Origin of the sequence: uncultured Bacteroides sp., from assembly GCF_947632445.1 — a bacterium.
GTDB lineage: Bacteria > Bacteroidota > Bacteroidia > Bacteroidales > Bacteroidaceae > Bacteroides.
In genome coordinates this window covers 1-57,671 of the sequence record NZ_CANRPM010000013.1, presented here as the reverse complement: position 1 = coordinate 57,671, position 57,671 = coordinate 1, and the positions used below count along the sequence as shown (strand labels likewise).

Genomic DNA, 57,671 nt, shown 5'->3' with positions numbered 1-57,671 from the left:
AAGGAACCTTGGCAATCAGTTTTTCGTAACCGGCTTCACTGCTCATACCCATAATCATAGCACGACGTCCCTGCAAATCACTCATCACGTCACCCATCTTATCGGAAGGAACAAATACCTCTACATCATAAATAGGTTCCAAGATTTTCGGCCCTGCATTCTTAAAAGCCTCGCTAAAGGCATTTCGTCCGGCGAGCATGAAAGAGATTTCATTAGAATCTACGGGGTGCATCTTACCGTCATAAACGATAACACGTACATCACGGGCATATGAACCGGTAAGAGGTCCTTGCTCCATACGGGACATTACACCTTTCAAGATAGCCGGCATGAAGCGGGCATCAATGGCTCCACCAACCACACAGTTGACAAACACCAGCTTACCTCCCCACTCCAAAGGAATCTCTTCCGTACCCTTCACATTCATCTTGAACTCCTGCCCGTTGAATTTATAGGTATCAGGAGCTGGTATTCCTTCGTAATAGGGTTCCACAATCAGATGAACCTCACCAAACTGTCCTGCGCCACCCGACTGTTTCTTATGACGGTAATCTGCACGGGCTGCCTTGGTAATCGTTTCACGATAAGGAATACGAGGCTCTTCAAACTTGATCTGAAGTTTTTCATTGTTTTCCAAACGCCATTTCAATGTACGCAAATGGAATTCACCCTGTCCATGTACAATGGTTTGACGCAACTCTTTCGATTGGTCGATAATCCATGTAGGATCTTCTTCGTGCATACGATTCAAGATAGCCATCATCTTTTCCGTATCGGCTTCGTTTACCGGTTTGATGGCACGTGAATATTTTGAATTCGGATATTCTATAAAATTGAAACGGTTTTCAGCTCCCTTTCCATTCAACGTATTACCAGTATGAACATCTTTCAGCTTTACCGTACAGCCAATGTCACCAGCCACCATTTCTTCTACTTTAATACGATTAGATCCCGCACAAGCATAAATCTGGACTATGCGTTCCTTGGAACCACGATCGGCATTTGTAAAGTCATCACCTTCATGTACCTTACCACTCATCACCTTGAAATACTGTACGTCGCCAATATGCGGTTCAACAGCTGTCTTGAAAAAATAAAGAGAAGCAGGGGCGTCTGTATCAGGCTTAATCACTTCACCACGCGTATTATGTACCGGTGACATTTCATCAACAAAAGGTACTACATTACCTAAAAACTCCATCAGACGGCGGACTCCCATATCCTTACCCGCGCACACACAGAACACTGGAAACATACCACGACAAGCCAGTCCTTTACGGATCCCTTCACGCATTTCGTCTTCAGTCAGCGACTCTTGTTCAAAGAACTTCTCCATCAATTCTTCATCGTGCTCGGCAGCAGCCTCAACCAAAGCCTTATGCCATTCGGTCGCTTTTTCCATTTCCTCGGCAGGAATTTCTTCAATGGTAGGCGCACCTCCCTCAGGGCCCCATGAATATTTCTTCATCAGCAGTACGTCGATCAATGAATTGAAGTTGGGGCCAGTAGCCAACGGATATTGTACCGGAACAACTTTTGAGCCATAAATCGCTTTCAACTGCTCAAGTGCCATATCGTAATCGCACTTTTCATTATCAAGCTGGTTCACCAAGAAGATAACCGGTTTACCCAATTTCTCAGTATAGCGGAAATGATTTTGAGTACCTACTTCAGGGCCATATTGGCCATTCAACAACAAGACAGCAGTATCTGTCACATTGAGTGCCGTTATAGCTGCACCCACGAAGTCGTCACTTCCCGGACAGTCGATAATATTCAACTTCTTGCCATTCCACTCTACATGGAAAACGGTGGAAAACACAGAATAACCATATTCTTGTTCCACCGGAAAGTAATCGCTGACCGTATTCTTGGCGGTAATTCTTCCGCGACGTTTTATAATACCACTCTCATAGAGCAGCGCTTCCGTGAGAGTGGTTTTACCCGATCCGTCATTGCCAAGAAGAGCAATGTTTTTGATTTCATTTGTCTGATATACTTTCATGATATATAAGATTTAATGTGAATACTTAGCATGCATGTGCATGCCCTTATTTTTGTGAGGCGCAAATTAGAAATTAATTACAGAAAAAGCAACAAACTTTGGAATGTTACTAAACTATGTTGTGCAGCATATATGAAAAAGCCGGATATTAAGTATAAACATATCCGGCTTTTCAGTTCCATCAGTAAGCTAATAAACCATCACTTCATAGAGACACTGTGGCATATTGGAGTCAGAATGAATGAGAATTCATAATTGCCATAAGGTATCTGATACTGCGGCAAAGGCCACGCTCCCCAACTGTTTACACAACCAAGTCCCATCTGTACCTTGTCAATGCACAAGTTGGTCAAATCCGCCTTTTCCACTTCTGGTGAATGACGCTGGTCTTTATCCCAACCATCATCCAGCGATTCAATAGTGTAGTGCAAAGCAGAAGCAGAGAAAGGAGCCTCAGCTACAATCTTCAAACCACGATTGGCAGCATTCAACTGTTTCCACCAACGAATGTCGGTCTTTGTACCAGTTTCCTGCGGACGAATATAAGAATAGAACTGATCATCTACGCTCTGGCGATACAGTCCCAAATCAGTAGAATGGTTACGGTCTATGTAATTTTCTATTGGGCCACGGCCGTAATATTCAATCGTTTCAAATGACTTAGGCATCTGCAACTGCATACCGAAACGGAACATCGGAGCCACTTTGGCCTGTGCGTCGGCTGTCATTTTCTGAGTAACTTTCACAGCTCCCTTATTATTGATAACATAGGTCAAATTCAGCTTAGCGGAAACATTCTTCATTTCATACTCTGCATTTACAACAACTTGCCCATCGTTCATATTCCATTCAAAGGATGTCAGGTTCAGACCCGGATCCTTCCAAACGCCAAACTTCCGCTGCAAACCTGCACCCATATCATTGTCTGTCGGTGCACGCCAGAAATTGGGTGTCAACTGTGTCCCTTCTTTCATCATTTTTGTACCTGCAACCTCATAACGGGAAAGATAACCTGTGTGCTTATTGAATTCCAGACTGAAATCCTCGCCTTCTACAATCAAGTAACTCCAATCGTTGTCTTTCACTTGGGGAACAATTACAGCAACATTAGCTTCTTCTACATTCTTCAATTCCATATCGGGGGCTTTATATGGATTCAGCACCAACTGGTCTTTAGCTACCACATAACCGGCCGGTAACAGTCCTTCACGGTTCTTCAAACGATATGAAACGTTGAGCACCCATTCCTTGCATTCACACACGTGTCCCAGATCCAATTTAATCTTGACGGTCTGCTGTGGAGCCACATTCAAATTTTCAACTCTTCCACTACGAATAGCTTCGCCATTGGCAAGCACTGTCCATTCCATATAATAAGCAGACAAATCGCGGAAGAAATTTTCATTGTACACATTCAGTTCACCTTGAGCTAAATCAGCAGGAGTTGTCCAAATGTTCTGATAGAAATAACCAACTTCGTACATATGAGGATTGGGAACACGATCCGGACTGATCAAACCATTATCGCAGAAATTATTATCGGAAGCATCATAACGATTGAAATCACCACCATAGGCATAGATACTGACACCGTCCTTGCCAGTCCAACGTACAGACTGGTCTACAAAATCCCATATAAAACCTCCCTGCAAAACGGGATATTTACGAATCAAATCCCAATATTCTTTAAAACCACCTTGAGAGTTCCCCATCGCATGGGCATATTCACACTGAATCAGCGGTTTCTTGATATCTTTAGTACGAGCGTATTTCTCCATGCGGTTATAATCAGCATACATAGGGCAATATACATCTGTAAACTCATTTCCATGAGCTTGCTCATATTGGACAGGACGACTGGAGTCTTCTGCTTTCACCCAGTTGTAGGCAGCCTCAAAGTTAGGTCCGAAACCGGCCTCATTACCCAATGACCAGAAAATGATACTGGGGTGATTGAATCCACGCTGTACATTGCGCTGATTACGTTCCAAATGTGCTTTCTTATAGTCGGCACGTTTGGCCAAAGTCTCATCACCATAACCCATACCATGAGATTCCACATTGGCTTCTGCAATAACATAAATACCATACTTATCACACAAATCATACCACAGATTGTCATCCGGGTAGTGACAAGTACGCACAGCATTAATATTAAACTTCTTCATAACCTGTATATCCTGCAACATGCGTTCAGGAGATACGACGTAACCACCGTCCGGGTCCAGTTCATGACGGTCAGCCCCCTTGAAGAGTACGGCCTGGCCGTTCACCAATATCTGCCCATTTTTTTGTTCTATTTTACGGAAACCGACCTTAACAGGAATCACTTCTGCACTACCCTGCATAGAAGCACGTAATGTATATAGATAAGGAGATTCTGCACTCCATTTGAACGGATTTTCCACATTCATCACTATGGAACCATTACCTTTGGCTGTAGCTGTAGCCACTTGTTTACCAGCAGCATCCAACAATTCCAAATTAACAGTACCACCGCCTTTCAAAGTCAAAGCAATGTTCAATGAACCGTTCTTATAATCTGTATCCAAATCAGGCGTCACGCGGATGTCCTCAATGCGTTTCTTGTCGCGTGCATAAAAATAGCAATCACGACCAACGCCACTGAAACGGAAAAAGTCCTGATCTTCCAGATAAGATCCGTCACACCAGCGGAATACTTGAAAAGCAATCAGATTCTTCTGTCCAGGTTTTAGATAAGAAGTCAAATCGAATTCCGCTTCCAACTTACTATCCTCACTGTAACCTACATATTTCCCATTTACCCACAAATACATGTTCGATGTCACCGAACCAAAATGAGCAATGATATCTTTCCCTTTCCACACAGCAGGAATAACAAACTCCCGACGATAAGAACCAACATGATTGTTCTCCGTAGGTACCTGCGGAGGATTGTTTTTGAACTGGTTACGCCACGCATAACCTGTATTTACATAGATAGGATCGCCATAGCCATTCAATTCCCATACAGCCGGTACTTGTATATCGTCCCAACCCAAGTCGTTATAACCTACCTTCCAAAAATCAGTAGGACGGGAATCAGCATCCTTCACCCAGAAAAATTTCCAAGAACCATTCATGGACATGTAATAGGAGGACTGTTCTTTTTTACCTACAGTAGCAGCATCGTCCGACTCATAGACAAAATAGTTAGCGTGCATGGGAGCACGATTTACGGCATTTACTTCTGGATCTTGCCATTCTTTGAAAGACTGTGCGCTCCCACCTACAGCCAAAGCAGCAAACAGCCCTGTGATAAGTTGTTTCTTCATGATACAAATAATTTTATAAATAATAGCAGTATGAAAGGTAACTTTTCCAACATGCCGCTACAAAGATAGGAGAAATAAAATATAATCAAATAAAATATATTTCAAATATGATACAAAATTAATTCAATTGCAAGCGATACACCCCAAATGAACGTGCAGGAAGTTGTATATTCATTGATTGGCCTTTCACTTGAACAGGACGAACACGAGGAACTAAAATTTCCTGTTCCAGCGAATTGACAGTCTTCCAATCATCATTCTGCAAATAAGTGCAACTACCCGATACAAGTTGACGTTTCTTCAATCCATTAAAATCAATTTTCACATCAGAAGGTTTTGCACCAACATTCACCAATTTCAGAATAATTTCTCCTGTTGGTGCGTCAAGAGCCGCTGTCGCATACAAGCTGTCCTGTCCGGTTACCGCTTCTCCATCCATCTGCAAACGAAGTACATCTGTTCCGGCATTCATACCATACATCTGCTGAACATAATAATTAGGAGTACGCATCATACGCAAATTATCATACCAAATCAAATCCGGATTCCATTGCCAAGCATCTACGTGAGCAAACAAGGGAGCATAAGTTGCCAAATGTACAACATCCGCATTACGCTCTAATCCGGTCATGAAAGCGGCCTCAGACAAAGCGGCAAACAGATTGTTAGCTTTTTGGGTCGGGTAATCATGTGCCGCATACTCACCGGCAAATACTTTCGGGCCTTTACGATCGTAGCCGTCATAGCGTTTGGCATTCTCCAAGAACCATTTGGGTTCCATGTAATAGTGTTCATCTACTAAATCGACTCCTACTCTCTTCATTTCAGGCCATAAATAGTCAAACTTATCCCCCGAAGCGTTAGGGCCGGATGAACCAATCACCTTGATATTCGGATATTTCTCACGAATAGCCTTGGTAAACACTTCCAGACGTTCCACATACACTTTGTCCCACTGTTCGTTACCCACAGCAATCATTTTTAGATTAAACGGTTCGGGATGTCCCATTTCCGCACGTACCTTACCCCAAGTCGTCTCTACATCACCATTGGCAAACTCTATCAGATCGAGCGCGTCCTGCACGTAAGGATCAAGTTCATCCAAAGGAACAACCTCATTGCTTTCATACTGACATGAAAGTCCACAGCTAATAACCGGCAAAGGTTCTGCACCAATATCCTCACTTAACAAGAAATATTCATAAAAGCCTAAGCCCAAACTCTGGAAGTAGTCGGGAAAAGCCTTATGCTTAAAGGTATAGTTCCAACGATTTTCATTCAAAGGACGATTTTCTACCGGGCCTACTGAATTTTTCCACTGATAACGTGTGTCCAGGCTGTTCCCTTCGATAATACAGCCTCCCGGAAAACGAAAGACACCGGGATTTAAATCATACAAGGCTTGTGCAAGATCTGCACGCAATCCGTTTTCGCGTCCTTTCCATGTTTTAACAGGGAACAAAGAAATATGATCCATATCCACCGTTCCTGTTGTCAATAATACAATGCGTAATCGTGCATGAGTATCCGTAAACGGAGACTTTAAAATCACTGTCTCCTTTTTCCATTCATTACCTTTTATCTCGATTTCCTTCTTCAATGGATTAGAACCGTCTGCACGAACCAATTCAATAGAAAGCTTCATCGAACCTGCATCAGGTGTACGGGCATACACAGAAAAACGGTATTCTTCTCCTTGTTTCAAGCCGATGCCTGTAAATCCCTCATTATCGAGCCCGGCACGGAGCAAACGTCCGTCATTCACAACACGCACATAATGCGGATTACGGTCGAAGCAGGGCTTCTCACTCTGAACCGTCACATTACCAAAAGGAACCCATCCTATAAAAGGCTGTGGGAACTCAAACGAACGGTTTTTCACTAATTCTGCATACAAGCCACCATCTGCACCAAAATTAATATCTTCAAAGAAAATGCCATACATCGTAGGCTGTATCTTGGCTGTCGGCTTTGCAACATCGACAGTCATCACATGTTGTTGTGCTTGCAGGCCTATCGCAAGAGACAAGGCCAAAATCATCGTTATTTTCTTCATATATAAATATATTTAATGATTAAAAAATCCATTATCTTCCTGTTCTGCTGCTTTCTGTGGCTGCGCTGACGAAGCGCTAATCTCAATAGGGAGCCAAACTTCCATGTCTCCTTCTCCCCGATGTGCCCATGCATAATAAGGTATCAAAGTCAAATTGACATCTTTTACTGCCAACTTACCTGCTGCATCATAACTAAGCGCCTGTGCGTCGGTAGTAATTTCACGAATACCATACAACAGATCCGGCTTGTCTACCACTTGGAAAGAAGGATGCAGGTTTAGCAGGATATTATGCACATTAAAATCATTGTCCGGCCATTCGGCACAATATACAATAGGGCCACGTTCTATCGCTACTCGTCCGCGGTCTGCTGTTACCTTTTCATTGGCTCTGACAACACGTGGTTGCATATCAAAACGTATTTCTACTACATCACCTTTTCTCCACTTGCGTTCAATCTGCAAATAGCCTTTCTGAAGTACTCCTCCTACAGCTTCTCCATTGACCGTTACCGTGTAGCCAGGCTTCTGTTTGTCATCATAATAATATAAGTCTCCCGGAAGCACTTCATTACGTACCCAACCCGGTATACGCAAATTCATCGTAAAGGGTATAGTTCCCTGTGCTATCCGTATCCGAATATCGCCGTCCCAAGGATAAGAAGTTTCCTGCTCAAGCACAAGTTTTTTGCTTTTTACCTTCAATTCACCACGATTGGCCATATAAAGATTGACATACACGTGGTCATCCTTTACTGCATAGACATAACCTGGCAAAGAAGGAATGAAACGGCTGATATTGCTGGGACAACAAGCACATCCAAACCAAGGCTTACGGCTATAACCACCTGTCGAAGCCAATGGATTAGGATAGAAGAACGAGCCACCGTCCAAAGATACGCCAGATATCAGGCCATTATAAAGTGTACGCTCCAATACATCAAAATATTTAGCATCACCGTGCAACAAAAACAGGCGGTAGTTGACATACACATTGCCAATGGCCGCGCATGTTTCATTATAAGCAGAAAGATTGGGCAGTTCGTAATTATCACCAAAGGCCTCACCGGCATGGCGTGCACCGATACCACCTGTAATGTAAATTTTCTTGGTAACAATGTTCTCCCAAATCTTATCTATAGCTTTAATGTAAGAAGAATCGCCTGTAATGGCTGCCACATCTGCCATACCGGCATACATGTAAGTAGCACGTACTGCATGACCTACAGCTTCATCCTGTTCCAATACAGGTTTATGCGCCTGGCTATAGACATCTTTACGACTTGTATAGCCACGTGCATCCAAAAAGAACTTTGCTTGGTCGAGATATTTACGGTCACCGGTCACAAGGTAAAGGCGTACCAATGCCATTTCGGCTATTTGATGTCCCGGAACCAATTTTTTCTGATCTGGGCCGTTACCGATTGCTTTACAAACACAATCTGCATATTTAATGGCAATATCCAAGAAATTACGCTTGCCGGTAGCCTGATAATGAGCCACTGCGCCTTCCACCATATGCCCCAGATTATAGAATTCATGACTGAGTTCCTCTACCTTTGTCCACCGTTCAGGGCCAGCCCAGTCATGGGGATGTTTCGGATTCATAGTACGGGCGGTATAAAGATAACCGTCGGGCTCCTGTGCACCAGCTACAATCAGCAGTACACTATCTATGTATTTTTCCAGTTTCTTGTCCGGGTAGGTTTGTAATAGATAGCTGGCTCCTTCAATCGTCTTATAAACATCCGTATCATCGAACGAGAAGCCTTCTACTTTATACTCATCACTGGGATGGGCTGCTTTTACAAAATTCTCATAACGTCCCGTTTCCTCACATTTGCTGAAAGCCAGCGGAATAGTTACTTCGCGACTGGCCTTAAGACGTTGTCCCCAAAAAACATCCGTTAGTTTAACCGAAGTAAAAGGGACAGGGTCAATAGGATAGCCGGAATGCAAGGTTCCTTTCTGTGCGGCCAAACTGCCTACAAGTAGGACAGCTACAGCCAATAAGCATGTTCTTTTCATGGTTAACAATTAAATTAACTGTCTGCATATATATAAAATTATCTCATTCATCCATTCTTTGTCCGACACGGATTACAGTAAAAGAATAAGGAGGTAATGTATAGTCAAAACCGTGTTCCTGCACTTCAAAATCTTCTGTTATCGGAGTTACATCTTTATCTTTCGGATTTCCTGCCAAAACAATCTTCTGTGCCGTAGGATTTACGAGGGTGACACCCTCCAACTCTATTTTGGAAGCGACCTCAACAGGCAACATATTCACCAATTTCACAATATAATCACTGGTCACCGGATCTTTTACAACCGATACGCCAATCCGTTTCTTTACCGTATCCTGTCCGTTATCCAACGTAATTGTAGATGCAAAATATTCGTTTCCGGCATTCTGAGCATACATTTGTTGCGTGTAATAGTCGACTGTCGGCTTTACTTCTACATTATTGAAATAGATCAAATCGGGACGCCACTGGATATGTCCTTCCTTGGCTAATAACGGTGCGTAGGAAGTCATAGCCACCACATCGGCATTACGTTCCACCGCGGTCAGATACAACGCTTCGGAAAGAGCTGTCTCCAAATTATTAGGACGTCCTGGCAGATGAGCAGCATATTCGCCCAAATAAACCTTCGGCTTGCTGCGGTCATAGCGATCGTAATAATCCTGATTGTGGATAAACCAACCTGGAGCCACATAATAATGTTCATCCACCATCGGAACATCCAAGTGAGCAGCCAGTTTCCAACCTTCGTCATAGTCAGTCCCTTCATAGAAGGGGCCTACCGTACCAATGACCGTCACCTCTGGATATTTTTCGCGAACGGCCTTATAAATCATTGTAAAACGTTCTTCAAACACTTCTGTTATCAGGTCTTCATTGCCGATGCCAATGTATTTCAGATTGAAAGGTTTGGGATGGCCAGTTTCCGCACGCTTCTTGCCCCACTTCGTCTTATGAGTATCCCCATTAGCATATTCTATCAAGTCGAGCACATCCTGGATGTAAGCAGGCATTTCATCCATCGGAATACCTCTCTGCTGTCCGTTACAGCCTATTTCATCCTTGGAATGATGGCTGCACGTACCTGAATTCTGACAAGGTACGCCCGCCGCCAATACAGGTACAGGCTCCGCACCTATATCCTCACAGAACTGAAAATATTCAAAGTAACCCAAACCACGTGTTTGATGATACCCCCACAAATTACGTAAAGGCTTTCGGGCTTCCAAAGAACCGATGGATCCCTTCCAATCGTAGATATTATCTATGCCATCGCCATGAGCCACGCACCCACCCGGAAAACGGACAAAACGCGGATGAAGATCGGCCAACGTTTGAGCCAAATCTGCACGCAATCCATTCTTACGCCCTTTAAACGTATTCTGTGGAAAGAGTGAAACCATATCAAAATGATAAGTGCCACTCATTTCCGGTTGGAGAGACAGCTTTGCAGCACGTACATCCTCCTGTGCAGTCAACACAGCATTGAGTTTTTTCCAGCTCTTTGAAGAAACTTTTACCGAAGTCTTCCCTACTTCATTCCCTTCCTGATCAAGCAGACTGATTAAGACTTTTCCTCCTTTACTTTCGCCAACAATACGGGCAAAACAGGAGAAATCATACCTCTCACCTTTCTTTAATGTTATTCCGTCATAACCATCATTCTGCAAGGATGCACCCGTCTGTCGAATATCCAGAACGGCATAATGGGGATTGTTTTCATGGATTGGATGTTCGGTCGCAATCGCGAAACTGCCTTGCCCACCCGTCACACTCCAAGCATAGCCGCTATCCCAACCTTGACGCGAACCGTCTTTCGATGAATACTCAAAATCACGATTCTGCACCAGCTCGGCGTACAGACCGCCATCGGCTGCATAATTGATGTCCTCAAAGAATATGCCTATCAAACGGTCGCTGATGCTTTTCCCTTGTGAAGCATCCACCTGGATGGTTGCTTCCAACGGTTTCAATCCGGCAAAACGTACAGAATCTTCTTCTGCACGTTCGTCGTATAAATGTTGGCGGTATTTCTTATGATCAGCATAGCGAATCAACTGCTCTACCGTTTTATAAGAAACTCGCTGCATCCAACCGCTTTCTTGCTTTCCGTCCAAAAGAACACTCGTTTCCTTTGTGGGATAAGGTGACTTCAATTCATATTTTCCCAGTTCTTCTTTCGTAAAATAGCTTTGTGCACCCCACTTCAGCAAATCGGGTGAAGCAGCATGAGCCAAGACTTCCCCGCTACGAGTGGCCGTCCAAATACAATGCCATAAACCATCGGAAATATTCTGTACCAAGTGAGGAGAGAACATTTTCTTTTCACGTCCCCAAGGGCCAAAATCACATTTCACATAGTCGTAGCCGTCTGCCACAGAAAGCCATTTCCTTCCATCGGGACTCCAAGCGAACCTTAATCCGCTCTCTCCATCGGCACAGGCATACGAGAACAAATAAACAGAATCCGGTTCGTTCGTTACTTTGTCTGTTCTTGCCTGTGCAGGAAGGATGCCAACCAACAACAAACCGATTACGATCCACAAATTCAAAAGTATTTTCATCTATATAATATATAAATAAGATTTTCATTTCACCCACACTACTCCACCTTGAGGCTGTAGAGTCAACTGAAACTCTCCGTTGTCCTTTACCTTCTGCGCTTTCAGTTGCGGCTGCATTTCTTTGTCGTCTGTATAGGCAGATACCGTAGAACTGCCCCATTCGGGAAACGAAAGTTTCAGCTTCAAAGGTTCCTCCATCGCATTGATAGCAGCCAAATACCACCTATCGCCATGACGCCGTGCCAATACGATATAGCTACCCGGATAACCATCAATGAAACGAGTCTCGTCCCACGTGGTAGGTATCTGCTTCATAAAATCCAAACAAATCTGAGGAGCATCCGTCAGATTATTGGGAGCCAACGCATAATTCTGAATAGGATTTTGGAAGAGTATCGCCGTAGCCAATTGGAAGACGTCCGACGTCTTTCGGATACTACCGCCATCATTTCCTCTATTCAAACGTTTATTCAGAAAAGTCCCTCCAAACTCCATGCAACCCACTGTATTGCGGATGAACGGATGCAGGCAGGCATTGAATGCTTCGTTATCACAGAAGTGCTGTTGAAAAATCAAGTTCTCAGAAGCCAGAACAGCCTCACTTCCTACATAATTAGGATACATCCTTTCCCAGCCACGTGGCAGGGTGCAGCCATGGAAGATAACCATCAGCCCATGGTCATCGGCATCGCTTAACACATCTTCGTAGAGGCGCATCGTTTCCTGTTTATCACCTCCCCAGAAGTCAACCTTGATGCCCTTCACCCCTAACTTCTGCATCCAACGCATCTCTTGCTTGCGAATAATCGCGTTATCCATCTTGTTTACAGGACTCTGAGTGATGTCATTCCAATAGCCGCTGGAACTATACCAAAGAAATACGTCTACTTTCTTGCTTTGTGCATAGGCGATAAGCTGTTCCATACGCTCGTAGCCAATATTTTTGTCCCACCAGGCATCAATCAATACATATTCATAACCCATCTCAGCAGCCAAATCAATGAAACGCACTTGATCGTCATAGTTGACGCTATTGTCCTGCCATAGAATCCAACTCCATGTACTGCGGCCAAAACGATAGTCATGTACCGTTTCATAACGCGGTGTCACTACATCCCAAGGTACGGTCGTTTCCACAATAGGTTTCAACGTAGAGCCCACCGTCAGTGTACGCCAAGGCGTACTGCCCGGCAAGGAAAAAGCCGGTTCTACCGTCCCGTTGCCATTGTTTTCTTCGGGCATGGGAAAAGCAATCCGATAAAGACCGTTGTCGGCATCATTCAAATGCGAACCACAATAACGGCTATCCACACCCGTCTCACTGACCAACACCCAGCCGTCATCGCCCACACGGAAAAGGCAAGGGAATGTATAGCCATGTCCGTATTGAGAACGTTCATTCATTGGAGCGTCTGCTTTGTATTCTTCTTCATAACTGGGCTTGGTTCGCTTCCAGCCAATCATGGCATCGCTCTGCGGACAAAGGAAAGTCGTGGTCTGTTGGGGAAAGTGAAATCCTGTCGATTCTTCCATCACCCGCACACTACCCGTCTCGCCTTGTTGAGGTAAAGTATAACGAAAAGCAATATCATTGTTACTGATACGGAAAGTGACCGATATGGACTTCCCTTCCGCATTGGATAGGTAGCATACCAATTCATTGGCCAGATAATGTACTTGCGAAGTCTTGATGCGTGTCAGTCGATAAGTCGTGTCTATCTGAGATGTTTCATGTTTCACCAGCTTCAAACCACTTGAGAAATCACCTATATTCGTCTTCAGGCCCAAAGGAGAAGCATCGACCATCTGCTTGCCATCGTAAATTACCGAATAGGACACCCCTGTCTCTCCTTCGTTAACCACTTTCAACCGCAATCGTCCGTCAGGACCGGTCATCTCTACATTATGTGCCATCGAAGCCATTGTCATAAACAACAAGGCTAAAGTCGTTTTCAGTTTCTTTTTCATGGTCCTTTTTTATGTTTAATTCATAAGGTTATCAGAATGTTACGCCGCAGTTTTCTTCAAATATTCTGCCATACAATCTTTGTCATGCGGCTTCTTAAATGTCAAAAATACACATTTAAAAGTTTACATACAAACAATCCCTGCAAAAAAGACAAATTCCTCACAAAAGAGACAGAACTTCTATCCAATTGCCTTAATATTTCAGGCAGGCAAAGAAAAAATGCCAAAACAGTTTCTTACTTTTGCAACATTGAAATAGAAAACATTCATGGCAGGCATCTATATCCACATTCCTTTTTGCAAGACACGATGTATTTATTGTGACTTCTACTCCACCACGCGCAGCGATCTGAAACAACGCTACATCAATGCCCTGTGTAAGGAACTCACCATGCGCCGCAATTACCTGAAAAACGAGGCTGTCCGTACCATCTATTTCGGCGGCGGCACACCCTCACAACTCGGAGAAGAAGATTTCCGCCAAGTCTTCGACACTTTGTCCGACGCCTACGGCCTCGATACATGTGAGGAAATTACCCTCGAAGCAAACCCCGACGACCTGACCGAAGACTACGCAGCCATGCTCAGCCGCCTGCCCTTCAACCGCATCAGCATGGGCATCCAGACCTTCGACGACGCCACCCTCCGCCTGCTGAACCGCCGTCACAATGCCGGCCAAGCTATTGAAGCCGTCGGCCGCTGCCGCCGACACGGTTTCCGTAACATCAGCATCGACCTTATCTACGGCCTGCCCGGCGAGACGGACGAACGCTGGGAACATGACCTCCGCCAAGCTATTGCCCTCGATGTGGAGCATATCTCGGCCTACCACCTGACGTATGAAGAAGGCACTCCTCTCTATCAGATGCTACAAACCCATCGGATAAACGAAGTGGACGAGGACAGCAGTGTACGTTTCTTTACCACCCTGATGGATACCCTCTCAACTTTCGGATACGAACACTACGAGATTTCCAACTTCTGCAAGCCCGGCTATCATTCGCGCCACAATACATCCTACTGGCAAGGCATCCCCTATTTAGGTTGCGGCCCGTCAGCCCATTCGTTCGACAAGTACAGCCGCGAATGGAACATTCCCTCACTAAAAAAATACATCTCGTCCATTGAAAGCAAAGACAGGCTCTATGAAAAAGAGGAATTGAGCCTGACAACCCACTACAACGAATACATTATGACCTCCCTGCGTACCCGTCTCGGCATCGACCTGCCGACGCTTAGAACCCGTTTCAGCCAGGCGCTTTCCGACTATTGCACCTCGATGGCCACTCCCTACCTGAAGAGCGGCAAGTTGAAACAACAAGATACCCACCTGCAACTCACTCGCGAAGGCATCTTTGTCTCCGACGGAATTATCAGCGACCTGATGTTTGTGGAAGAGTAGGCATTGGCAACCGTTTATTAAAGCAGCGCTTTATTCAGCTTAAAGCAATGCTTTGTCCAGTCTAAAACGATGCTTTATCCCGTTCAAACGAATACTCCAAGTAAGGCTAACGATGATAAAAGCCGAGGGCTTACAAAATAAAATTGAACAGATAACCCGACAAGATGATAAAGAAAGTCGCGGTATCGAAGAAATTACATTCGCTTACTGAACTTTTAAACTCATCGGTCGGTATGGACGGTTCCTCCCCTTTGCGCCCCTACAGCGAAAAAATAATGCGTGACACAGGTTATTTTACACCACCCATTTACACATCTTTTTGGACGGTGTCTATTTCTCTGTTTTCGTTTTCTGTTCTGTCACTTTCTTTTGTATGAATTGTATCTTCTGGTTGGCTTCCTCTATATTTTTCTTGATTTCGGTGATGGAAGAGAGCGTTTTGCCAAGTTCATAGATGTCGGACGCTGCCTGACGGTCGGCTGAAAGCATGTGGGTTGTATAAGAACGTTCACCTGTATAATCAACACGAAGATTTTTGTCTTTGTTGGCTGCAACGAAGGCAATGACACCTCCATCTTCTCCTAATTTATAGTCGGCCTTTTCGATATGTTCTCCTAAGTCGGTGGTTTCGTAACTGTCACGTGAAACGGAAGTTTCCGCAAAGTTTCCATCGGGTGCAATCACCTTTACGGCAGTGTGATGGATGTTATAACTTCCACAATATATGGACGTTAAGCTGACCAAACCTGTTTCGTCTGTTTGAAATCGCAGAAAAGAACGGTGTAAATTCCGTTCAATGACTTGCGCGGGCACTAAGTAATGTCCTATACGTTGATAAGCCATGTCTTTCTCTAAGACAAATTTACCTTTGACGGCTTCGAACTCCTGTTGTTTCACAGCCAACATGCTGTCCAAATATTCCAGTGTCTTTTGCTGTTCTTTCAGCTCGACTTCCTGCATCAGATAAATACCCTGGCGACGGATGTCAAAGGCTTTTGGATAAAGTATTTTGATGCTGTCTATCTGCATCTTCGCTTCGTTGTAGTTGCCGGCCTCAAAGGCGGCCCGTGCTTCAGCCAGCTTTAAAGCAGCTTTCTTTTTCGTATTTTCGCATGCAATCAATGCACTGCAAAGACATGCCAGGATGATAATCTTCTTCATATATATACTCTTTTTTATGGATATTACAATGTGGTTGTCGTTGTCGCGACAAAAATAGAAATAATATCGCTATCTTTGCCGTCGCGAAACCATTAAAATGCAAACGGACTGAATTATGATTGAACTGACAGCTGATGAATTGAAGCAGCGTTTCGATGCCAAGATATTCAAACAAATCTCTGAAACGGCTGATGAACTTGGACTGGAATGTTACGTCGTGGGTGGATATGTGCGCGATATATTCTTGCAACGTCCGTCAAAAGATATTGATGTCGTAGTGGTAGGTAGTGGAATTGCCATGGCGGAAGCATTGGGACGCCGGTTGGGGCGTGGAGCCCATGTATCCGTGTTCAAGAATTTCGGTACAGCCCAATTGAAGTATCGGAGTACGGAGATTGAGTTTGTCGGTGCCCGCAAGGAGTCTTATACACACGATTCACGAAAGCCTATCGTCGAGGACGGCACGTTGGAAGATGACCAAAATCGGCGCGATTTTACAATCAATGCCCTGGCTGTTTGTTTGAACAAGGCGCGTTATGGTGAACTGGTAGATCCTTTCGATGGAATGGACGACCTGAAAGAGCGCACGATTCGTACACCACTTGACCCGGATATTACGTTCAGCGATGACCCGTTGCGTATGATGCGTTGCATCCGTTTCGCCACACAACTTAATTTTTATATTGATGATGAGACATTCGAGTCGCTTTGTCGTAATAAGGAACGCATTGAAATCATTTCCAAAGAGCGTATAGCTGATGAGCTGAATAAAATCATGTTGTCGCCCATTCCTTCAAAAGGTTTTATTGATCTGGATAGAAGCGGACTTCTTGAACTGATTTTTCCTGAATTGGTGGCTTTGCAAGGAATAGAGACTCGCAACGGACGGGCGCATAAGGACAATTTCTATCACACATTAGAAGTGCTCGACAATATCAGCCGTAAGACTGATAATTTATGGCTGCGCTGGGCGGCTTTGTTGCATGACATTGCCAAACCAGCCACGAAAAGATGGGATCCTCGTGCTGGTTGGACCTTCCATAATCATAATTTCATAGGCGAGAAGATGATACCCAACATTTTCCGCAAGATGAAGCTGCCTATGAATGAGAAAATGAAATATGTACAGAAACTTGTAGGGTTACACATGCGACCGATTGTGATAGCCGATGAAGAGGTTACAGACTCTGCTGTCCGCCGATTGCTTTTTGAAGCCGGTGACGATATTGACGATTTGATGACTTTATGTGAGGCAGATATTACATCAAAGAACTCTGAACGCAAGAAGCGTTTCTTGGATAATTTCCAGTTGGTACGTCAAAAATTGAAAGACTTGGAGGAACGCGACCGTATTCGTAACTTTCAGCCTCCTGTCAGTGGCGAGGAGATTATGCATACCTTTGGCCTTCCCCCCTGTCAGCAAGTGGGGGCTTTGAAAAGCGCCATCAAAGATGCCATTCTTGACGGCGTTATTCCTAATGAATACGAAGCTGCCCGTCAGTTTATGTTCCAACGGGCAGAGAAGATGGGGTTAAAAGTGTCTGGGGAGTGAAAAGGCAGGCTATTAACAGATTTTTCAAACTTAGCGTTTCCTCCTTTTAGGACATCTGCCACAAAAGGGCTAACCTTTCTTCTAACAACAAGAAGGAATGACCACGAAGCCGGGACGCTTGATTTTTATTTCTTCTGCGCTTTCTCGGCCTGAAGTTTCTCTTCAATGGGGTCTTGGTACTGGGTCTGAAGCTTCTTCAGCTCGGCACGAAGGCTTTCCGTCACCTGCTCATAGCCCGGCTTACCGTAGAGGTTGTGCATCTCGGTGGGGTCTTCCTGCAGGTCGTAGAGCTCCCATTTGTCGATGTCATTGTAGAAGTGGATGAGCTTGTAACACTCGGTACGCACGCCATAATGGCGCTTTACCATGTGCTCGGCCGGATATTCGTAGAAGTGATAGTATAGCGACTTGCGCCAGTCGGCCGGCTTCTCGCCACGAAGCAGGGGCAATAGGGAGACACCCTGGATGTCGTCTGGAATGGGCGCTCCAACCAAATCAAGGAAAGTGGGTGCATAGTCAATGTTCTGCACCAGTTGCGGAATGTCGCCACGAGTCTGGAAATCCTTGGGCAAACGCATCACGAGCGGCGTGCGCATAGACTCCTCGTACATGAAGCGCTTGTCGAACCAGCCGTGCTCACCCATGTAGAAGCCCTGGTCTGAAGCATAGACTACGAGGGTGTTGTCCAGCAGGCCTTTCTCTTGCAAGTAGTCGAGTACACGGCCCACATTGTCGTCGAGCGACTTCACCACTTTGGCATAGTCACGCATATAACGCTGGTATTTCCACTCGGCCAGGTCACGTCCCTGCGGATTCTTCTTGTAGAACTCCTCGATGATGGGCGCATAGAAGGCATCGTACTGGGCGCGTTCTTCGGGCGTAAGGCGGCCTATAAAGGATTCGTAAGTCCCCTTGAGCGGAGTTTTGAGATCCTTGCGGTACATCTTCGTGTCGTAGATGATGTCCATGTCCTTCCAGATGCTCATCTCCTGCGTGGCAGCGGCCGGACGGCCTTCGTAGTCGTCATAGAAGTTGTCGGGCATGGGAAAGGTCTTGTCCTCGTAAAGGGAAAGATACTTCAGTTCGGGCAGCCAGTTGCGGTGAATGGCCTTATGGTGGATGAAGAGGCAGAATGGCTTATCCTTGTCACGTTGGTTCTCCATCCAGTCGATGCTCTTGTCGGTGATGAGGTTGGTCAGATAGCCCTTCTCGGTGACGGTATCGTTCTGCATGGTGATGAAACGCGGGTTGTAGTAATCACCCTGACCGGGCAGGATTTCCCAGTAGTCGAAGCCGGTGGGCAGGCTTTCGAGGTGCCACTTGCCGACGATGGCCGTCTGATAGCCCGCCTGCTGGAGAAGCTTGGGCATGGTTTGCTGCGAGCCGTCGAACACACAGGTGGTGTTGTCCGTGAAACCGTTGGCATGACTATGCTTGCCCGTAATCATGCAGGCACGGCTGGGGCCGCTCAACGAGTTGGCCACAAAGCTGTTGGTGAAGCGTACACCGTCGGCGGCGATGCGGTCGAGGTTGGGCGTCTCGATGTAACGTTGGTCGTAGCAACTCATCATCTGCGCCGTGTGGTCGTCGGTCATAATGTAGACGATGTTGTAGGGCTTGGCCTCGGCCTTCTTCTGCACGGAGCAGGACGAAAGGAGGGGAAGCACAACTGCCGTGCCCGAAAGCGAGCAAAGCAGGGAAGCGGAGAAATTGATATTCTTCATGCGAATATAGAATTATTGGTTATAAACTTTCAGGTTGGTAATCTTACTCTTGAACGAACCGGTTTCCCGAAGCGGAAAGACAAGAGTGCGGATGTAGTTCATGGAGTCCTTGCCGCCGTTGAAGTAGCGCTTCTGGATGTCCATCGTCTCAACGAGCTTGCCGTTGATGAGGAGCGAAGTGGAGCGATTGTCACCTTTCACCTGCACGTTCAGCTTCTCACCCGGATAGGGACAGAACTGGAAGGTGTTCAGATAGCCGTCGCGCACAAAACCGAAACGACCGCTGACGGGGTCGGCCAGGTAGAAGACAGCATTGTCCGAACGGAACAGTTCGGTGCCGGGAGCTTCGTCGGCCGCCTCAAGGTCGAAGCTGACGGTGTAGCCGTAGCCTATCTCTTCATGGGCCAGGCGGGAGTTTGGACGCACTTCGTCCACTTCATAAACCAAACCTTCGGTACGACCGATACGGCCCAGCTGGTTGACGCCGGGGGCTTCGCTCAGACCCTGACGAAGGCGGTCGAAGTCGGCATAAGGCAGGCCTACCTGTGCATCCCATGTCTTGGCGGCCAGCGTCTGCAAAGCGGGAAAAAGGCGGTGATGGATGTCCTTGACGGAAATGCCATTGCCCACATGGTCGTTCCACACGGCAAACATACCGCCCAGAATGGCAGGGTCTTTCTCCTCGAAGACAGCCTTGGCCACATGGGCTGGTGTCCACTTTTCATAAAGGTATTGGGTATTCAGGTAGTCGTAGTAGTAGCCGGCGGCAGGCACGATGTAGACCAGTCCGTCGGGAATGCTGATAAGTTTGTAACCCTGGCGCACCATCTCCTTGGGATCGGCATACCCGTTGTACCAGGCACTCATAATGACATTCTCCGACTTGACGGGCGTCTCGCCGGCGGCATGGGTCAGGGCGCCCCACACACAGGCCTGCTTGCCGTAACTCTCCACCAAGCGGATATAATAATCCGTAAAGGCACGGAACTTCTCGACTACATCCTTCTTCTTGTTGGAATACTCGTCAGTACCGATATGGACGCGCGGGCCACGAAACACAGGCTCTTCGCCCTCCAAGTATTCCTTGAAAAGTCCGTCCATGAACTCGTAAGTCTCAGGGTTGAACAGGTCGAGGTGATCCATGCCATACTCCTTGCTGCCTATCTCAGGCTTGTAATGGGTGAAGGCCAGCGTATGGGCAGGCGCATCAATTTCGGGAATGATTTCGACAAAGCTCGAAGCGGCCTCCTCCTGGAAGTCGATGAACTCACGCTTGGTGTAATAGCCGTCGCGGGCGGTGAGACCGGGATAGGTGTCGCATTCCAGACGGAAGGCAGCATAGGTGTGATCCCAGTCGTGGCCGAAGAACTGCTTGAAGCCGTTATCGTTGAGATGCACCTGCAAGGTATTCATCTTATAATAGGCCATCATCTTCACCAGGTCGCGCATATAGGACATAGGGATAAACTTACGCCCGCAATCCATCATAAAGCCGCGCAGAGCATAGTCGGGCCAGTCGCACAACCAGCCTTTCGGCAGGTGGTGATCTTCGCTCTGCTCACTGATCTGAAGCAGGGTGCGTGTCGCCCAGTAGGCACCGACGGTCTCAGGAGCAGAGACAGTGACATAGCGGTCCACACGGATGGTATAGCCCTCGCGACCCAGTTTCTTGTCTTTCTTCAACGTAAAATAAATATCGCCTTCGGAGGGCTTGCCCTGAACAACTTCAGGACTGACACCGAACATCTGCCCATAGTCGGCGGCAAAGGCTTCGGACACTGAACACAAGGCTTCCTGAGCATAAACAACACGCATATCAGCTGAAGGGTTGAAAACTCCTTCACTCCCCTTCCACTCTTTCAGTTCGGGGACAACAAAAGGTTTCTCATTCTGGGCATACAAACCCATCTGTACAAACAATGAAACTACAATGAGGCACAAAGCCTTCGAAACAAAACGGATTTTAATCATATAGAAATCTGTTAACGTTAACAATATCAGTGGCCAAAGGTAGTTATTTTCCGCCAAACAACCATCATCTTTATAAAAAAATAGGGCCGACATCTCTCCTTCCCGTAAAAAGGAAGAAAGACATCGGCCGCAACCATTCTAAAAGCTATCGACGAGGCAGCATTACTCGCGGCGGCCCATAAAAATCATGATGTAATAAATAAGCGTAGCCAGCGACCCCAAAGCAGCCACTACATAGGTATAGGCGGCGGAGCGGAGGGCGTCTTCAGCCTTGTCATGATTATACGCATTCGTAATGCCGCTCGCACTGAGCCATACCAATGCACGCTTGCTGGCATTGATTTCCACAGGCAAGGTGACAAAGCTGAACAATGTGGTCGTCGCAAAGAGGATGATGCCTGCCAGCAACAATTCAGGAAAGACGTTCAGCAACAAAATACCCGCCAACAGTATCCACGTCATAATGTTCGAGGCAAACGAAACAACCGGCACCAGCTTGCTACGCAAGGTGAGCGGCGCATAGGCACGGGCGTGTTGCAAAGCGTGTCCGCACTCGTGGGCGGCTACCGCAGCAGCCATGATACTATTGCTGGAGTAGACGCTCTCGCTCAGGTTGACGGTCTTGTCGGCAGGATTGTAGTGGTCGGTCAGATGGCCGCGCGTACAAGTGACCTGCACATCATAAATTCCGTTGTCATTGAGCATCTTACGAGCCACGTCGGCACCTGTCATGCCGTTGCCTGTAGGGATTCGCGAGTATTTCTTAAACTTGCTTTGCAGGTTCATCTGCACCAACCAGCTCACAACGGCTACGCCGATAAATATAATCCATTGCATTCCTATTACCATAACTTATTCTCTATTTTAATCATTTGACAATATGCGTTTTTCTATCAAGAACAAATAGTTTGCCAAAGATAAGCGATGGCATGCAAGTAACCTTAGGAATTAACACAGATTATAAATTTTCCATCGTTTTCGTTCCGTCAATCAAGTTGTAATTCTACGACCTTATCCACTTCCGTAGGGATTTCGTCAAGCTGAAGGACAATGCCACCCTCCACCCGTTTGAACTTCATGGCCTGACGGCTTGCAAAATCCACTGCACGCTTCACCTTTCGATCTTCCAAAGGCAAGAAGAGTGCCTTATCCTGCAAATCAAGGATGTGGACAAACAAACGATCATCCTTTTGCGTAGTCACACCCCAGGAATGAGGAGCCACACAACCACCGCGCGTGCCATAGATCGTTTCGCCATAAGTCTTCATCCACTCCCCCATCTCCTTCAGACGCTCTACGGCTACCTGGGGCAAACATCCGTCGGGCTGAGGGCCGATGTTCATCAGCAGATTGGCATCCTTGCCGGCAGCCTTCACCAGATAATGGATCAAGGTTTCGGTCGACTTATAGTTCTGGTCGGTAATCTTGTAGCCCCACATGCCGTTCATCGTTTCGCACGTCTCCAATGGCAGGCTGCTGATGTCCTGACCCGAAAAGCCGGCCTTGTTTTCGCCCGGCAGGTCGCGTTCGAAGATTTGAATATCCTCGCCTTCGAAAGGCACCTGGTGATGGTTGTTGCCCACGAGACAGGCGGGTTGAAGCTTATGTATCAGTTCATACTGACCGGGCAGCTGCCAGTCGAAATCAGGGTTCTGGTCCTGATCCCACCAGCCGTCGAACCAGATGGCACCGATCGGCCCGTAGTTGGTAAGCAGCTCTGTCAGCTGGTTGTTCATGAATTGATAGTAGCTCGGCCAGTCGCCTTTGACGTCAGGGCGGCCCGTTCCCCTACCCGTGCGTCCCCAAGGATAGTCTTCACGATACCAGTCAGCGTGCGAATAATAAAGATGCAGACGGATACCCTGCTTGTGGCATTCGTCGGCCAGTTCCTTCAAGATGTCGCGTTTGAAGGGTGTGGCGTCCGCCACGTTGTAGTCGGAGTATTTCGTATCGAACATGGAGAAGCCTTCGTGGTGGCGGCTGGTGAAGCAGATGTACTTGGCACCCGATGCCTTGATGGCGGCCACCCACTCTGCAGCATTGAATTTCGAGGGATAGAAACCGCCTGCCAGTTTGGCATACTCTTTATAATTCAAATTGTTGTTGGTCATTGTCCATTCGCCCGTAGCCAGCATGGCATACAGGCCCCAATGGAGGAAAATGCCGAAACGGGCATCACGAAAATCCTGGCGGGATTTCAGGTTCTCTTCCGTAGGCGTATAACTTTGGGCCCGGACGGGAAGTGACAAACAGGCTCCTACTGACAGGGCTAATGCTAAAAGATGTGTCTTCATGAAGAAAAGGATGTTTTAAGTGAATGAAAAGTATGTTTTAAGGAACAATAAACGCAGACTCCCTGAAGCGGACAACAGGAAAGCCTGCGTTTGTCTGTCGCATCCGAATTATTCTTCGGTATATCGTTCGATGGTCTGTTCGCGGTCGGGGCCTACGGACACAATCTTGACGGGCACACCCAACTGCTCTTCGAGGAAGGACAGGTAGGCATTGAATTCTTCGGGAAACTCGTCCTCGCTCTGCATCTGGGTCATGTCGGTCTGCCAGCCGGGCAGTTCTGCATAGACAGGCTCCACACTCTCCGTGATGTCGAAGGGGAAGTAGTCGATTTCCTCGCCGTCCACCTTGTAGGCCACACAAGCCTTGATGGTTTCAAACGTGTCGAGCACGTCACTCTTCATCATAATGAGCTTCGTCACGCCGTCCACCATGATAGCGTATTTCAACGCCACGAGGTCGATCCATCCGCAACGGCGGCGACGGCCGGTAACGGAACCAAACTCGTGTCCGAGGGTACAAATCTTGTCACCCGTCTCATCGGAAAGCTCGGTGGGGAAAGGGCCTGCGCCTACACGTGTACAATAAGCCTTGAAGATGCCGTACACGTCGCCTATCTTGCAGGGAGCCACACCCAAACCCGTGCAAGCACCCGCACAGATGGTGTTGGACGAAGTAACGAAAGGATAGGAGCCAAAGTCGATGTCGAGCATCGTGCCCTGTGCACCCTCGCAAAGGACGGACTTGCCTTCGTTCAGGAGGTTGTTGATTTCGTGCTCGCTATCCACCAGCCGGAATTGCTTCAGGTATTCGATGCTTTCGAACCAGGTCTTTTCGGCCTCAGCCAGGTCGTATTCAAAGTTCAGGCTCTTGAGTATCTGCTCGTGACGGGCCTTGGCGGCAGCATACTTCCGGTCGAAGTCGTGCAACAGGTCGCCCACGCGGAGACCGTTGCGGCTCACCTTGTCGGTATAGGTAGGGCCGATGCCCTTGCCCGTCGTGCCCACTTTGGCATCGCCTTTGGCAGCCTCGTAAGCAGCATCGAGCAGGCGGTGGGTCGGCATGATGAGATGGGCCTTCTTCGAGATGTGAAGGCGCTGCTTCAGGTCGTGACCTGAGGCTTCGAGCGCTTCGGCCTCAGCCTTGAAGAGAGCGGGGTCGAGCACCACGCCGTTACCGATGATATTCACCTTGTTGCCCTGGAATATTCCCGAAGGGATCGAGCGGAGTACATATTTCTGGCCTTCAAACTCCAGCGTATGGCCGGCATTCGGTCCGCCTTGAAAACGGGCCACCACGTCGTAGCGCGGCGTCAGTACGTCGACAACCTTGCCTTTGCCTTCGTCGCCCCATTGTAATCCTAACAGTACGTCTACTTTCATTTTTCTTTCTTATGAATGTTATTTTTCAGATTTTTCTTGTTGGCCCGCTCGCACTTGCCGCACAATCCGTAGATATAGAGGGAATAGTGTGTCAGGTTGAAGCGGCGGAGCTTGGTGTGCTCGATGGCGTGCTGGAGGTCTTCGTTCTGAAACTCCGTCACCTTGCCACACTGAGTACAGATTTGATGGTGGTGCGTGTCGCGATTGTAGCTTTTCTCGTATTGCGACGAATTGCCGAACAGATGCTTGATGACCAGCCGTGCGTTGATAAGCAGGATGATGGTATTGTAGAGAGTGGCCCTGCTGACGCGGAACTTCTCGTGGTCGGCCATAACCGAGTAAAGCGTGTCGATGTCGAAATGGCCGTCGATAGAGTAAATGGTATCGAGTATGGCGTAGCGTTCGGGAGTCTTCCGGTGCCCGTGCGCATTGAGATATTCGGTGAATATCTGCCTGACTGTATCTTTCACATTCTGAACTTCCATATCGGTAGCAGTAACTTACGGCTTACAAAGTTAGTCCTTTTTTGCGGAAAGCAAGAGATTAGGGAATATTTTTCTTTTGAAACGACAGAGAAAAAGAAAGATTCCCCCCCCAAAAAAAATCCCCGGTCGCACCATCAGTCCGTTTTTCCGCGCTTATTCTTTCCCCAATGGGGCGTGATACCGATAAAGAACTCAAAATTGATGCCGGGCATGGGACGCGAGAGCACCGAGAGATAGTCCTCGTTGAACAGGTTGTTCACGGCAAGTTTTAACTGAATGTCCAACGGCCGAAACGAGAGCCCCTTTTCAAGTGAAATGTTGCTCATGAAATATTGCGGCAGGTGTCCTGTAAGTGTGTAGTCGTTGCTCGACATAGTGAAACGCTCCGAATAGTAAGCCCACTTGTAAAGGAATACCCATGTACGCCACGACAGCCGTCCGGTCAGCGAAGCGGAATGTTTCGGGACATAGGGTAACTGCTTGCCCACCGACTGGTCGGCGGGCGACATCCTTTCGCCCTCGTTGACGGAGGGCGTCCACGAATAGGAGCCGTTCAAATCGACAAGCCACTCCTTTGCCGGTTGTACAGCAAGGTTCGCCTTGACTTCGACGCCGTAGGCATGTACTTTCTTTATATTGCGCGGTGAGAAGAATCCTTTGGTTGTAGGCAGCCAGATGATCCAGTCGTCGACGTAGGAATCGAACCAACTCGCACTACCGTCCAACTTATAGACATTTTTCTCGCCGACCTCGAAACTGATGCCTGCATCGTAGGTAAATCCGTGTTCACTTTTCAAGTCTGGATTGCCACCCGGCAGGAAATAGAGGTCGTTCAACGTAGGGAAGCGGTAGTTGCGCGATACGGAGGCTTTCGCCACAATGTTTCCCTTTTTCGACAATATGCCGTCGATGAAAAACGCGGGGATGAGCGGCACCCATTGATCTCCGTACATCTCCTCGCGCAACACCACCGACATACCTATACGGTCTGTGGGCTGCCATTTTGCCGAAAAAGAGCCGGACAGTTCCACACGCCCCTTGTCGTAGCCCACGATAGCCTTGTCGCCGTCCTGAAGGATAATATTCTTGTCTTCGGAACGCACCAGATGTTGGTGTGCCGATACGTTGGCGGTCAGGAACCACTGCTCCGACGGAGAGTATTCTCCTTCCGCCTGTCCGTAAAATGTATTGACCTTGCTGCGCGAGCGCGTCATCGACGCCCAGTTGTCGGGAGCTACCTCCCGTTTGTAGTCGTAAGCCATCCACGTGTGGATGTAGCCGCCTTTCACACCGGCTTTCCAGTTGTTTCGAAAATGGTTCCACGACAGCACGCTGCGAAAAGTCTGTTCACGCTGGCGATTCTCGAAATCGGCTGCATCGCCGTAATCGGTGGTGAGCATAGGCAGTTCCCGGTTGGAATGGATGTACCATGCGTTCAATCCTACCTTGTCGCCTTTGCGCGTATCGTAGTACACTTCCTGCAACAGGTGCAGATCCTTGAACGAACCGGAGCGGTTTCGCTCCACAGGATGATACTGTCCGACGATGTTTTTGTCGTCGTCGTAGATGTTGATTTTCTTGTCGTGATTAGTGTATTTGTAATCGTTGGGCGACGAAGAATAAACGGCGCGGGTGGAGAGATGCCAATGGTCGCTGCCATAGGTAAAGCGTGCGAATTCGTCGAATGTCTTGAACGAACCGATGCCCTGCACGTATTGGGCGTTGAAGCCCTCGCCGACCTGTGGTGTCGTGCCGAGTTTGACAAGACCGCCGATGCCGCCGCCCGTCTCGTTTACGGATGAGGCACCGTGCAGCAGCGATGCCTGGTCGATGAAGTAGGACGGTATGGTGGAAAAGTCGGTCATGCCGAGCATGGGGTTGTTGATGCGCATACCGTTCCATGTCACCTGCGTGTGCGAGGGCGACGTGCCGCGAAAGGCAACCGTCGAAAGAGTGGCACGTCCGTAGCTCTTGACGAACACCGACGAATTGAACGTCAGGATGTCCGCCATCGAGAGGGCGATGTTCTCCTTCAGGGCGATGGAATCGAAGGTGGTTTTCTGCACTCCGATATCCTTCATCGGGCGATGTCCGATGACCGTAACTTCGGGTATGCTCAGATGCCAGGCCGACCGCTTCCTGTTTTCCGTCTGCTGCGCAAAGAGCGCGACGGGGAGGCATGCTGCCAAAGCGAATAACAGATATAGTCTTTTCATATTGCCTCCTTTCTTATTTCCAGCAGAACGCGCCGGGGATGATGCCGACATAAAATTCATCAATCAGTTTGCCATCGGGTGAGTAGCGGTAGACCTTGCCCTGCTGTTGGTAGTCGATAGCGTCCGCAACATATACCTCGCCGTTCGCAGGATTTACGGTCAGCCCGTAATACTTGGTGTCGCGGTATTCGAGGAACGGACGTACCGGGACACGGTTTGCCGTCACGTCCATGCTCCAGACGTCGTTGTTTATCCAGTAGAGTCTGTCACGCTCGCCGTTGAGTTGTACCTCCGAAGGCCAGTCGCCTTTCTTGAACTTGAACTGTTTCTCCACCTTGAATGTCGCCGCGTCGATGCAATAGAGCGACGGGGCTTCGTAACCGTATGGCGAGCCTTCATAACCGCCGTCGGTCACAGTCCACATCTTATCATACTTATCCATTACGAGTGAAGTCGGCTGGATGCCCACTTTCAGTTCATCAACAACTTGGTCGGTCTCGGTGTCAATTTTGATAATGCGGTTCTGGTAGCTCCAGCAGTTGCAGTAGACGTACTTGCCGTATTGGACCATCTGTTCGGTCGAGCCGCTCTCCATTGTCATATCCGGCACCTGAATGTAACCGGTTATTTCGTATTTCTTCGGATTGACGATGAAAATGCGGTTGTCCCAAAGTTGCGTGACGTAGGCCTTCTCGTCGCTTAGGAAATGGATATAGCGCGGCGAGGTAAGGTTCTCTATGCGTCCCACTTCCTTGAACGTATTGAGGTCGATGGCGAAGATGACGTGCGAGTTGTTCACCACCACCCAACCTTTGTTATCGTGTATGCACATCGACTGCGCCACGTCGCCGAGCTTCATGCCGTTGGCGCGGAAAAACACTTCGTTTTGCACCTGTCTGGTCACGGGGTCGTAGTAGCTGAGGGTGGCGTTGCCGTACTGGAAATTACCTTCGTTGGTGATGAACAACCCGGCGCCGGAGGCATTGAATTCCTCCATAGCCTCGCCGTAGTCCCATTCCATGCAGGAAGACAGAAACAGTGACACAACAACGCTCCACAGCAGGTATTTCAGTTTGTGACGGGTCATATCGTTATTATTATGGTGAATCCCCGGTATGTGTACCTTACGGCACCCATACCGAGGGTTGGCAGAAAATTTATTGTTTCGTTATACCTATTCGGCAGGCGTATACCGACCTTCCTTCATGTCTTGGAAGGTAGGGTTGTAGCCGCACTTTGTTACAATCCATTGAGATGCTTCCGTAAGAATGTTGTTCTCGAAAAGATATTTGAAAGTACTAAAGTCGTTTAACCCTTCTTGCCGGGAAATAGACACCTTATTAACTTGGGTTAATTTAGGTAGAGTTATGTCTTTGATAACGTTATTACTCTCATAGTCCAAATTTGATTCTATTATTAAATTGTTACTGATTATCTCTATGTTGGGATAACCGATACTTTTAGCAAGAAGATTTTTTGTTCGTCCCGTTTGTATGTCCAATGATCCATAAACCGATTTCAAATTGGGACAAACGATGTTTGCAAAACTTATATTAAATATATGAGTATCTGAGCTATTAGTGCCTATTTCCTTCAATTGAGGAAACTCAATAACCTCAGATATCTTTTCTGTACTTATATTGCACAATCCCTTAACATGCTTTAGCCTACTAAATGAAAATCGCCCGACATTTTTATTATCAGACTTTGCAAGGCTGAAATTGCCATTGATTTCACATAAATTAGAGAAATCGACCAATTGAATTTCTTTTGTAGAACCCGTATTTAAAGCTAATATCAAATCACCTTCAATTTTTTCAAACGGCATTACGAAATTTCTCACATAAAAATAGTCTTTTGCTTCAAAATCACCATTAATTGTTTTAATGCCATTAATTACAAACTCTGGAAGAGTACACTGAGAAGGTAATAGATGAATACTTCCATTAAACACGTCAGTACCGACTATATTCTTTAATTCACTGCATTTAATCGTTAAAGAATATCCGTTAAAATCTATTCTTGAAATATCCAAGTCTTCAATTAATAAATTCGACAATGTAACATTCCCTTTAATTTCGGTTAAAGAAGATATGTTCAATTTATTGACATTGGAAGCATCTATATTCATTTCACCGCAAGAAACCATACTCGGCAATTCAATTTGTGAAAGGGATTTGCACGCAGCTATGTTTAATCCTCCGATAGAACGCAATTCAGTGGCGGCAAAACTACCTAAAGTGGGTAATTCATTTAAACTTATTGTTCCTGAAACATCAGCCAACCGAGGCAAATATAATCCTTGTATTTCAGGGAAATAGCGCACATCCAAATCTCCACCGATTTTAGAAAGAGAGGCAAAAACAATGGCTTCAGTAGATGCAGTGCCTTTTTGAATAGTAGAACCTCTAAGAATCAGGGATGCTCCCACATTCGACAAGGTTCCGGCATCAATATCGAGAAGAGCATCGGATATAATGATGGTTCCTTCTTCTATTGTTTGTAATTTAGGCATCGAGACAGATTCCACCACCTGGCTATTGACTATAAAATCGCCTATAATTTTAGTAAGAGCCGGCAGCTTGATAGAAGTCAGCGTAGTGTTTTTACTCACAGAATTAGGAGTGCCAAGTTTGAATGCTCCAATTGTTGTAAGATTTTCCAATCCAGCCAAATCCTGTCCTTTATATGACGGATTTATGATAAGCGAATTACTTATCGACACCAAGTCTTTCAATCCATCCAGATTCGTAATGTCTTCTCCGTTTTCTGTTCCGATAGTGAGACTGCCATTAATCCGATTAATCCCTTTGGCTGGGAATTTATCGACTTGTTCTTGTGTGGCAAGCACAACACTATTACTTTCAAAAATATCACCATAGTCATACGTATAGTGATAAACACGACTTGCTCCTGATTGGGATGTGACGATAAATTTCCATTCGTTGTTCCAATCAGTGATTGTGGCAGGATTGGGATTTATCGTAGAACCTTCGCAAAAAGAAACCTGTGCTGTTGCTCCATCAAGATTTACATTATACGGAACATGAACGGTAATCTTTTCACCGGTTATGTCTGCTTGATAAGAAATTCCGTCAACAGTAAGTTCAAAAGATGTAATGAAATTATCCGCACCTTCAAATTCTAACCCATTATCATCGTCATTGCAACTTACCAGGCAGAATACCGTCAATATAGATATGATAAGATGATTTATTTTGTCCATTTGAATTTATTGTTTATTGTTTTCATCGCAAAATTTAAAAACTTCTGTGGAATTCTCCCCGAGCCAGCCTGCGGTTACATTCACGCCTGTTTGAACTTTTACAAAGTCAATATGGGTTAGATTTACTGCATTCCCGTTTATATCGACCGCATCTGAAATCTTAAAATAATTAGCTAATGCCGTCGCCGAAGGATTGTTTTTATTCGGCATGTCATCTCCGATATTATCGGCATATCCCCATCCGAACGGATTACTGCTCCACATTCCTGTTTCGGAAGAGCGTTCGGTTCGATGTTTCAAGCAGGTGCCATAAAGAGTATATGAATCAGTGTCAATCCATAACGGATAATAGAATTCTTGAGGATGATAATCAGCAAGCCTACTTATTTTGCCTTTATTTCCGTAATTATCCTGCCATTGAGTATCCATATTAGGACCGGGACGGAAATAGGTCACTACGTAGTCCTGAATGGTTTCGGGCTTCCCGTATTCCGATCCTTTCAATTCGTACCACTCATCGTTGGGTAAGCCGTCCCCATTGACATCCTGCATGACCCAGACGATACCCGGTTCATTCGATGAATCGAAAGCATTCCCCTTAATCGAGAAATCGTAGTTGCCTTTATTCTCGATGCTGTGGTCGAAGCCGACTACGATATATCCGCCCCAACCGCCGAGAGAAACATATTTTTCATTATCGAGGCGTTTTTGGGCATAAGCACAGGCAGCCTCATGCGTGTTTTCACCGTTGAAACCCGCTGTATTCGTTTCGTTCACGAATTGTCCGGGAGCAGGAACAAATTCATATACCTTATTGCTGTAGATGGAGTTTCCGGCAGCAAACGTTCTTTTATCGGCTGCTTCACAACATTTTACCGGAATATCGACGCTGACTTCATCTACGCCAGATACCGAAATATTCCGGGTAAGAACGGCTGCCTTTGTATCTTGACTATTGTATTTCACCGTAAAAGTAAGTGTGTATTCTCCGGTTTGAGTCGGTTTGAATCCGTATATCAGCGCATCAGCTCCGTCGATTTTCTGTCCGTCCAAACTCCACTGGTAGGAAGGTTCGGCATTTACCGACACGTAGGGACGAATAAACAGTGTACGACCCAATTCTACATATTTCGTGTTATCTTCGGCAAAGTACAAAGATGACGGAATGTCTATTACAATCGGAAGTTTATCAACCACCTCGATTGTGATTGTCTTTTCCGTTTTGCCGTCTTCATTCGTAACGGTCAGAGTCAGTTCATAAGTTCCCAATTCATCCTGCTTGAATGTATAGGTGTTTCCTGTGCCGACCTCTTTCCCGTCAAGAGTCCACAAGCATGTAGCTCCTTCAGCATTTTGAATGTCGGGGGTAAGGATGTATTCACGTCCCGCAACAACTTTGAGTCCCGTCGTAGGTGTTACCAGTGAAATGACGGGAGGTGCGAGTTCATTGACATCTACGCGAATCTCTTCTTCCGCACTGGCGTCTTTCGTATCCACCCGCAGAGTAACGTAATACGATCCGCATTCGTCGAAAGTGTATCTTAGTTGCGGTTCATCGGAAATAATGCGGCCGTTGCATTTCCATGAATAAACGGCGTAATCGACATTTTGATAGGTCGGCTCGATAACGACCTCTTTTCCTATCTTTACCACGTAAATACCGTCCTCGCTGTCTAACTCAATGACAGGGGAAACGGTCACGTCTTGCGATATTTCCTCGTCCTTGTTGCAAGAAAATAAAAATACCGCTATGGAGAATAAAAGCAAATACTTCTTCATGTTGATGTTAGTTTACAGTTACATCCAGATTATCTATAGCAACATAGGTCGGCGTATTCAGTCCGTAATCACCAGTGTCAGATCCCTCGAAATTAATCACTACCTTAGATACATCTGTTCCTAAGTTCGTTAAATCGACCTTGTTCCATCCCATACGAATAGCATTTTCCAAATCCGTATTTTGATTGGACGCATAATTGGCAAGATAATAATCAACAGAACCTGTCTGCTTATTGGCATCATCAAATCCAATAAAAACAACTTTAAACCACCCATTTTGCTCTTCTAGTGATTTTCCGTCGGTTGTGAATGAATTGCCATTCTTCATAACCAAGTAGGTGTAAGTCGTATTACATACATATACGCTGTTAAATATACCTTTTTTTGCTTCTCCTTCAACCGGTTCGTCTTCTTCTACGACCCTATATCCAGTCTCATTTGTAAGATATATTTTGGCGCATTTGCTGTAGGTCTTGTTCGGATCATTATAGGAATCACTATATCCAAATGCTACCGCAAAATTAGAACCATTGATACCGCCCTTCTCATCATAAACGCTGCATTGATTCTGATAATCACCTTGTGTCATGTTATGGAAGTTAGAGATAGCAAAACCACCATTCCAAAATTCATATTCCCAAGGCTGTCCGGTTACCCATTCCTGTTTCAAATAGTTAATCGGGAACTGAATGTACGTACCGGATTCACCTATTTGAGTCAGGTAGCCGGTCGTTACTTGTTTCCCACCTGCGGTTGCCGAATAGAGGTTAGCTCCATACCGATCGGAAGCCATCACGTCAGCCGGTGCGTTATCAAAATTGATAATCGCATTGGTAGAATTCGTTGCGCGGGTTTGAATCGCACTCTCTTCATACGGAGACAGGAAATCATCGTCGGATGAACATCCCGTGAACACTGCGGAGGCAACTGCTACAGCTGCCATAGCTCCAAAGTGGCATAAATACTTTTTCATACTCGTGTTGTTTTTATCTGATATTAAAAAAATAAATATTCCCGATAACGCTCAGTGAAGCGGTAACGGGAACAGATAGAATCATAGTCGTAAAAAACAACTTACGAGGTAAGAAGTCAGACAACCTAAGCCCATAGTCCCGCAGGCGGTATCACTTGGCGAAAATGGCAGGTCTTCTGACTTATCCCGGTTCAATCGCGCCTTCCCAGTCTTCAGGAGACCAGTGGCAGGTTGCGAAAAACCTTGTTCGATAACGAATGTGCGTCGTCACAGAACGGGAATTACAGCAGCGGGTACTGTCGAGGAATCACACCTCATTCCCTTTTGATGCTCCTTCATGCCGCCACTTTTGGACGGCAGAGCAACCATTTCGGCTGCAAAGGTAGCAAAAGTTTTATAGTTCCAACCTGAAACATCGAATTATTTATGCCTTGACGAAAATCTTTTTCCTAACAGGTTGATTTTATGGATATTGCCGATTACATCTCTGACGAAACACCGACAGCACGAGAGAGGGGCCACATAGGCGTTGCTGCGATTCGGCAGTTTTGGGGACAGATGTATAAACGAGGTTAAGGGGGGGGCAAAGCAAGTGATAATAGGAATATTTTTCTTTTGAAACGACAGAGAAAAAGAAGAGATAAAACAATTCCCGAAACAGGACTGTACAGACAAAGTAAGCCAGATTAGTATTCCTAAGTAGTAAGACTATCATCTTAAGTAAGGTCTGTTCTATCTGTAAGTAATCACTTAGTATAGTCACTTACTTTAGAATAGTACTGATATACTTACTGAATATACTTACTTATGACTGCTTACTTTAGCATCACTACTTAAGTGCTTACTTACTACTCTACTACTCACTACTACTTCACTACTCAATAAGTAGTAACGAAGAATATCGAAGAAGGTTGGCTTTTTTTGTAATATTTTTACGATTTTGCTTTACAAAACAGGTCTTTAGAGGGGAGACCCCCTTAGCAAGAAAAACGAAATCGGGGATTTTCGAAATCTGCGTAAAAACGCCTATATGGCACACACCTCCCCTTTTCGATGGCTTGATGCCTTCCGAAATACCTCTCCTGTCAAATTTTTTTTGTCAAAAAAATTCTAAATTACAGCCCCTTTGAAGATAGTTTTTCCGCTGTTCCCAGTCCAGAACACCGAATGCCTTATAGTTCAAACTCACATGAGTAGGCAAGTCCACCCGCGCATGTTAAGAGCTGAATTTTAACTATTTAATCGTAGAGCAAGCAACACTTCCCTGGGCACTCCCTACTCTCACTGAAGTACTTCAACGAGGTTTTACATTTGCTCCATTGTTTTTGTTGCAAATGTAGGAGGAAAAGCTATTAAAATCTTTTAATTAAACATAAACTTAGTTAAAAACAAGCCAACCAACACCGATTTTATGCGTTATAGCATACAGAGAGGACAGAAGACGCGATGAAACGGAACGACAGGATGTAAAAATAATTCGCAAATCCACCTCTCTACCCTATCCCATGATACGCATATAACCCAAAATCGGCGTCACATGCCCATTTGTCCATAACGACATCCCCCGACAGACACCGCCAAATGGGCCATCAGACAAACATTGTTCCAAATTTCCCAAACATAAAAAACATTTACAATGGCATTCTACAAAAAATTCTATAACGAAAAAACCAAAGTCTATTATCCCAGAGCTGTCACCGTAGGCAGCGCAGTCAGCACCGACCAGATAGCCGAAGCGCTGTCGAACCGGAGTACCGTCACCAAAACCGACGTGAAAGCCGTATTGGCAGAAATGGCCGACGTCATGTCGCAATACATGGCGCAAGGCAAAAGCGTCAAACTGGACGGGCTGGGGTCGTTCCGCTTAGGTCTGAACACCAAAGGCGTGAGCAACGAAGAAGACTTCAACTTTCAGTCGCAGCTGCAACACGTGAAGGTGAACTTCACTCCCGAAACCACCTACCCCACCTCTCCCGGCGCAGCCACACGCAACATGGTGAGTAAAGGCATCGAATGGATTGAATACGACAAGATAAAGTCCGACCCTTCGTCAGAAGAGAGTGACGACGGAGATGGCGGAAGCCCGCTGTAATACCTCCCCCCGATTTCCTGAAAACACAAACAGGCTGACAAAACGCTGCATGCGGGTTTATCAGCTTGTTTGTTTCATATTCTCTGAGCATCAGGTGCGCTTCTTCCGCCAAAACAGATAAAGCAGGAAAACGGCACAGAGCACGTCTACAAGGTTCCAGACCTCGCGTCCCAACGGAATTTTCACCAACGGCTGAAACAACAGTGTCAATCCAAGCGTCACCACGTACAGTTTTTTCTGTTTTTGGTGGTAATATTCATAAGCCATCATTCCAAACGCAATGGCAGACACAAATCGTATCAAGACATAGTAGCCATACGGCATAGGCAGCAGACACACCAATAATGCTATTGCCAAGACAGGATAATATCGTTTCATATCATAACACAGTAATTTCTCACCTTCATCTCCGTTTCCCTATAAACATGAAAAGCAGCGAGTCAAGAAACACAATCCACCACCAAACATTATAGGCTGTCGTATAATTATTGGCTTTACAAAGCACATCATCCGAGAAAAAAGACCTTATCCAATTCGGGATACAAAACAATCCATGCCACATCCCAGAATACCAAGTATAGGTTTTCTCTGGATCAATATCACACAACCAAGCAGCAAGAAGACAAGTAAGCACTATAGGAATAGCAAGTCCCAGCACCCAACCTAGAATTACTAACAAAAGTTTTCCCATCACTAACTAACTTTAATTTCACATTTAAACATTCTAATCTCTCACCGACCATCCGAACTACATCGTTTTTTATTATTTGCTTTTCTAAAACCTTGATACACCCAAATTGCAACCAAGTATGATATAAATTCCACAATAAAATAAAATAAGAACACAACGATGGGATTATCATTCCATCCTATTGTTACTCCTGTTACGATTGATGATGATACAATCCATAACACAAGTAACAATCTTTTGTAGCCTTCGGATAATGGGAACCAATAACTATCTGTCTGCTTTTTGCCGGAACCTGCCGGATTTTTCTTTTCCCCTTTTTTATCGTCCACCCGACATTCTTTATTCTCATGTTTACATTCTTCGCTTTCCATGACCAAACAAAATTAAAGGATTACCCTCTTATGAAAGCTAAAACAAAAACAAGAACATTAATGATAATTCCTGCAATCATCCAGCTCTTTTGTGCTTTCTCAAATGCTTCCACCGACTTCCATTCCTTATGGTTCCAAGCTATTTTATTCCCTTTTCTACCTAAATTAATCCCTATGACAAGAACGAAAACAAAATATGCCAATACAATATGTGGTATATTATTAAAATCATTATAAAAGAAACGCATCAAAAATAGCAGAATTCCCAACCATATTTTCCCATTGAAGAGGCACCAAATCCACCCTATTAAGAAGGCTCCCCAGTTGAAAGAATTGAACTTAGCGGGAAATGTTTTCTCATCAAAAGAAATATTAAAGGTCTTTTCGCAATGCTTACACTTCATTACGGCATCTGTTTCACTCAGACACTTGTCTACCAACAATTTTCTCCCACATTCAGGACATAACGCATTTTCCATCACAATGCACATTTTATTATCTTTCCAGCCCCCAAAAAGATATGTTTATAAAGCACGAAGCGTGGAACTGTATGCACCACGTCTTAAAATGCAGGCCCTGAGAAAACCTTTGTGAACAGATGTAGGAATAACAGCCCCACGCGTATGCGCGGAGACCATTACGACCCTTTCTTGTTCACTTTTTTGAAGTTTCTCAGGCTTCGCATTTACAAGAAGAAGGACATAACGCCTCTTAAATTCTAATATATTCGTACAGAGTCTCTACTCTTGCACGGCAAAAATATAAAAAAAGAACTGCACTCCAAAGGTCAGACAAAAAAACTTTTGGGCGCAGTCCTTTCTTTTTTGAACAGGTATTCTTTTCAGTCCGTCAATCCCTCCACTTCATCCCTGACCAGACCATATAGGAGCTGTTCCGGTTCACGGGAAGAATTCTTCATCTCCTCCACACGGCGGCAAACCCTGAAGGCATGGTTTTCGCTGTGTTGCATGAAGCGTCGGAGAGCGGCCGTCACGGCATTGCGTACATGATAGCCTCCCGACAGAAAGGCGCAAACCGCCTGGTCGAGGAACTCATTGGCCACCCGGTCTTCCATGTCGCCCTTCTTCTGAAGCAGGCGGGCAATGGTAAGGAAGCCGCATACCTGCGCCAGCTCGCGCTCGTCGGCTATCCAGCGAAAGGACTTGGCAGGCGCATAAGGCAGGTATTGGAAAAGGTTCATCGACGTAAGTTCGGCTATCTCGACCGTGTGCATGGTGTCTACCCAGATGTCGGCAATCTCCGGCAAGAAGGTATCGACAGGCTGGAGCAGGCCGGCCAGTATCTTGCACTCGCGGATGTCTTCCTTCCACAAGGCTTGGGCCAGGGCATGGTCTTTCTCATAGGCGGCGGCAATGCTCTTGATGCGGGGCAGTTCGACGCCGAAGTTCAGTTTGTAGACAAGCCCCTTCTCGCGCATGCTCTGCGACACGGCACCGTTCATCGAGAGGCGGAGCCGTGTCTTAATATCTTTCAGCTGTTCGTGTAAGTCCATAATTCAAACGCAGACAAAGCCCGAAGACAGAGGTATAGCGTGCGCCGGGCCTTATTCGTTGACGTAAGGCAAGGCTGCATAATCCTTGCTATAGCGGAGCATCTGCTCGGCGTAGCCTTCGTCGTAGGTCACCTTCACGTCGGTGATGTTTCCGTCGGCATCGGTCACGGCCTCGTACTTCGGATTGACAAAGCCCTTGTAGGGAGCCAGGTTCAGTTTCTTATAGCGTTCGAGCACTTCGGCATGCAGTTCGGGATCCACCTTCACGGCATAGTTTTCCACCAACCGGCGGGCCCCTTCAAAGTCGCCCGTCGACTTGATGCGCTGGATTTCGGCCAGCAGTTCGCCGAAGAGGGTACGCACTTTGGCATAGTCGTTCACCACCACATAGGTCTTGCCATCCTTCTTCTTCAGTTCGACCACCTTGTCGGCCGCTCCCTTCTCGCATACCCAACGGGCAATGAGAGCACGGTTGCGCATGTGGGCTTCCTCAATCTGGTTGCCCGGTTCGATACGCACCAGCTGGGTCATCAGGCCGTTCATCAGGTAGGTATAGAACTGGGATTTGTAGGCATCGGCATTGGGCAGGAGTCCCAATTCAACCAATTTGGGGTCGGCCACGTAATAGAGACCGAAGAGGTCGGCGCGGGCTTCTTCGATGGTAGAGCCATAAGCCTTCAGCGCATCGGGGTCAACGCCCGGAAGCAACTTGCCCGAACCGTGACCGAGACACTCATGGAGGTCGGTGTGAAGCTCGTCGGTCAGGTCGGCATACTTGTTGATATTGTCCAGTTCGGCCTGACTGTAAACAAACTCTTCGTTAAATCCGTTGCCATGCGCGGCCTTGTTGTAAGCATCGGTAATGTTGCCGATGGTCACCGACTTGGAGCCGTGCAGGCTGCGTATCCAGTTGGCATTGGGCAGGTTGATGCCGATGGCCGTAGAGGGATAGAGGTCACCCGCCAGAATGGCGGCAGTGATAACTTTGGCCGAAACGCCCTTCACTTCTTCTTTCTTGAATTGCTTGTCTACGGGCGAATGGTCTTCGAACCACTGGGCATTGGCGCTGATGATTTCTGTGCGGCGGGTAGCTTCGAGATCCTTGAAGTTGACGAGCGACTCCCAGCTGGCCTTCATACCCAGCGGGTCGCCATAGCTCTCGGTAAAGCCGTTCACGAAGTCCACACGCGAGTTCAGGTCTTTCACCCACAAGATGGCATAGTCGTCGAAGGCCTTCAGGTCGCCCGTCTCGTAGTATTCCACCAGTTTGGCAATGACAGCCTTCTGTTCGGGTGTCTCGGCTACGCCTTCTGCCTTCTTCAACCAGTAGACAATCTTTTCGAGTGCCTGCCCATAAAGCCCGCCTACTTTCCAAACCTTTTCCTGAACACGGCCGTTTTCCTTCACCAAACGGCTGTTTAGTCCATAGGAAACGGGCGTTTCGTCCTTGGGATCCTTCCGTGCGTTGTAGAAGTCTTCGGCCTCCTTCTGCGTCACGCCCTCATAGTAGTTGCAGGCAGAAGTAAGCACCAAGTCTTCGCCATCGGCCTGATTGACACGCTTGGGCATCACGGCAGGGTCGAAGATGACGGGGAAAATCTCGTCGCAGAATTGCTCCGGCGTCTGACCTTCGGCCAAAGGGAGTTGGGAAGCATCGACATCGGCCAAGGCCTGCCTGAAGAATTCGGGAGTGAAGCCCGGCACGAACTTCTCGCATCCGTAGTGATGGTGGATGCCGTTGGAGAACCATACACGTTTGAGATAAACCTCCAGCGCCTTGAAGTCGGCTGAGTGCTTGTCGCCCTTGTAACCTGTATAAACGGCCTCCAGTGCCTTGCGGATGCGAAGATTGTACTTGCCATTCTGATCAAAGAGAATATCCCGACCTTGCAAAGCGGCTTCTGTCAGATAATAAACCAATTGTTTTTGCCGGAGTGAGAGTTCTTCAAATCCAGGCACGCGATAGCGTAAAATCTGTAAATCTGCAAATTGTTCCACGTTATAATCAAATTTTTCTGCCTCAGCAGTCGTTTGGGGAGCGCCTCCGCATGCTGTCAGCATTGACAAGGCGGCTGCCATCGAAAAAAAACACTTCTTCATATCTAATCAGCTTATTGAGATTACAAATAAAAAAGGAAGTATTCGGGGAAGAGGGAAATCCCCAAATATTTCCTTTTAATCTATCTCCTTTCAGGAGTCGGATTATTTCTTTTTCTCCGCATATCTCTTGCGGTAGGAGTTAGGAGTTTCGCCTACATTCTTATAGAAAGCAGCATAGAAAGACTGACGATTGGCAAAACCTACCATCATACTGATTTCCTCCACATTCTTGTCGGCATATCGCTTGTCCTTCAGCAGATTCATAGCTTCCTTCACACGATATTCGTTCAAAAGGCAAGAATAGTTCATACCAAAACGGGAATTGACCACAGCAGACAAATAACGGGTATTGGTTTCCAATTCTTTTGCCAAGTCTTTGGCAGAATAGTCACGATCTCTGTACTTCTTCTGCACAACAATGATATTAAGGATCTTGTCATACAGTTCGTCAGCCAGTTCTGGACGGATCAATGCGCGATAAGCCGCATTCTTTTCTTTTTTCTCACGCAAATTGTAAGGGGACTTCTTCGGAGTTTCTTCTTGCGTTTTGTTTTTTAAATCACTCATCAAATAAAATTGGTTAGGGGTTGTACATTATTTGCCCATTCTTAGGCTTGACAAAAATCTGTTTTTTTTTTGAAACATGCAAGAATTCCAGTACTTTTTTTTCAACGCTAAAAGGATAAAAAGTTGATTAAAGGAATAAATAGTCAACAACTCCTTTAAAAACGGAAAAGCTTTTTCACATTATTCGTGAGAAGAAAGAAACGGATATTCGAATAATTACGGTATCTTTATTTAAGAAAAAAAGCTGACAGCAACTGATGGGTTCAACCCCGTATTATGGGAAAGAGTCTGTGAAGTTCATCGCTCTTCGTCCGACATTCCACTCTCCTATTTGCATTGGTTCATCAATTCGCGCACTTCACTTTGAGGTATGCCCAATGATACGGCTTTCTCTAAATCGCGCTTGGCCAATGCTTTCTTTTTCAACATCAGATGCACACGGCCACGCATCAGATAGGCTTCCGATTGCCGGGGGTCAAGGCGAATGGCCTCATCCAAATCCAGCAAGGCCTGATCGGGCTTCAACATATCAAGTTCCACACCGGCACGAGCCACACGAACGGCAGCCAATTCATCCGTAGTATAAGGCGTCGTCCCGCCTTTATCGGCCAACATACCGTCCAACACGACCAACGCTTCATCATAACGAATTTCTCTTTGATACAAGGCAGCCAATCCCAAACGAACGTTATAATGCTGCGGATCTATCTTCAGAAGCGTATCGTAATCAAGGCGGGCAAACTTGTAATCACGCTGCTGCATATAAATATAGGCCCGCATCAGCAATGCTTCCACGTTGTGAGGCTCTATCTCGATAACCTGCGAATAGTCTGCACGTGCCTTGTCATTCTGTCCCAGTTCGAGCGAAAGCGTAGCATGATTCATCAAAATCGGTACGGACATGGGAGCCATGTTCAAAGCCATTCGATAAGATTCCAAAGCCTGCTCGTAACGATGCCGGCTGCGCTGAATGGTACCCAAATTGGAGAAGAGAAGAGCATTGCGCGGATTGGCAGGCTCCAGCTGCAAGGCCTGACGAATGCACTTCTCTGCCAATTCAAGGCTATCTTCCTCAGTAGCGACTACGGCCCGTTCACACCATTCGTCATAGGTTTGCGACAGAACCGAAAGACAGGGAATTAGGGTCAAAAGGACGGATAGGGCGAATTTCTTCATATCTATTCAACGATATATATGATGTATAAACTACGCACGGTCAATACAATCCCGTCGACAGATAGCGTTCGCCCGTATCGGGCAGGAGCACTACGATGTGCCTGCCCTGCAAGTCGGGCCGCTGGGCCAAAGTGCAGGCGGCATGAAGGGCGGCACCCGAAGAGATACCTGCTAACAGACCTTCGGCAGCAGCCAGTTCGCGGGCGGCACGGAAGGCGTCGTCGTCGGACACAGGAAATACTTCGTCGACGACAGAGGCATCATAGTTGCCGGGAACAAAATTGGCCCCGATGCCCTGCAAACGATGCGGTCCCGCCTTGCCGCCTTCAAGTACGGGCGACGAAGCCGGCTCGACGGCCACGATGCGTACAGCGGCATTATGTTTCTTCAGGGCACGGGCAACACCACTGACAGTACCGCCCGTACCTACCCCGGCCACAAAGACATCGACTTGTCCGTCCGTATCGGCCCACACTTCCTCGCCGGTAGTACGTTCGTGCACGGCTGCATTCGAGGGATTATCGAACTGCTGGAGGATGACGGCATCGGGCGTAGCATTGCGCAGAGCCTCGGCCTTGGCAATGGAACCGGCCATACCTTCGGCACCAGGTGTCAGTACAATTTCGGCACCCAACGCCTTCAGCAGATTACGTCGTTCGAGACTCATGGTTTCGGGCATGGTGAGTACAAGGCGATACCCCTTAATGGTTGCCACCATAGCCAGACCGATGCCTGTATTGCCGCTGGTAGGTTCAATCAAGGTAGCCCCCGGCTTCAACAGACCGCGCGTCTCAGCATCCTCGATCATGGCAAGGGCTGTACGTGCCTTGACACTGCCCGAAGGATTAAACATCTCCAGCTTTGCCACCAACGGGCATGTCAGGCCATGCAGACGGCTGTAGGCCGCAAGCTCCATCAGAGGTGTACGGCCTACGAGGTCGATAAGATTTCGAGCTATCATGGCGTGTCAGGCTTTCTTCAGATAATCTACCAGCCAAGCACCGACTTCCTTCGTACCATACTTGGCTCCGCCTTCCACCTGTATTTCAGGTGTGCGGACGTTGGCATCGAGCGAAGCATCGACGGCACGACGGATGAGTGCACCTTCTTCTTTGAGGTTGAAATATTCGAAGAGCATGGCTACGGACAACACCTGTGCCAGCGGATTGGCGATGTTCAGCCCCTTGGCCTGCGGCCACGAACCGTGAATAGGCTCAAAGACCGGCGTACTCTCGCCCGTAGAGGCCGAAGGAAGCAGACCCATCGAACCGCTGATAACGGAGCCTTCGTCCGTCAGGATGTCGCCGAAGGTGTTCTCGGTCACCATCACATCGAAGAAGCGCGGTTCCTGTATCATCTTCATGGCGGCGTTGTCGACGAACATGTAGTCGGTCGTCACTTCAGGATATTGCGGAGCCATCTCCTGAGCTATTTGGCGCCAGAGGCGGGAGGAAGCCAGCACGTTGGCCTTATCCACCACCGTCAAGTGCTTGCGGCGCTTCATGGCATACTCGAAACCTACACGCAGAATGCGCTCCACTTCGGGACGTGTGTAGTAATTCGTGTCCCAAGCCTTGTCGTTGTCCTGATACTTCTCGCCGAAATACATGCCGCCCGTCAGTTCGCGGATGCAGAGGAAGTCGGCGTCTTCTACCAGCTCGGCACGCAAGGGCGACTTGTGCAGAAGGCACTTGAAGGTCTGTACGGGGCGGATGTTAGCAAAAAGCCCCAACTTCTTGCGCATGGCCAGCAGACCTTGTTCAGGGCGCACCTTGGCCGTAGGGTCGTTGTCGAACTTAGGATCGCCCACAGCGGAGAAGAGAACAGCGTCGGCGTTCTTGCATATCCGATAGGTTTCTTCGGGGAAAGGGTCACCCACTTCGTCGATGGCATGCGCACCACAGAGGGCATATTCGTATGACACCTTGTGACCAAACTTCTCGCATACGGCGGTCATTACATCCACGCCTACGGCGGATATTTCGGGGCCGATACCGTCACCGGCCAATACTGCTACTTTCAGTTCCATATTGTTTATTCGTTGTTTTTTAGTAATTCTTCTACCTTATTCTTATACTTCCTGTTCTTGCGGCGCAGGCGGTCACCGGCGATAAAGCCTACGGTGAGCAGGGCTGTCGCCACAAGACTAACCAGCAGATTGCCGTCCTTCCACTCCTCACCGGGGCTTATCCAACGCAGAAAACCATTAATGGCCAGCAGCAAGAGGAACACCAGCACGTAGCGCTGCCAAAGTTTCAGGCTTATCTTTTTCATATTTTTTCTTTGTTTCGACACTCAAAATAAGCATTTTATTCCATATCTCCGGCTCTAATTTTTCTTAAAAGTCGGCCGCTTCCCGACCTATCCCTGAAGGGAATTGAAAAACACGCCTGTGCAGTTTCAGCTACAAGCTCGTGTTTTGCGAGGGTGCTGCCGGAACCTCGTCATAACTGTCCTCGATGAGATTCAGCATCTTCATCGTGGCTTTGATGGCAGCCTCCGTCTGGTCGGCATCCAGTCCGCGGGTGCGGAACACCTTGTCGTCGAAGCTCCACGTGATAACCGTCTGCACGAAAGCATCTGTACGCCCGCCGGGCGGGATACTCACGGCGTAGTTCGTCAGCATCGGGAAGCGTCGGCCCAGCGTACCCTTGTACACCTTGCGCAGGGCGCGGACGAAGGCATCGTACTGGCCGTCGCCGCTGCTGTTTTCCTCGTACTCCTTACCGTTCACCTCTACTTTGATGGTAGCCATCGGCTTCAGCCCGTATGCTAAGTTGACGATGTAGCTTTTGAGCTTGACGCGCTCGGTGCGGACATCATGCTTCAACACGTCGGAGACGATGTAGGGCAAGTCTTCCTGCGTGACAAGCTCCTTCTTGTCGCCCAGCTCGATGATACGTTCGGTGACCTTGCGCATCGACTCATCGTCGAGTTGTAGCCCCAAGTCTTCCAAATTCTTTCGGATGTTGGCCTTGCCGGAGTTCTTGCCCAAAGCATATTCGCGGCGGCGTCCGAAGCGTTCGGGCAACAGATCGTTGTAGTAGAGGTTGCGTTTGTTGTCGCCGTCGGCATGTACGCCCGCCACCTGCGTGAAGACGTTTTCGCCGACAATGGGCTTGTTGGCGGGAATGGCAATGCCGGAGTACGACTCCACAACGCGACTCACTTCGTTCAGACGGCTTTCGTCTATGCCGGTCAGTGCATTAAAGTGATCCTTCAGGATGGCCTGCACGCTGGCCAAAGGTGCGTTGCCCGCACGTTCGCCCAAGCCGTTGATGGTGGTGTGCAAGCCACGACAGCCACTCAGCACGGCGGCCAGCACGTTGGACACGGCAAGGTCGTAATCGTTGTGGGCATGGAAGTCGAAGTGCGCCTGGGGATAATGCTTCTTCATCTTGCGCATGTATTCGATGACCTGCAAGGGATTAAGGATGCCCAATGTGTCGGGCAGCATGAAGCGGCGAATGCCGGTGCCTGCAAGAGTGTCCATCAGCCGGAAGACATAGTCCGGCGATTCTTTCATGCCGTTGCTCCAATCTTCCAGGTAAACGTTGACTTCCATGTCCCGTCCTTCGGCGTAGTCCACCACCGCACAGATGTCGGCAATGTGCTCCTCGGGCGTCTTCTTGAGCTGGTAGGTACAGTGCTTGAGCGAGCCTTTGCACAGCAGGTTGATGACACGGCACCCCGCAGCGTGTATCCAGTCGACGGACGCATGCCCGTCCACGAAGCCCAGTACCTCGACACGCTGCAACAGGCCGTGTCGGGCAGCCCAGCCGCAAATCATGCGCACGGCATCGGCCTCACCGTCGGACACGCGGGCGGAAGCGACCTCCACACGGTCTACCTTCAATTCCTCAAGCAGCAGACGGGCTATCATCAGCTTCTCGTGGGGAACGAAGGACACGCCGCTGGTTTGCTCCCCGTCGCGCAGGGTGGTGTCCATGATTTCTATTTTGACTTGCTTTCCCATGCTTCTATCTTGTCTTTATTCTCCACAAGGAAGTCGATGTCGTCCAGCCCGTTCATCAGGCAATGCTTCTTGTAGGCATTGATTTCGAAGGTTTCGCTGCGGCCCGTTGCCTTGTTGGTCACGGTCTGAGCGGGCAAGTTCACTTCGACCTCGGTCTTTGGGTCGACGGCAATGCTTTCGAACAGTTCTTTCAGGAAATTTTCGCTCACCACTACGGGCAGGACGAAGTTGTTCAGTTCGTTGTTCTTGTGTATGTCGGCAAAGAAGCTGGAGATAACTACACGGAAGCCATATCCCGCGATGGCCCAGGCAGCATGTTCGCGACTGGAGCCCGAACCAAAGTTCTTGCCGGCCACGAGAATGCAACCGCTATAGGCTGGATTGTTCAGCACGAAATCCTTGTTCAAAGTTCCGTCAGCATGGTAGCGCCAGTCGCGGAAGAGGTTGTCGCCGAAGAATTTCTCTTCGCGGGTTGTCGCCTTGAGGAAACGGGCGGGGATAATCTGGTCGGTATCTACGTTCTCCAACGGAAGGGGAACGCAAGTGGAGGTTATGATGTTGAATTTCTGTTTCATTATTCTTCTATTGAATGTTATTACGATGCAGAGAATGCCATACAAGACACTCTGAATCTATCTATCATACTTTATATTCTTTTATTCCCAATAAAGCGATGCTTAGTTGTCCTTATAACAGCACTTCACAGACTACAAGGCACCGTTTTCACCTGTCAATGTCCTCGGATCGGTAATCACACCCGTCACGGCAGCGGCAGCGGCGGTCAGCGGACTGGCCAGCAATGTACGTGAACCGGGGCCCTGGCGTCCTTCGAAGTTGCGGTTCGAAGTGGAAACGGCATACTTACCCGCAGGAACCTTGTCGTCGTTCATCGCCAAGCAAGCCGAACAACCCGGCTGCCGGATTTCAAAGCCGGCCTCGGCCAGCACTTTATCCAGTCCTTCTTCACGTATCTGTGCATCGACCATCCACGAACCGGGTACCAACCAGGCCACCACGTGCGGAGCCTTTTTGCGTCCTTTTGCAATGGAGGCAAAGGCACGGAAGTCCTCGATGCGACCGTTGGTGCAGGCACCGAGGAATACGTAGTCAATCTTCTTGCCCAGCAACGACTCACCCGGTTCGAATCCCATGTAACCCAACGACTTGCGGAACGAAGCCTGTGCCGCCTCGCCCATGCCTTCGGTGGTAGGAATATGGGCGGTGATACCCATGCCCATGCCGGGGTTGGTTCCGTAAGTAATCATCGGTTCGATGTCGGCGGCATTGAAGCGCACTTCCTTGTCGAACACGGCATCGTCGTCGCTCTTCAACGTCTTCCAATAAGCCAAAGCCTTGTCCCAAGCCTCACCCTTCGGTGCATATTCACGGCCTTTGATGTAGGCGAAGGTCACTTCGTCGGGCGCAACCATGCCGCCGCGTGCCCCCATCTCGATGGAGAGGTTACACAAAGTCAAGCGGCCTTCCATCGTCAGGCTGCGCACGGCATCGCCTGCATATTCCACGAAATAACCTGTGGCACCGCTGGTTGTCATCTTCGACATCATGTAGAGGGCCAGATCTTTGGCCGTCACGTCCTTGCCCAGGCGTCCGTCTACGGTAATGCGCATTGTCTTGGGGCGCGTCTGGAGGATGCACTGCGAAGCCATCACCATCTCCACTTCGCTGGTACCGATACCGAAGGCAACGGCACCCATCGCCCCGTGAGTCGAGGTGTGTGAATCGCCGCAGACGATGGTCATGCCCGGCAGCGTCAATCCCCGCTCAGGACCTACGACATGGATGATGCCATTCTTGGGATTCATCATGCCGAAATGTGTCAGACCGAATTCCCCAGCATTGCGAGCCAGCGTGTCGACCTGCGTCCGCGACACGGGGTCTGCGATGGGTTTGTCCTGGTCGTGCGTCGGCGTGTTGTGGTCGGGCATGCAGAATATCTTCTCAGGACGGAAACAGCGGAGACCGCGAACCCGCATACCTTCGAAAGCCTGCGGACTGGTCACTTCGTGGCAATAGAGGCGGTCGATGTAGAGTTGCGTCGGGCCGTCCTCCACCTTCTGTACCACGTGGGCGTCCCATATTTTGTCAAACAGTGTATTCATATCTATATGGATGTTGTTAAAATCATGACTTAAACTTATTGATACAGTCGATATAAGCCTCGACTGAAGCGGCGATGATGTCGGTATTGGCACCGAAGCCGTAATAGATGCGGTTGTCGTACTCCACCTGCATGTGTACCTTCCCCATGTCGTCGCTACCCTTGCTGATGGCCTGAATGGTAAACTCCTTCAGCGTCATCTGGCGGTTGATAATCTTCTTCAGCGCCTTGATGGCAGCGTCTACCGGACCGTTTCCGCTGGCGGCCGCTTCAAATTTCTCGCCTGATATATTCAAACCGAGGCTGGCTACAGAGCGAACGCCCACGCCACTGGTCACTTGCAGATACTCCAGCTTGATGCGATGATTTTGCGTGCGGTCGGCACCGGCCAGGACGAGGATGTCGTCGTCGTTAATATCCTTCTTCTTGTCGGCCAGCTTGAGGAAATCCTCGTATATCTTGTCCAGCTTCTCCTGCGTCATCTCCACGCCCAATACGTGCAGACGGTTCTTCAGAGCGGCACGCCCGCTGCGGGCGGTCAGCACGATGGAATTGTCATCAATGCCCACGTCATGCGGGTCGATGATTTCATACGTCTGTACATTCTTCAACACGCCGTCCTGATGGATGCCCGAAGAATGCGCAAAGGCATTGCGGCCCACGATGGCCTTGTTGGGCTGTATGGGCATGTTCATCAGGCTGGACACCATGCGGCTCGTCGGATAAATCTTCTGCGTGTTGATGTTCGTCTCGATGTCGATGTCCTTGTGGCACTTGATGATCATCGCGATTTCCTCCAGCGACGTGTTGCCCGCCCGCTCGCCAATGCCGTTGATGGTCACTTCCACCTGTCGGGCACCGTTCAGCACACCCGCCATCGTATTGGCCGTAGCCATGCCCAAGTCGTTGTGGCAGTGTGTGGAGATGACGGCGTTGTGGATGCCGTCCACATGTTCCATCAGGTATTTTATCTTGGCGCCGTACTCCGAAGGCAGACAATAACCCGTCGTGTCGGGGATGTTCACCACCGTAGCTCCCGCCTTGATGACGGCCTCGATGACACGGGCCAGGTATTCATTCTCCGTGCGGCCGGCGTCTTCGGCATAGAACTCCACGTCGTCCACAAAGCGGCGGGCATACTTCACGGTCGCCACAGCACGCTCGATGATTTCCTCACGGTTGGAGTTGAATTTGTAGCGGATGTGCGAATCCGACGTACCGATACCCGTGTGGATACGTTTGTGTTTGGCGTATTTCAGGGCTTCGACCGCCACGTCAATATCCTTTTGCACGGCACGTGTCAGGGCGCAGATGGTAGGCCATGTCACTGCTTTGGATATTTCAATCACCGAATTGAAGTCGCCCGGACTCGAAATGGGGAAGCCCGCCTCAATAACGTCCACGCCCAACAGTTCCAGCTGCTTGGCCACCTGGATTTTCTCCACCGTGTTCAGCTGACATCCCGGAACCTGTTCGCCGTCGCGGAGCGTTGTGTCGAAAATTAATAATCTGTCACTCATCTATCTCATATTTATGGTTATGTCAACAAAAAAACCTTTCGCACTACGGAAGTGAGAAAGGCTTCATATATCATCGACTTACATATAATCACGCACGACACTCACTTCCGCTACCTCTTCTTAGCAGAATAATAATGCCGCACAACAGAATATATGTAAAGTTCCGTATCATCTTATTTTCTTTTTGGCTTAAAAACGCTGCAAAGGTAGAGATTATTTCATAGCATGCAAACAAATCCGTTACTTTTTTCAATCAAAAGGCGACATTCTATCACAACGCGCATCTTATTGCGGTTAATCTGAAACGAAAAAGGCGCACCCGCCAACGGATGCGCCTCCATCTTTTTTTTGCCTCGGCCGATAGGTTATTTCTCACAAGCCTTGTCGCAGTCTTTCTTGCAAATGCTATCGTTGGCACAGCATGCGTTATTTTTGCAACCGTCGGCACAACATTTACAACCGTCGGCACAAGACTTGCAACCGTCAGCACAACATTTGCAACCGTCGGCACAACATGCGCTATCGCCGGCACAACATTCTTCCGCAGCTTTCGTACATGCAGAGTCGCAAATCAGCTCGGTCGTTTCCGAATTTGCCTCTGCCGCCTTCTTATTGCCACAGGACATCACTGTCAACGAAAACACCAACGCTACAGCCAAAAACACTCTCGTTTTCATAAATCAATCCTTCCTTTTTTAATGTATTAATATAAATTCCGCGCAAATATAGAAAAAGGAGCATACAGAAACAAATGAAAGCCGCAGGAATTCCGTTCCGGGCCGCAGAAAAGGCGAAGCCGGCCGGCGTTCATTTCTTTTCCAAAATCCGCTGCACGTCCTCGCGCATCCAGCGGTAGAGGTAAAGCTCCTTGTAGCCGTCGTTCTTCTTGAGCACCAGCCGGACACCGGCCAGACAGTTCTCGTAGGCGGTCAGCTCGTTGCGGAACTGCTTGTCGTGGACGGCCAGGCGGCGGATTTCCTTCTCGCGCTCGCGACGCAGCTGGGTGCAGACGGGATTGAGCAGCTTCATCACCACGCCGTCCATCAGGTGGTGGCCCTGAATGTAGAGGTACGTCGTGTCCGGCGTCAGGCCGAGCGGCGTCAGTTCCCGGCCGAGGGCGTCGACGTGTTCGATGTCCTGCGGATAACGGGTGCGCAGTTCGGAGAGCTTGGAGTCGACGCGGCGGCGCATGTCGTCCAGGCAGCGGTAGGGATGCTCCAGACTGATTTCCTGCAAGCGGACGAACCGGTTGAAGTCGTACATGGGGAACGTCGCATTGTCGTGGCGGCGGTAGAACCAGATGTGCCACAGGAAAAGCGGATAGGCCAGGCGCGAATAGCGGCGCATGAACTCAGGGAAGTCCAGCAGCTGGCGGTCGTTCAGCGTGGCCTGCACACAGACGTCGTGCAAGGTCTCGGCGCAGCACAGGTAGTTCTCGATGGCGTAGGCGTAGGTTTGCAGGACGTAAGGGTTCCGGTTGATGTGGCGCGACAGGGCGGTGGCGCCCTGCATCAGGAAGTCGTAGTCGCTGTCCACGCAGGCAATGAGGCTGCCGCCCAGCTTGTCGGCGTTGAGCGTGTTGAGCAGCACGGTCTTCTTTCCTTTCGACAGGGAGGTCTGCGAGGGGAGCATCACCTGAAAGCAGCATTCGTCGGTCTCGAACTCGGAGAGCAGCGTGCGCCAGAAGGCCACGTCGTCGTAGCTTTCGACGTAGGCCACGATGCGGCGGCGCTTCTTCGGCGGAGACAGGCGGCGGGCAGCGTCGAGGTAGTCGGAGGTGAGGTTATGGAGGAGGGTGAGCGACATCTTTCAACGGATTATTCGGGACGGGAAACGGAAGCGGAGCGCCCGTCGCCCGTTTTCCATTTTCCGTTCTCCATTTCTTTCGTAATCCCGCTTACCTCCGTCACCGCGTCGAGCCAGCCTTCCATGATGACGGCGGGCGAATGGGTGGAGAGGATAAGCTGCATCTGCGGATTGAGGCTGCGTATCATGCCGATGAGCTTCTGCTGCCACTCGATGTGGAGCGAGGCTTCGGGCTCGTCCATGAAGAGGACGCTGTGGGTGCCTTCGCGCACGAGCACGGTGAGCAGGATGACGAGCATCTGCTTCTCGCCCGAAGAGAGCTTGTAGGGCAGCAGGCGTTCGCCGTCCTGATAGAAGGCGATTTCGTTGCTGCGGCGGTCGATGGTCTTGCGCGTGTAGCCGAAAAGCTCGTCGACCATGTCCTGAAAACGGCGCTTGGGCAGGGAGAGTTGCGAGGCCAGGGCGCGCTGTGCTTCGTCGTCGCTGCCCAGCAGCTCGATCATGCGGTTGCCCACGTTCACCTGATAGTCCAGGTAGCGGCGTTGCAGGAGGTAGAGCTGCCAGTCGAGCTCGGAGCGCACGTCGGGGTCGGCCATGCGGGCGGTGAAGTCGCCCATGACGAGCGGTCTGTCGTAGGAGCGGATGACGTCGTAGGGGATGGAGGTGGCGTCGGGGCGGTCGAAGTAGACGCGCACGCCCTCCGTCCCGTCGGTTTTTACCTCGCCCGAAGTGCGGTGCTCCAGGTAGCCCGCCGAGCGGTTCAGGATGGTGGTCTTGCCGACGCCGTTGATGCCGGCCAGGATGTTGACGTCGGGACGCAGGTCCCACGCCACGTCGTAGCGGTGCCAAAGGCCGTCGATTTCGATGCGGCGGATGTAGTTGGCTTGTATTTCCATCTTCTTGTCGTTTGGTCGGTGTATCATTCCATTCCCCGTTCCCGTTTACAGCGGACTTTCGCCGTCGGGATGATCGTCGCCGCCGCCGTCGGGGCCGGGTACGGGCGCATCGGTGCCGCCGGTCCCTTCGCTGCCGGTGCCGACGGCGGAGGTGCCCTGTCCGATGGTCTTCTTCAGGCGGATGACGATGGCGTTGACGTCGTCGATGACCTTGCCCAAGGCGGTGCGCACGGCTTCGTCGTTCGTCACCATCTCGTTTACGGTGTAGAGGGCGTTGATGGCTTTTGCCATCGCGTCGAAGGCGTCGTCGGTGACGGGCCGCAGGGTCTTCATGCTCCACGACTGGACGCGGTCGCGCTCGACGGCCGAGCGTTTCAGGTAGATGGTGTTGAAGGCGGTGTTCGCGGCTTCCAGTGCATCGGGCGCGTCGGAGAGGTCGATGGTCGTCAGGGCCGAAACGTAGGGTTCCTGACGGAGTTTCTGAAGAAGGTCGGTCAGGGTACTCGTTTCCGAAGCGTAGTCCATTCGGGCCACGTCGCCCGCCTCGCGGAAGGCAAAGGCCAATGTGGCGCCCGCCTTTTGCCGGGCGGCGTCGGGCTGATAGTCGGCATAGGCCTGGATGACGTGTTTGTAGAAGAGGAACAGCTGGTCGCGCGCCTGGTCGGCGGCTACGAGTTCGGGAGTGTCCAAATAGGCCTTGTCGGGGCGGAAGCATTCCAGTTCGTTGGCGGCAGCGGCGGCGAAGGCAGCCTGCCGGGCGGCGAAGCCCTGCGCTTTGGCCACTTCCTGGGAAACGGCGTTCAGTACGTCGGTGATGAACTGCACGTGTTGCGCGTTGCGAGCTCTGTACAGCGAAATGTTATTAACAATCTCTTTCATACTATTTTTATTTTAGATTTTCAATGGTTTGACTTAGCCGATTAAGGAATAAACCTTTAGCAAATTATTTGAGAAGTAATGGTAACGAGTTAGCAACCATGCGAATTTCAGCGATTTGCGGTGCTATGCTGTCAAATAACTCTTTCTAAAGTGCAAATATACGATTTTTCTAATTTACTCATCCTCATAATTATTTATCGTATGGGGATGTTATTTGAAACGGAGGAACAGGTATTTACTTATAAGAATCTTCTACTCCAGCTAAATAACCAGCAGCATAAGCTGCATGTGGGCTTTTATGCCTAACTGTTCCCGCTTGACTCTCTGGTAATGAATCCAAGTCCAAATCTAATTTTTCTTTACGATTTAGTCCATCTTCATACCCTCTCTCATAAGCACATCCAGCACAACGATGTCTTCCTGCCCCACCTTGATCGACAGGTAAATTATTGTACTGAGGATCATAACGATGTTGCTTTTCACAAGCCATAATTCTTATTCTTTAAATTATTACTCTATTAGTTCTAATATCCAATTTATCCAAGATATAACAGTAGATGCCCTTCGTTCATATGTTTGTTCAGAATCAATATTATACAATTTTGCACTTTTCATTATTTCAACGACCTCGCCCTTTGTCGGAACATTGCCTTTATCAAAATACAGTTTCAAAGTGTTTTGAAATACCGTATGTGCCAATATAAGTTTTACAAATTCCAATTGCCGTTCAATAATGGGCAGATTAAATATACGAAAGCCATCACGAGTTAGAATGCACCCTATTTGTTGATTCTCACGAACAACTTCTACTAATCCTAAATACTTTGCCGCATTTGAATAATAATCAGTTTGTCTGTGATCAAAGTCATAATTTTGCGTAATATCATCTTTACAAATAAATCCTTTTTGTTTTAATAGCTCGCAAAGATTAATTACTCTCTCAAAGCTATCTGCTTGAGGGAAAGGCAACTCAGGTTCTTTTACAACTTGAATACTATCCAAAACATTCTGTATATTCTCAACATTAATTCCTCTTTCTTGAACTGCATATTTTTTATGTTGTATTAATCGGATGGAATTATATAATTCAGGCGTAACAAATTCATATTCTCTCAAATGGAAAATACCATTTGAATACGTCAAGAATATTGGACGAACACGTTTTCCAATTTTATTACTCCATAATCTATATGGATAATATAGTTGTCGAATCAGAAAATCATCTGAAATATAATTTTTGGCTTCAATCAAATTTAAAGAACTATCTCCTTCATATCCTCCATCTATTTCAATTTGTGAATTATCAACATTAATTTTCAAAATGTTTTGTCCTGAATTAATCGTAAAATCAAAGACTGAAGAACTCATCCGACCAGAAACGGTAGGAAACAGATTTTCCTCTCCTGTAAAATCATGCAATATCTTAGATACAAAAGCACAATTTATAGCTATTGATTCACTCGTAATATCTTTATAATCTATACTTTCCAAGAAAGTTGGAAAGTCAATAGGAGTTATCTCTATATCATCTTTATTGAAATCACAAAAAGTTTTAAATTTTCCGATTTCATACATACCTCTGGATGTAGGTAATATTGATAAGTTATGATCTATAAACAATTTTGGAAGTTGAGATCTATGGTCAAACTTTGTCATTAAACGAGCCTCTCTAAACTGATTAATTTCTGTTGAAGAAATTGATATACGTTCATTATTGGCAAGTTTGTCCAAGATGCAATACTTCTCAAAAATTTTCTCCCATGCTATGTCATTTTTGGATTTACTCATAATTACTAATTAAAAATTCATCAACTTGCCCTCTTTTAGAAGAATCTGAATTTATAGAACGACTTGCCTGTACTACATGAATATTGTATTCCGCATAAATTTCTTTTATGAAATTAGAGGCAGAATTTGATAGGAGAAATTTTATGCCATTGCTATTTAATCTATTACAAACATCTCTTAGCCTAAGTTGATCTCTCTCACTCCATCCACCCTGCACGTATCCTGTAAAATTAGAACTCTCTGAAATAGGATGATACGGAGGATCTAAATACACAAATGAGTTTGTTGGTATATCTCTCAAAATTACCTCATAATCACCATTTGATATTTGAATCCGACCAGAATTTAAATATTTGCTTACCGCTTTAATCACAGGCTCATTGACAATATTTGGATTTTTATATTTCCCAAACGGAGAATTAAATTCCCCAGCATTATTAACCCGATATAATCCATTATAGCAAGTTTTATTGAGATATAAAATTCGTGATGCTCGCTCGATAGTGGTAAGATTTTTAAAAAGAGGTTGCCTATCCATAGAGCGAATTTCATAAAAATACTCTGACGTATTTTTATGTTTCTTTAAATCCTCAATAAGTTCATTGGGGTTGTCCCTTATAACCATATAAACATTGACCAACTCTTCGTTATAGTCATTTATAACTGCTTGTTTTGGCTGGAGTTCAAAAAATAAAGCTCCGCCTCCGATGAATGGCTCATAGTAGGGACGATTCGCTACCCCTTTGGGTAATATCTTTCTAATTTCTGGAATAAGTTGTCTTTTTCCTCCAACCCATTTCAAAAAAGGAACTACAAGTTTATTCTTAGCCATTTTATATAAAGTCTATTATATCAGTTACAAAAGTACTACTTTTACCGATTTATCCTATAAGAATCCACAATAATTTGGTTGCTTGATTTCAATTGCTGAGATACAGCTAATTATTCGTTCTTAAATTCCTTTGCTTTTCCTTTGCAGCTGCATGGGTCGGCAAATGTTCTGCCTTAACTTCTCGAACTGTTCCTTGAATTCCATTCCCCGTTCCCGTTTACAGCGGACTTTCGCCGTCGGGATGATCGTCGCCGCCGCCGTCGGGGCCGGGTACGGGCGCATCGGTGCCGCCGGTCCCTTCGCTGCCGGTGCCGACGGCGGAGGTGCCCTGTCCGATGGTCTTCTTCAGGCGGATGACGATGGCGTTGACGTCGTCGATGACCTTGCCCAAGGCGGTGCGCACGGCTTCGTCGTTCGTCACCATCTCGTTTACGGTGTAGAGGGCGTTGATGGCTTTTGCCATCGCGTCGAAGGCGTCGTCGGTGACGGGCCGCAGGGTCTTCATGCTCCACGACTGGACGCGGTCGCGCTCGACGGCCGAGCGTTTCAGGTAGATGGTGTTGAAGGCGGTGTTCGCGGCTTCCAGTGCATCGGGCGCGTCGGAGAGGTCGATGGTCGTCAGGGCCGAAACGTAGGGTTCCTGACGGAGTTTCTGAAGAAGGTCGGTCAGGGTACTCGTTTCCGAAGCGTAGTCCATTCGGGCCACGTCGCCCGCCTCGCGGAAGGCAAAGGCCAATGTGGCGCCCGCCTTTTGCCGGGCGGCGTCGGGCTGATAGTCGGCATAGGCCTGGATGACGTGTTTGTAGAAGAGGAACAGCTGGTCGCGCGCCTGGTCGGCGGCTACGAGTTCGGGAGTGTCCAAATAGGCCTTGTCGGGGCGGAAGCATTCCAGTTCGTTGGCGGCAGCGGCGGCGAAGGCAGCCTGCCGGGCGGCGAAGCCCTGCGCTTTGGCCACTTCCTGGGAAACGGCGTTCAGTACGTCGGTGATGAACTGCGCGTGTTGCGCGTTGCGGGCATTGTTCCGCGAAAAGTTATAAACAATCTCTTTCATACTATTTTTATTTTAAACGTTAAACAATCGTTCCAATTTCGGGAAAACGTCCTGCAGCGTGCAGGAAGGTTTCCAGCTTCGGGAAAACGCCCTGCAGAGCGCAGGAAGGTTTCCAGCTTCGGGAAAACGCCCTGCAGAGTGCAGGAAGGTTTCCAGCTTCGGGAAAACGCCCTGCAGAGCGCAGGAAGGTTTCCAGCTTCGGGAAAACGCCCTGC

The 57,671-nt window shown here is 47.9% G+C and carries 44 protein-coding genes and 1 riboswitch (1 of these 45 running past the window's edge); of the genes, 3 read left to right on the top strand and 41 right to left on the bottom strand.

What is annotated here, in order from left to right; translation table 11 throughout:
* From Q0Z70_RS04565 to Q0Z70_RS04540, 6 genes are all read right to left on the bottom strand, one after another.
* Window positions 1–2,005 carry the 5' portion of an elongation factor G gene (locus tag Q0Z70_RS04565; RefSeq protein WP_298072940.1) on the bottom strand. The gene continues 152 nt to the left of window position 1, outside the view, so 2,005 of the gene's 2,157 nt are visible here — the first part of the coding sequence; its start codon is at window positions 2,003–2,005; the stop codon falls past the left edge of the window.
* Between the two features lie 200 nt (window positions 2,006–2,205).
* Window positions 2,206–5,301 (bottom strand): glycoside hydrolase family 2 TIM barrel-domain containing protein, encoded by a 3,096-nt coding sequence (locus tag Q0Z70_RS04560; protein ID WP_298072939.1) that lies wholly within the window; start codon window positions 5,299–5,301, stop codon window positions 2,206–2,208.
* 118 nt (window positions 5,302–5,419) lie between these two features.
* A complete protein-coding gene (locus Q0Z70_RS04555; protein WP_298072938.1) occupies window positions 5,420–7,357 on the bottom strand; it encodes an alpha-L-arabinofuranosidase C-terminal domain-containing protein in 1,938 nt (645 codons plus the stop codon).
* 12 nt (window positions 7,358–7,369) lie between these two features.
* On the bottom strand, window positions 7,370–9,385 hold the full coding sequence (locus tag Q0Z70_RS04550; RefSeq protein WP_298072937.1) for a glycoside hydrolase family 127 protein: 2,016 nt from the start codon (window positions 9,383–9,385) through the stop codon (window positions 7,370–7,372).
* Between the two features lie 43 nt (window positions 9,386–9,428).
* Entirely contained in the window at window positions 9,429–11,948 is a 2,520-nt protein-coding gene (locus Q0Z70_RS04545; protein ID WP_298072936.1) for an alpha-L-arabinofuranosidase C-terminal domain-containing protein, read from the bottom strand.
* A 24-nt stretch (window positions 11,949–11,972) separates the two neighbouring features.
* Window positions 11,973–13,916, bottom strand: coding sequence for a glycoside hydrolase family 97 protein (locus Q0Z70_RS04540; protein WP_298072935.1), 1,944 nt, complete (start codon window positions 13,914–13,916; stop codon window positions 11,973–11,975).
* A 268-nt stretch (window positions 13,917–14,184) separates the two neighbouring features.
* On the opposite strand from Q0Z70_RS04540, the gene hemW reads away from it, so the two are divergent.
* Window positions 14,185–15,318, top strand: a complete 1,134-nt coding sequence (gene hemW, locus Q0Z70_RS04535; RefSeq protein ID WP_298072934.1) for a radical SAM family heme chaperone HemW — start codon at window positions 14,185–14,187, stop codon at window positions 15,316–15,318.
* A 330-nt stretch (window positions 15,319–15,648) separates the two neighbouring features.
* On the opposite strand, the gene Q0Z70_RS04530 is transcribed toward hemW, so the two are convergent.
* Window positions 15,649–16,479, bottom strand: coding sequence for a hypothetical protein (locus Q0Z70_RS04530; protein ID WP_298072933.1), 831 nt, complete (start codon window positions 16,477–16,479; stop codon window positions 15,649–15,651).
* A gap of 115 nt (window positions 16,480–16,594) precedes the next feature.
* On the opposite strand from Q0Z70_RS04530, the gene Q0Z70_RS04525 reads away from it, so the two are divergent.
* Window positions 16,595–18,031 carry an HD domain-containing protein gene (locus Q0Z70_RS04525; protein WP_298072932.1) on the top strand — a complete coding sequence of 479 codons (1,437 nt, stop codon included), beginning with the start codon at window positions 16,595–16,597 and terminating at the stop codon, window positions 18,029–18,031.
* Window positions 18,032–18,156: 125 nt separating this feature from the next.
* Here the strand turns inward: Q0Z70_RS04525 and Q0Z70_RS04520 are convergent, their stop codons facing one another.
* The 11 genes from Q0Z70_RS04520 to Q0Z70_RS04470 all read right to left on the bottom strand — a co-directional run bounded on the left by Q0Z70_RS04520 (window position 18,157) and on the right by Q0Z70_RS04470 (window position 34,079).
* Window positions 18,157–19,755, bottom strand: coding sequence for a sulfatase (locus Q0Z70_RS04520; RefSeq protein WP_298072931.1), 1,599 nt, complete (start codon window positions 19,753–19,755; stop codon window positions 18,157–18,159).
* A 12-nt stretch (window positions 19,756–19,767) separates the two neighbouring features.
* The gene (locus tag Q0Z70_RS04515) at window positions 19,768–21,717 is read right to left on the bottom strand and encodes a family 20 glycosylhydrolase (protein ID WP_298072945.1); all 1,950 of its coding nucleotides are present in this window, start codon (window positions 21,715–21,717) and stop codon (window positions 19,768–19,770) included.
* 171 nt (window positions 21,718–21,888) lie between these two features.
* Window positions 21,889–22,575, bottom strand: coding sequence for a zinc metallopeptidase (locus tag Q0Z70_RS04510; RefSeq protein WP_298072930.1), 687 nt, complete (start codon window positions 22,573–22,575; stop codon window positions 21,889–21,891).
* Between the two features lie 137 nt (window positions 22,576–22,712).
* Window positions 22,713–24,020, bottom strand: a complete 1,308-nt coding sequence (locus Q0Z70_RS04505) for an alpha-L-fucosidase (RefSeq protein WP_298072929.1) — start codon at window positions 24,018–24,020, stop codon at window positions 22,713–22,715.
* 108 nt (window positions 24,021–24,128) lie between these two features.
* On the bottom strand, window positions 24,129–25,400 hold the full coding sequence (locus Q0Z70_RS04500; RefSeq protein ID WP_298072928.1) for an adenylosuccinate synthase: 1,272 nt from the start codon (window positions 25,398–25,400) through the stop codon (window positions 24,129–24,131).
* Complete coding sequence (locus tag Q0Z70_RS04495; RefSeq protein WP_298072927.1) at window positions 25,397–25,885, bottom strand: Fur family transcriptional regulator; 489 nt, start codon at window positions 25,883–25,885, stop codon at window positions 25,397–25,399. Before Q0Z70_RS04495 ends, Q0Z70_RS04500 begins: the two co-directional genes overlap by 4 nt.
* A 134-nt stretch (window positions 25,886–26,019) precedes the next feature.
* Window positions 26,020–28,101, bottom strand: a complete 2,082-nt coding sequence (locus Q0Z70_RS04490) for a TonB-dependent receptor (RefSeq protein ID WP_298072926.1) — start codon at window positions 28,099–28,101, stop codon at window positions 26,020–26,022.
* A gap of 13 nt (window positions 28,102–28,114) precedes the next feature.
* Window positions 28,115–29,188 (bottom strand): glutaminyl-peptide cyclotransferase, encoded by a 1,074-nt coding sequence (locus Q0Z70_RS04485; RefSeq protein WP_298072925.1) that lies wholly within the window; start codon window positions 29,186–29,188, stop codon window positions 28,115–28,117.
* Between the two features lie 87 nt (window positions 29,189–29,275).
* On the bottom strand, window positions 29,276–31,327 hold the full coding sequence (locus Q0Z70_RS04480) for a hypothetical protein (protein WP_298072924.1): 2,052 nt from the start codon (window positions 31,325–31,327) through the stop codon (window positions 29,276–29,278).
* 6 nt (window positions 31,328–31,333) lie between these two features.
* Entirely contained in the window at window positions 31,334–33,106 is a 1,773-nt protein-coding gene (locus tag Q0Z70_RS04475; RefSeq protein WP_298072923.1) for a PKD-like domain-containing protein, read from the bottom strand.
* 7 nt (window positions 33,107–33,113) lie between these two features.
* Window positions 33,114–34,079 carry a DUF4465 domain-containing protein gene (locus Q0Z70_RS04470; RefSeq protein WP_298072922.1) on the bottom strand — a complete coding sequence of 322 codons (966 nt, stop codon included), beginning with the start codon at window positions 34,077–34,079 and terminating at the stop codon, window positions 33,114–33,116.
* A 148-nt stretch (window positions 34,080–34,227) separates the two neighbouring features.
* A riboswitch (cobalamin riboswitch) is annotated at window positions 34,228–34,464 on the bottom strand.
* A 1,251-nt stretch (window positions 34,465–35,715) separates the two neighbouring features.
* On the opposite strand from Q0Z70_RS04470, the gene Q0Z70_RS04465 reads away from it, so the two are divergent.
* The gene (locus tag Q0Z70_RS04465; protein ID WP_298072921.1) at window positions 35,716–36,171 is read left to right on the top strand and encodes an HU family DNA-binding protein; all 456 of its coding nucleotides are present in this window, start codon (window positions 35,716–35,718) and stop codon (window positions 36,169–36,171) included.
* 90 nt (window positions 36,172–36,261) lie between these two features.
* Here Q0Z70_RS04465 and Q0Z70_RS04460 read toward each other — a convergent pair whose 3' ends face one another.
* The 23 genes from Q0Z70_RS04460 to Q0Z70_RS04350 form a co-directional block, all read right to left on the bottom strand.
* Window positions 36,262–36,549 (bottom strand): DUF6804 family protein, encoded by a 288-nt coding sequence (locus Q0Z70_RS04460; protein WP_298072920.1) that lies wholly within the window; start codon window positions 36,547–36,549, stop codon window positions 36,262–36,264.
* A 354-nt stretch (window positions 36,550–36,903) separates the two neighbouring features.
* Window positions 36,904–37,233, bottom strand: a complete 330-nt coding sequence (locus Q0Z70_RS04455) for a hypothetical protein (RefSeq protein ID WP_298072919.1) — start codon at window positions 37,231–37,233, stop codon at window positions 36,904–36,906.
* A 20-nt stretch (window positions 37,234–37,253) separates the two neighbouring features.
* Entirely contained in the window at window positions 37,254–37,712 is a 459-nt protein-coding gene (locus tag Q0Z70_RS04450; protein WP_298072918.1) for a hypothetical protein, read from the bottom strand.
* A gap of 362 nt (window positions 37,713–38,074) precedes the next feature.
* Window positions 38,075–38,746 carry a DNA alkylation repair protein gene (locus tag Q0Z70_RS04445; RefSeq protein WP_298072917.1) on the bottom strand — a complete coding sequence of 224 codons (672 nt, stop codon included), beginning with the start codon at window positions 38,744–38,746 and terminating at the stop codon, window positions 38,075–38,077.
* Between the two features lie 51 nt (window positions 38,747–38,797).
* Window positions 38,798–40,846: a dihydrofolate reductase gene (locus Q0Z70_RS04440; protein WP_298072916.1), complete on the bottom strand. Its 2,049-nt coding sequence runs from the start codon at window positions 40,844–40,846 to the stop codon at window positions 38,798–38,800.
* Window positions 40,847–40,948: 102 nt separating this feature from the next.
* The gene (locus tag Q0Z70_RS04435; RefSeq protein WP_298072915.1) at window positions 40,949–41,413 is read right to left on the bottom strand and encodes a helix-turn-helix domain-containing protein; all 465 of its coding nucleotides are present in this window, start codon (window positions 41,411–41,413) and stop codon (window positions 40,949–40,951) included.
* A gap of 327 nt (window positions 41,414–41,740) precedes the next feature.
* The gene (locus Q0Z70_RS04430) at window positions 41,741–42,589 is read right to left on the bottom strand and encodes a tetratricopeptide repeat protein (RefSeq protein WP_298072914.1); all 849 of its coding nucleotides are present in this window, start codon (window positions 42,587–42,589) and stop codon (window positions 41,741–41,743) included.
* 40 nt (window positions 42,590–42,629) lie between these two features.
* Window positions 42,630–43,550, bottom strand: coding sequence for a cysteine synthase A (cysK, locus tag Q0Z70_RS04425; protein WP_298072913.1), 921 nt, complete (start codon window positions 43,548–43,550; stop codon window positions 42,630–42,632).
* 6 nt (window positions 43,551–43,556) lie between these two features.
* Window positions 43,557–44,618 (bottom strand): 3-isopropylmalate dehydrogenase, encoded by a 1,062-nt coding sequence (leuB, locus tag Q0Z70_RS04420; RefSeq protein WP_298072912.1) that lies wholly within the window; start codon window positions 44,616–44,618, stop codon window positions 43,557–43,559.
* A 5-nt stretch (window positions 44,619–44,623) separates the two neighbouring features.
* Window positions 44,624–44,863 (bottom strand): hypothetical protein, encoded by a 240-nt coding sequence (locus Q0Z70_RS04415; RefSeq protein ID WP_298072911.1) that lies wholly within the window; start codon window positions 44,861–44,863, stop codon window positions 44,624–44,626.
* Window positions 44,864–44,993: 130 nt separating this feature from the next.
* Complete coding sequence (locus Q0Z70_RS04410) at window positions 44,994–46,565, bottom strand: alpha-isopropylmalate synthase regulatory domain-containing protein (protein ID WP_298072910.1); 1,572 nt, start codon at window positions 46,563–46,565, stop codon at window positions 44,994–44,996.
* Complete coding sequence (leuD, locus tag Q0Z70_RS04405) at window positions 46,544–47,140, bottom strand: 3-isopropylmalate dehydratase small subunit (RefSeq protein ID WP_298072909.1); 597 nt, start codon at window positions 47,138–47,140, stop codon at window positions 46,544–46,546. Before leuD ends, Q0Z70_RS04410 begins: the two co-directional genes overlap by 22 nt.
* A 132-nt stretch (window positions 47,141–47,272) precedes the next feature.
* On the bottom strand, window positions 47,273–48,685 hold the full coding sequence (gene leuC / locus Q0Z70_RS04400; RefSeq protein ID WP_298072908.1) for a 3-isopropylmalate dehydratase large subunit: 1,413 nt from the start codon (window positions 48,683–48,685) through the stop codon (window positions 47,273–47,275).
* A 22-nt stretch (window positions 48,686–48,707) separates the two neighbouring features.
* Window positions 48,708–50,204: a 2-isopropylmalate synthase gene (locus Q0Z70_RS04395; RefSeq protein WP_298072907.1), complete on the bottom strand. Its 1,497-nt coding sequence runs from the start codon at window positions 50,202–50,204 to the stop codon at window positions 48,708–48,710.
* Between the two features lie 365 nt (window positions 50,205–50,569).
* Window positions 50,570–50,881: a hypothetical protein gene (locus Q0Z70_RS04390; protein WP_298072906.1), complete on the bottom strand. Its 312-nt coding sequence runs from the start codon at window positions 50,879–50,881 to the stop codon at window positions 50,570–50,572.
* A 130-nt stretch (window positions 50,882–51,011) separates the two neighbouring features.
* Window positions 51,012–52,010 carry a DUF4435 domain-containing protein gene (locus Q0Z70_RS04385; RefSeq protein WP_298072905.1) on the bottom strand — a complete coding sequence of 333 codons (999 nt, stop codon included), beginning with the start codon at window positions 52,008–52,010 and terminating at the stop codon, window positions 51,012–51,014.
* Between the two features lie 11 nt (window positions 52,011–52,021).
* A complete protein-coding gene (locus Q0Z70_RS04380) occupies window positions 52,022–52,906 on the bottom strand; it encodes an AAA family ATPase (protein ID WP_298072944.1) in 885 nt (294 codons plus the stop codon).
* Window positions 52,907–52,951: 45 nt separating this feature from the next.
* Window positions 52,952–53,785 carry a DUF6261 family protein gene (locus tag Q0Z70_RS04375; RefSeq protein WP_298072904.1) on the bottom strand — a complete coding sequence of 278 codons (834 nt, stop codon included), beginning with the start codon at window positions 53,783–53,785 and terminating at the stop codon, window positions 52,952–52,954.
* A gap of 235 nt (window positions 53,786–54,020) precedes the next feature.
* Window positions 54,021–54,275: a hypothetical protein gene (locus Q0Z70_RS04370; RefSeq protein WP_005866995.1), complete on the bottom strand. Its 255-nt coding sequence runs from the start codon at window positions 54,273–54,275 to the stop codon at window positions 54,021–54,023.
* 20 nt (window positions 54,276–54,295) lie between these two features.
* Window positions 54,296–55,573 carry a transcriptional regulator gene (locus Q0Z70_RS04365; protein WP_298072903.1) on the bottom strand — a complete coding sequence of 426 codons (1,278 nt, stop codon included), beginning with the start codon at window positions 55,571–55,573 and terminating at the stop codon, window positions 54,296–54,298.
* On the bottom strand, window positions 55,566–56,405 hold the full coding sequence (locus tag Q0Z70_RS04360; protein ID WP_298072902.1) for a DNA adenine methylase: 840 nt from the start codon (window positions 56,403–56,405) through the stop codon (window positions 55,566–55,568). The genes Q0Z70_RS04365 and Q0Z70_RS04360 overlap by 8 nt, the downstream gene beginning before the upstream one ends.
* A 217-nt stretch (window positions 56,406–56,622) precedes the next feature.
* Window positions 56,623–57,456, bottom strand: a complete 834-nt coding sequence (locus Q0Z70_RS04355) for a DUF6261 family protein (RefSeq protein ID WP_298072901.1) — start codon at window positions 57,454–57,456, stop codon at window positions 56,623–56,625.
* A gap of 19 nt (window positions 57,457–57,475) precedes the next feature.
* A partial coding sequence (locus tag Q0Z70_RS04350; RefSeq protein WP_298072900.1) for a hypothetical protein occupies window positions 57,476–57,671 on the bottom strand: 196 nt, incomplete at its 5' end.

What these genes read in the sequence shown, in the direction of transcription:
- Q0Z70_RS04470 (WP_298072922.1), bottom strand. Translation starts at nt 34,079, where the DNA reads ATGAAAAAGTATTTATGCCACTTTGGAGCTATGGCAGCTGTAGCAGTT.
- Q0Z70_RS04480 (WP_298072924.1), bottom strand. Translation starts at nt 31,327, where the DNA reads ATGGACAAAATAAATCATCTTATCATATCTATATTGACGGTATTCTGC.
- Q0Z70_RS04490 (WP_298072926.1), bottom strand. Translation starts at nt 28,101, where the DNA reads ATGAAAAGACTATATCTGTTATTCGCTTTGGCAGCATGCCTCCCCGTC.
- Q0Z70_RS04545 (WP_298072936.1), bottom strand. Translation starts at nt 11,948, where the DNA reads ATGAAAATACTTTTGAATTTGTGGATCGTAATCGGTTTGTTGTTGGTT.
- Q0Z70_RS04525 (WP_298072932.1), top strand. Translation starts at nt 16,595, where the DNA reads ATGATTGAACTGACAGCTGATGAATTGAAGCAGCGTTTCGATGCCAAG.
- Q0Z70_RS04435 (WP_298072915.1), bottom strand. Translation starts at nt 41,413, where the DNA reads ATGAGTGATTTAAAAAACAAAACGCAAGAAGAAACTCCGAAGAAGTCC.
- Q0Z70_RS04410 (WP_298072910.1), bottom strand. Translation starts at nt 46,565, where the DNA reads ATGGGAAAGCAAGTCAAAATAGAAATCATGGACACCACCCTGCGCGAC.
- Q0Z70_RS04560 (WP_298072939.1), bottom strand. Translation starts at nt 5,301, where the DNA reads ATGAAGAAACAACTTATCACAGGGCTGTTTGCTGCTTTGGCTGTAGGT.
- Q0Z70_RS04450 (WP_298072918.1), bottom strand. Translation starts at nt 37,712, where the DNA reads ATGGAAAATGCGTTATGTCCTGAATGTGGGAGAAAATTGTTGGTAGAC.
- Q0Z70_RS04505 (WP_298072929.1), bottom strand. Translation starts at nt 24,020, where the DNA reads ATGAAGACACATCTTTTAGCATTAGCCCTGTCAGTAGGAGCCTGTTTG.
- Q0Z70_RS04445 (WP_298072917.1), bottom strand. Translation starts at nt 38,746, where the DNA reads ATGGACTTACACGAACAGCTGAAAGATATTAAGACACGGCTCCGCCTC.
- Q0Z70_RS04475 (WP_298072923.1), bottom strand. Translation starts at nt 33,106, where the DNA reads ATGAAGAAGTATTTGCTTTTATTCTCCATAGCGGTATTTTTATTTTCT.
- Q0Z70_RS04460 (WP_298072920.1), bottom strand. Translation starts at nt 36,549, where the DNA reads ATGAAACGATATTATCCTGTCTTGGCAATAGCATTATTGGTGTGTCTG.
- Q0Z70_RS04455 (WP_298072919.1), bottom strand. Translation starts at nt 37,233, where the DNA reads ATGGAAAGCGAAGAATGTAAACATGAGAATAAAGAATGTCGGGTGGAC.
- Q0Z70_RS04520 (WP_298072931.1), bottom strand. Translation starts at nt 19,755, where the DNA reads ATGAAGAATATCAATTTCTCCGCTTCCCTGCTTTGCTCGCTTTCGGGC.
- Q0Z70_RS04485 (WP_298072925.1), bottom strand. Translation starts at nt 29,188, where the DNA reads ATGACCCGTCACAAACTGAAATACCTGCTGTGGAGCGTTGTTGTGTCA.
- Q0Z70_RS04440 (WP_298072916.1), bottom strand. Translation starts at nt 40,846, where the DNA reads ATGAAGAAGTGTTTTTTTTCGATGGCAGCCGCCTTGTCAATGCTGACA.
- leuB (WP_298072912.1), bottom strand. Translation starts at nt 44,618, where the DNA reads ATGGAACTGAAAGTAGCAGTATTGGCCGGTGACGGTATCGGCCCCGAA.
- Q0Z70_RS04415 (WP_298072911.1), bottom strand. Translation starts at nt 44,863, where the DNA reads ATGAAAAAGATAAGCCTGAAACTTTGGCAGCGCTACGTGCTGGTGTTC.
- Q0Z70_RS04375 (WP_298072904.1), bottom strand. Translation starts at nt 53,785, where the DNA reads ATGAAAGAGATTGTTAATAACATTTCGCTGTACAGAGCTCGCAACGCG.
- Q0Z70_RS04385 (WP_298072905.1), bottom strand. Translation starts at nt 52,010, where the DNA reads ATGTCGCTCACCCTCCTCCATAACCTCACCTCCGACTACCTCGACGCT.
- Q0Z70_RS04395 (WP_298072907.1), bottom strand. Translation starts at nt 50,204, where the DNA reads ATGAGTGACAGATTATTAATTTTCGACACAACGCTCCGCGACGGCGAA.
- Q0Z70_RS04370 (WP_005866995.1), bottom strand. Translation starts at nt 54,275, where the DNA reads ATGGCTTGTGAAAAGCAACATCGTTATGATCCTCAGTACAATAATTTA.
- Q0Z70_RS04355 (WP_298072901.1), bottom strand. Translation starts at nt 57,456, where the DNA reads ATGAAAGAGATTGTTTATAACTTTTCGCGGAACAATGCCCGCAACGCG.
- cysK (WP_298072913.1), bottom strand. Translation starts at nt 43,550, where the DNA reads ATGATAGCTCGAAATCTTATCGACCTCGTAGGCCGTACACCTCTGATG.
- Q0Z70_RS04510 (WP_298072930.1), bottom strand. Translation starts at nt 22,575, where the DNA reads ATGGTAATAGGAATGCAATGGATTATATTTATCGGCGTAGCCGTTGTG.
- Q0Z70_RS04500 (WP_298072928.1), bottom strand. Translation starts at nt 25,400, where the DNA reads ATGAAAGTAGACGTACTGTTAGGATTACAATGGGGCGACGAAGGCAAA.
- Q0Z70_RS04540 (WP_298072935.1), bottom strand. Translation starts at nt 13,916, where the DNA reads ATGAAAAAGAAACTGAAAACGACTTTAGCCTTGTTGTTTATGACAATG.
- Q0Z70_RS04550 (WP_298072937.1), bottom strand. Translation starts at nt 9,385, where the DNA reads ATGAAAAGAACATGCTTATTGGCTGTAGCTGTCCTACTTGTAGGCAGT.
- leuC (WP_298072908.1), bottom strand. Translation starts at nt 48,685, where the DNA reads ATGAATACACTGTTTGACAAAATATGGGACGCCCACGTGGTACAGAAG.
- Q0Z70_RS04430 (WP_298072914.1), bottom strand. Translation starts at nt 42,589, where the DNA reads ATGAAGAAATTCGCCCTATCCGTCCTTTTGACCCTAATTCCCTGTCTT.
- Q0Z70_RS04380 (WP_298072944.1), bottom strand. Translation starts at nt 52,906, where the DNA reads ATGGAAATACAAGCCAACTACATCCGCCGCATCGAAATCGACGGCCTT.
- Q0Z70_RS04465 (WP_298072921.1), top strand. Translation starts at nt 35,716, where the DNA reads ATGGCATTCTACAAAAAATTCTATAACGAAAAAACCAAAGTCTATTAT.
- Q0Z70_RS04390 (WP_298072906.1), bottom strand. Translation starts at nt 50,881, where the DNA reads ATGAAAACGAGAGTGTTTTTGGCTGTAGCGTTGGTGTTTTCGTTGACA.
- Q0Z70_RS04365 (WP_298072903.1), bottom strand. Translation starts at nt 55,573, where the DNA reads ATGAGTAAATCCAAAAATGACATAGCATGGGAGAAAATTTTTGAGAAG.
- Q0Z70_RS04530 (WP_298072933.1), bottom strand. Translation starts at nt 16,479, where the DNA reads ATGAAGAAGATTATCATCCTGGCATGTCTTTGCAGTGCATTGATTGCA.
- Q0Z70_RS04555 (WP_298072938.1), bottom strand. Translation starts at nt 7,357, where the DNA reads ATGAAGAAAATAACGATGATTTTGGCCTTGTCTCTTGCGATAGGCCTG.
- leuD (WP_298072909.1), bottom strand. Translation starts at nt 47,140, where the DNA reads ATGAAACAGAAATTCAACATCATAACCTCCACTTGCGTTCCCCTTCCG.
- Q0Z70_RS04360 (WP_298072902.1), bottom strand. Translation starts at nt 56,405, where the DNA reads ATGGCTAAGAATAAACTTGTAGTTCCTTTTTTGAAATGGGTTGGAGGA.
- Q0Z70_RS04495 (WP_298072927.1), bottom strand. Translation starts at nt 25,885, where the DNA reads ATGGAAGTTCAGAATGTGAAAGATACAGTCAGGCAGATATTCACCGAA.
- hemW (WP_298072934.1), top strand. Translation starts at nt 14,185, where the DNA reads ATGGCAGGCATCTATATCCACATTCCTTTTTGCAAGACACGATGTATT.